Below are 55624 nucleotides of genomic sequence, written 5' to 3'. Positions count from 1 at the left end.
AGCGCAGCACGTCGCCCAGCGAGACGACCTCCTTGTCGAGGTTCGGGATCTCGATGCCGATGGCGGACTTGCCGGGGATCGGGGTCAGGATGCGGATCTCGTTGGAGCCGACGGCGTAGGCGATGTTGTCCGCCAGGCCCGTCACCTTGGAGACCTTGATGGCCGAGCCCAGCTCGACCTCGTAGCGCGTGACCGTCGGGCCGCGCGTGTAGCCGGTGACCCGCGCGTCGATCTCGAACTCCGTCAGGACGGACGCCAGCTGGCGCACGACCTTGTCGGAGGCCTCGGTGCGCGTCTTCGGCTTCGTGCCCGGGGAGAGCGTCTGGTCGTCGGGCAGGAGGTAGGCGATGTCGCCGCTGAGCTGCAGCTGCTGGGCCCCGGCGGGGGCGGGCGTGTGCTGCGGCGGGTCGAGCGGCTTCGGCGCGACGGGCTCCGTCTTCGGCGCCTTCTCCGCCTTGGCGGCGAGCTTCGGGGCGGGCCGCAGCGTGAGGTCGTCCTCCTCTTCGATGTTGAAGAAGTGGTCTACCTCGTCGTCGAGGAAGGTGCTCACCGGCTCGAGCTCCGGTTCGGGCTTCTTCTCCTCGATCAGCGGGGTGTCGTAGGGGACGTCGACGCCGTACTTCAGCTTCTCGCCGTCCTCCTTGCCGTCCTTGTCGGACTCCACGAGGGCCCCGAAGACCCGCCCGAGCCCCGCGACGATCTCGTGCAGCGGGCGGCCGATGACGACCAGGATGCCGAACAGCGTCACGATGACGAGGATCGGGACGCTGACCCAGACGGTCAGGAGGTCGGTCAGGATGCTGGAGGCCACGTAGCCGATCACGCCTCCGGCCTGCCGCACGGCGTCCATGTCGGCGGGCAGTGGGAGGCCGCGGGAGATGTGCACGAGGCCGAGGACGCCGAAGGTGATCAGTAGCCAGCCGAGCCCGGTGCGGGGGGCGGCCTCCACGTCGCGCGGGTGCCGCAGCACCCGCCAGGCACCGTACAGCAGCACCGCGGGCACGACAGGAGACAGCGACCCGAAGACGGTGCTGATGGTCAGGTCGAGGAACTCGCCGACCGGCCCGGGCAGCGCGAACCAGAAGCGTGCCGCCACCACGATGCCGATGCTCAGCAGCAGGAGACCCCAGCCGTCGCGGCGGAGCTTGGGGTCGACGTCCTTCGCCGCGCCGCCGAAGCTGCGCGCGATCCAGCCGACGCCCGCCGCGAGGCCGGAGAAGGCCCTGCCGATGCCGCGCAGGATGCTCATCCCGAAGCCGGAGCCCTGGGAGGACTTCGCCGCGGGCTGGCGCTTCGTCTTCGCGGTCGACGAGGCCCTGGAGGACGACGAGGACCTGGAGGTCGTTTTCTTGGTCGTGGAACGAGCAGCTCCGGACGCGCCCGATGAGCGGGTCTTGGTGCTGGTGTTCCGCGCTGGGGAGGAAGTACCGCGGGACGCCATGGTCCACAGCGTAAACCAGAGCGGCCGCGCGCCCCAGTAGGCAGAGCCGTCAGGCGAAGTGATCCCAGCCGGCCGCGCCGTCCCACGGGTGTCCGTCGACGCTGACCGCGTCGCCGCTGACGACGACGCCGACCCTGCGCCACCCCTCGGGCAGCACCTCGGTCGGGAACGTCGCGGCCAGCGCGTGGTCCTCGCCTCCCGCCAGCACGAAGGCCAGCGCGTTCCTGCCCGTGGCCGCCGCCACGCGGGCCACGGGGTCGGGGATCTCGATGAGCGAGGTGTCGATGTCGATTCCGACGCCGCTGCGCTCGCAGATGTGGCCGAGGTCGCCCAGCAGCCCGTCCGAGATGTCGAGCATCGAGGTGGCGCCGCGGTCGGACGCGATGACGCCCTGGCCGTACGGCACGCTCGGGGTGAGCTGCTCCGCGACCGGTTCCTTCGGCGACGCGAAGCCCCGCTGCAGGGTCACGAGGCCGGCCCCGGCCCAGCCGAGGTTGCCCGTCACGGCGACGACATGCCCGACGCGGGCGCCGGAGCGGGTCACGGGGAGGCGTCCCTCGAGGTCGCCGATGGCGGTGACGCAGACGGTGACCGTCGGCGAGCTGCTGAGGTCGCCGCCGACGAGGCTCACGCCCGCGCGCGCGCACTCCTCCTTGACGCCCGCCTCGAACTCGGCGACCCACACCTGGTCAAGGTCCTTCGGGAAGGCGAGCGCCACGACGATGGCGCTGGGCCTGGCGCCCATGGCCTCGACGTCGGAGACGTTGACCGCGATGGCCTTGCGACCGACCGAGCGGGCGGGCGACCACTGGCGCTTGAAGTGCACACCCTCGACGAGGATGTCGGTCGTCACGACAGTGTCCCCCGTGAGGCGCAGCGCGGCTGCGTCGTCGCCGATGCCGAGCGTCACGTCGTCGCCGACACTCACATCGGAGGTGATGGAGGAGATCAGCTCGAACTCGTGCATCAGCGCAGGCCGACGGGGCGGTCGAGTGCGAGCTGCACCAGGCGCCCGACGAGCTCCGGGTACGTGTGACCGGAGACCTGCCACAGCGTCGGCCACATGGAGATCTGAGTGAAGCCCGGCATGGTGTTGACCTCGTTGATGAACGCGTCGCCCTCGGGGGTCACGAAGAAGTCGGCGCGCACGAGACCCTCGGCATCGACCGCGAGGAAGGAGCGCTTCGCAAGCTCCTGCAGCGTGGCGGTGAGTTCCGGCGTGACGTCGGCGGGCGCGTCGAGCGCGGCGCCGTCCTCGTCGAAGTACTTGGCCTCGTAATCGTAGAAGCCGTCGTCGGCCTTCACCCGGATCTCGCCGATGACGGAGGCGTGGCACCCGTCGGGCGAGTCGGGGTCGCCGAGCACCGCGCACTCCAGTTCGCGGGCGCCGGTGAAGCCCTGCTCGATGACGACCTTCGGGTCGAACTTCTGCGCCTCGTCAATGGCCTCGTCGAGCTGGGCCGGGTCCGTGACGCGGCTGATGCCGATGGACGAGCCGCCGCGGGCGGGCTTGACGAAGAGCGGATAGGTCAGCTTCTCGGCTACCTCGGCGTGCACCTGCTCGCGGTGGTGGCGCAGGCGGTGCGCGGTGGCGACGACGTACGGCCACACGGGCAGCCCGGCAGCCTCGAAGGCGACCTTCATGTAGTGCTTGTCCATGCCGATGGCCGACGACGTCACGCCGCTGCCGACGTAGCGGATGCCCATCATCTCGAACATGCCCTGGATGGTGCCGTCCTCCCCGAAGGGGCCGTGCAGCAGCGCGAAGGCGACGTCGACGTCGTGGATGTCGGCGAGGTGTTCGCTGGTGTCGCGGGTCGCGACCTGACAGCCGTCCTCCCCCACCATCCACACGGCGACGTGCTCGGGCTCGGCGACCTCGGGAGCGACACCGTCGATGATGCGGTAGTCGCGGATGGTCTCCAGCGGGACCTGGGTCCACCTGCCGGTCCTGGAGATGCCGACGCCGACGACGTCGAAGCGTTCCGGGTCCAGCGCGCCGAGCACCGAGGCGGCGGTCAGGCAGGAGATGCCGTGCTCCGACGACTGCCCTCCGAAGATCAGCGCTACGTGGGTCCGGTCCGTCACGGGTCCTCCTAGGTTCAGTGCGCGGCTCACTCTACTGCGCCGCCACCCGGCCCCCGACACGCATGTCCCACCGGCCATCCGGCGGCGTGAGGCCGGTCAGTTCGGCCCGCATTGCGGTCAGAGTCTCGAGGAAACGGTCGGTGACCTCGTCGGCGAGCTCCTTGGTCAGCTCTCTTCCCTCGTACCCGCCGAGGTCGATGGCCGGGCCGGCCTTGAGGTACACGTCGTGGCGGCCCGAGAAGAGGCGACGCAGCTCGATCCGGTGGCCGCCGAGGATCTTGTCCGAGCCGACCTGGACCACGGGAACCACAGGGGCTCCCGTCATGAGGGCGAGCTGCGCGGCGCCCCGGCGGCCCGTCATGGGCCAGCCCTCGGGGTCGCGGGTGATGGTGCCCTCAGGGTAGATCGCGACGAGCTGCCCCTTCGCGAGCGCCTCGCGGGCGTGCACGAGCGACTCCGAGGCCCGCTCGGTGTTGCGGTAGACGGGGATCTGCTCGCAGGCTCGGCCGAGCCAGCCGAGCACGGGCACCTTCCAGATGTCCGACTTGCCGAGGTAGTGGACCCAGCGGCCGGACCAGATGAGGTACTCGCCGAGCAGGACGGGATCGGCATTGGAGATGTGCGTCGCGACGACGATCACGGGGCCGGTCTGCGGGATGTGATCCTGGCCCTCCCAGTGGCGCCTGGCCACGAGCGGCACGACGGCGTTGACGAACCGGGCGAGCCCGCGGAACGTGCGGCTGGCAGGTTCGGTGATGACCTGCGAGAGCGGCCGTTTCCAGGGCTGGGTCGCCAGGTCGCGGCTCATGCCCGGACCTCCGCCCGGCGGGGCGCCAGCTTCAGCGCGGCGGCCATCGCGGCGAACAGCGCCGCGGGCAGGAGGTACGCCTCGACGAGGTCGCCCAGCACCATCCCGACGATCAGCGCGAGCGCCGCCCCGCCGAACGCCACCCACACGCCGACCTTGGTCCGCCACGTGGCGAGGGCCGCGACGAGCACGACGGCCGGGAGCAGCACGAGGATCGTTGCCCCCTCGACGACGGCCCAGCCCCCGATGACGGCGGCGCAGAGCGCGGCGAGGCCGAGGATCGACGGGGGAAGCCAACGGTGATGCATGGGGACAAGCGTAGTTGCGCCCGGTCGGCGATCGGGACCCCGGCCCGTGTGGAGTGTCGGGTCAGAGCCCCCTGGCTTCCCACTGGGCATACGTGCCCTCTTCCCAGAGCCAGCTGATACGTCCGTTGCACGAGCGACCCAGTGCGACTGCACCCGCAGTCGAGGGCGAGCTGAAGGCCACGTCGCGGGTCAGGGTGCCTGTGTCGCCCACCACGCGGATCGAACCATCAGCGACGAGTTTGGCGTGCCGCTGGGCAAGGGACGCGTACGACCTCCGTGTGCTCTCCGACTTGCCCACCCGCGACCATGTGCCGACGATGACCGATCCGGCCAGCATCGTGAACTCGTCTCCATCGACCTGGGCCCGGGCTGACACCCCGTGCCTGGCATCGGCGAGGGTGAACACCGGCGACTCCGCCGTCTCCGGCTCGACAGGGGCCGCGGCTGCCTTCTTCGAAGGTCGGATGCGGAGCACGTTCACCCCCAGCACTGGCAGCACGATCTCCAACTGGGAGAGGAAGGCATTCATGTCCGACTGCTGTGCCTCGGAGAGCCTCCTGCCCTGCGGTGTCTGGATATTCGGCAGAGTGGACCGCTCCGCGAGCCGCGCCAGCTCCACGAGGCGGGCCTCGAGGTAACCCCAGTGCCCCTCGTTGAAGACATCGTCCTTGGCGCTGATCAGCACGACGCGGTCCCAGAAGTCCTTGTTGGCGTCGTGATTCCTGATCCGCTGCGCGAAGTTCTCCGTGCGACCGATGTAGCACTGGATGCCGCCGACCGCGTCCTCGTCCTCACCGATCAGTAGATAGGCGCCGTTGCGGTTCGCCTCGTCGCGTCTGAGGATGCGTGCCAGGTCGGACCGTGCACCCGCGAGCACATGCCCCGTCCAGCCTGCGATCTCCGCGGTGGTGATCCCACCAGGCTCACCGTCCACCAGGAACAGTTCAATGTGCTTCCCGCTCACGCCGCCCCCCGCACGGTCAGCGTCGGAACCCGGTACCCGTCAGCGGTCATCAGCACCATCTGTATCACTCCTCGTCCGGACGGCCCGCAATCAGCGTAGCCAGCGGCTCCCAGTGACGGCCGCGCGGCATCCAGGTGCTGTCCGGAGACTGACAGGTGTTGTCACGGAATCACTCGCCCGTTCTAAATTGTCGGTGGGTGTACCTAGCATGGGTTCATGGACGTTGAGCGCGTGAAGAGGGCGGCCGACAGGCTTGTCAGCTTCGATCGTGCGCGCCGCCGGGACGAGGCCGGGGTCCTGCTGATGCTTATCGAACTCGCCGAGGAGTACCGCTTCGACGACGTGGAGATGATCGAGGCGCTCGCCGACCGGCAGCGCATCGTGCAGGGCACCGTCGAGGAGATCGGCGCGTCGCAGTACCTCGCGCTGGAGGTCGCCGGGCTGCTGGGCATCTCCGCCCACGCGGCCGCGTCGAAGGTCATCGACGCGGTCCGCCTCAAGTACCGCCACCCGTCGGTGCTGGCCGCTGTCGAGGCCGACGAGATCGAGGTGCACAGGGCGGTAGCGGCCGCCCACCGCTGCGCGGCTCTGGACGCGACGGTGGCCGAGCAGGTGACCGAGCGGTGGCTCCCGCGGCAGCTGAGGCTCTCCTACTCGGGCGCTATGAAGCTGCTGGACAGGCTCATCATCGAGGCCGACCCCGTAGCCGCGTACGAGCGCGAGCGGGAGCGTCGCACCACCCGAGGCGTGTACGTGTGGGGCTTCTTCGAGGGCGCCGTCAACCTGTCGGCCGTCATGGGCGTCCTCGACGCGAAGTACCTCATGGCCACGGTCAACCGGCTGGCGGAGATCCTGCTCCCGACCAACCCCGAGCTGACGTCGCGGAACTCCGCGCGAAGGCGCTCGGCATCCTGGCTCATCCGGCCATGGCGCTGGCGCTGCTGCAGCGCGCCAGCGGTCAGGCACCGTTGGTGGAGGTGACCTCCGCGCTCGGTGGGGAGACGGCCGGCGAGCTGATATCCGGCGTCGCGGGCATGGACGTTTCGACAAGCTCAATGCCCTTCGACGAGCTCAGGGAACCGGGATGCGAGCTCAGGGAACCGGGATGCGAGCTCAGGGAACCGGGATGCGAGCTCAGGGAACCCGAGGCCGACCTCAGGCTCGCTGCGCCGCGGCTGGGGATCGCGGTGCACATCAGCGGCGACTCGCTCGGCACGCTGGACCCGGCCGCGCGCGTCGAGGCGGCCGGGCACATCACCACGCGCCTGCTGGCTCAGTTCCTCGGCGAGGGCATCAACGGCTCCGGCACGCGGATCACGGTGCAGCCGGTGATCGACGCCGTGGCGATGGCCCCGGAGGACCGGCACGACCCCACGCCCCGCATGCGGCGGGCCGTGCAGCTGACGTTCCCCGTCGAGCCGTTCCCCTTCTCCAACCGCTCCAGCGCCGGGCTCGACGTGGACCACAACGTCGCCTACATCGACGGTCGGCGCGGGCAGACGCGACTGGGCAACCTCGCCCCGTTCGGCAGGACCCTCCACCGGGCCAAGAGCGCAGACCTCTGGCAGGTGACGCAGCACTGGGAGCCGGCCAAGGGCGGGTCATGGGAGATCCTGTGGACCAGCCCCCTCGGCTACCGCTACCGCGTCACGCGAGAGGGCACCAGCCGCGACGGGCCGCCCGACGACCTCAGCCCGCCAGCTGACGCCAGAGGAACGTGAGATACAGGGCATCCATCCGGGCGGCCTGGCTGTTGTCGGCCGCCCCGCCGTGCCCGCCCTCGATGTTCTCGAAGTACCGCACGTCCTTGCCCGCCTCGAGCATCTTCGCCATGAACTTGCGCGCATGCCCGGGATGGACGCGGTCGTCGCGCGTCGAGGTCATGATGAGGGTCGGCGGGTACTCGCGGTCCGCGTCGAACAGGTGGTACGGCGAGAAGCCCTGGATGAACTCCCAGTCGGCGGGGTCGTCCGGGTCGCCATACTCCGCCATCCAGGACGCCCCGGCGAGCAGCGTGTGATACCTCTGCATGTCGAGCAGCGGGACCCGGATGACGATGGCGCCGAACAGCTCCGGGTACTGCGTGAGCATGTTGCCGGCCAGCAGGCCGCCGTTGCTGCCGCCCATCATGCCGAGGTGCTCCGGCGACGTGAGGCCGGTGGCCACCAGGTCCCGCGCGACCGCGGCGAAGTCCTCGTAGGCGCGGTGCCGGTTCTCCCGTAGAGCCGCCTGGTGCCATCGCGGCCCGTACTCGCTGCCGCCCCGGATGTTGGCGACCACGTAGGCGCCGCCCTTCTCCAGCCACCCCTTGCCGATACCGCCGGAATAGCCCGGCAGCAGCGGGATCTCGAAGCCCCCGTAGCCGTAGAGCAGCGTGGGTGTGGAGCCGTCGAAGGGGGCATCCTTCGGACGCACCACGAAGTACGGAACGCGGGTGCCGTCGGGAGAGACCACGAAACGCTGCTCGGCCAGGTGCCGCGACGCGTCGAACATGGCCGGCTGCGACTTCAGGACCTCCGGCGCAGGAGCCACCGCGTCGGCGCTGCCGAGCAGGAGGGAGGGCGGCGTCAGGTAGTCGTTGACGCTGAGCCACAGCCCGTCGCTCTCATCCCCGTCGACGGCGCTGACCGCGATGGTGCCGAACTCCGGCACACCGCCCAGCGGGCGCCTCGACCATCCGTCACCGCCGTGTGTGAGGACCACGAGCGCGTTCTTCACGTCGTCGAGCACGTTGAGGACCAGGTGGCCGCGGGTGTAGGTCACCCCGACCAGCGACGTGGTGTCCGTCGGCTCGAAGACCATCTCGAGGCTGCGCCGGTCCCCGGCGAGCCACTCGTCGAACCGCGCGACCAGCAGCGCTCCCGCCGGGTACGTGACGCCCTCGACGGTCCACGGCTCGCGCAACTCGATCGTGAGCCACTGCCGGTGGACGTCCTTGGAGGCGCTGTCGGGCGCCTCGACCTTCGTGAACCCGTCCTCGCCGATGGCCCGCACGTACAGCGCGGTGTCGCGGCTGTCGAGGTAGTGGACGAGCAGGTCGCGCTCGAACCCCTCGGCATGGTCGCGGCCCGGGTAGATGCCGTAGCCGTTGTTGTCGGCGGGGCCCGCGAAGACCACCTCCGCCGAATCGATGGGCGTCCCGCGGCGCCACTGGCGGACGAGTCGCCCGTAGCCCGCGAGGTTCACCGTCTCCGGCCCGTCGGCGGACACGAGGAACACCGTGTCGTCGTCGATCCAGGAGAGCCCGCCCTTCGACTCCGGGCGGAGGAACCCGTCCTCGACGAATCCGAGCGTCTCCAGGTCGAACTCGCGGGTGACGTCGGCGTCGGCGCCGCCCCTCGACAGCGAGATCAGCGCGCGCCGGTTACCGGGCCGCAGCACGTCGGCTCCGTGCCAGACCCAGTTCTCGTTCTCGGCCTCGCACAGGGCGTCGAGGTCGAGGACCGTCTCCCACTTCGGGGAGGGGCCTCGGTACTCGTCGAGCGTCGTGCGGCGCCACAGCCCGCGTGGGTGTTCCCCGTCGCGCCAGAAGTTGTAGAGCAGGTCGCCGCGCGCCCTGACGACGGGGATCCGGTCGTCGGCGTCGTAGATCGCGAGCAGGTCGTCGCGGAGGGAGACGAAGTCGTCGCTCGAGCCGTACTCGCCCACGGTCAGCGCGTTACGCTCCCTCACCCAGTCGAGCGCGTCGTCGCCGACCACGTCCTCGAGCCACTGATGCGGATCCATCTCGCCTCCCCGGAATCAATCCCGGCCCACCGTATCTGCCCGCGCCGCAGCGTGTGCGTGATTCGGCCCCGCCACCCGGGATCGTCCGGGGAGCGGGGCCGACGAAGGGTTGTCAGCCGGCGGTGCGCGCCGGGATCGTCTTCGGCTTCCAGCTCGGGCGACGCGCCTCGTAGGCCGCGATCTCGTCCTCGTGCTGCAGCGTCATGGAGACGTCGTCGAGGCCGTTGAGGAGACGGTGCTTCGTGTAGTCGTCGATCGTGAAGCTCAGTGTCAGGTCGCCGCGCGTGATGGTCTGGCTCGGCAGGTCGACGGTGGTCTCGACGTCCGGGTCGGCCTCGATGGCCGCCCAGAGCTCGCGGACCTGTTCCTCGGTGACGAGCGCGACCAGGAGCCCGGCCTTGCCGGAGTTGGAGCGGAAGATGTCGCCGAAGCGCGACCCGATGACGACCTTGAAGCCGTAGTTCTGCAGCGCCCAGACGGCGTGCTCGCGCGAGGAGCCGGTCCCGAAGTCGGGGCCCGGCACCAGGATGGTGCCGGTGGTGAACGGCTCCCGGTTGAGCACGAACTCGGGATCGTTGCGCCAGGCGGCGAACAGCCCGTCCTCGAAGCCCGTGCGCGTGATGCGCTTCAGGTAGACGGCGGGGATGATCTGGTCGGTGTCGACGTTGCTGCGCTGCAGCGGGACCGCGATGCCGGTGTGGTTGATGAACGCTTCCATGTTCTCTTCCTGGATCAGAGGTCGGCGGGGGCGGCCAGATGGCCGGCGACGGCGGTGGCGGCTGCGACGGCGGGAGACACCAGGTGGGTGCGTCCGCCCTTGCCCTGGCGGCCCTCGAAGTTGCGGTTCGAGGTGGAGGCCGAACGCTCTCCCGGGGCGAGCTGGTCGGGGTTCATGCCGAGGCACATCGAGCAGCCGGCCGCGCGCCACTCGGCGCCGAACTCCTTGAAGACCTCGTCGAGGCCCTCCGTCTCGGCCTGCAGGCGGACCCGGGCGGAGCCGGGGACCACGAGCATGCGGATGCTGTCGGCCTTCTTGCGCCCCTTCAGGACAGACGCGGCGAGCCGCAGGTCCTCGATGCGGCCGTTGGTGCAGGAGCCGAGGAAGACGGTGTCGACGGCGATGTCGCGCATCGGGGTGCCGGGCGTCAGGGCCATGTACTCCAGCGCGCGGGCTGCGGTCGCCTGCTCGACCTCGGAGTCGAAGTCCTCCGGGCTGGGCACGACGCCGCCGAGCGGCACGCCGTGGCCGGGGTTGGTGCCCCAGGTGACGAAGGGGGTCAGCGCGGCGGCGTCGATGTCGACCTCGACGTCGAACGTGGCGTCGTCGTCGGTCTTCAGGGTGCGCCAGTACTCGACGGCGGCGTCCCAGTCCTCGCCCTCGGGCGCGTGCGGGCGGCCCTTCAGGTAGGCGAACGTCGTGTCGTCGGGCGCGATCATGCCCGCCTTGGCGCCCCACTCGATCGACATGTTGCAGATCGTCATGCGGCCCTCCATCGAGAGGTTCTCGATGGTCGTGCCGCGGTACTCGACGATGTAGCCCTGGCCGCCGCCGGTGCCGACCTTCGCGATCAGCGCCAGCACGACGTCCTTGGCGGTGACGCCGTCGGCCAGCTCGCCGTTGATGTTGACGGCCATGGTCTTCGGCTTCGCCTGAGGCAGGGTCTGCGTGGCGAGCACGTGCTCGACCTCGGAGGTACCGATGCCGTAGGCCAGCGCACCGAACGCGCCGTGCGTCGAGGTGTGCGAGTCGCCGCACACGATCGTCATGCCCGGTTGGGTGACGCCGAGCTGGGGGCCGATGATGTGCACGACGCCCTGGTCCTTGTCGCCCAGCGAGTGGATGCGCACGCCGAACTCGGCGGCGTTGGCGCGCAGCGTGTCGACCTGCTTGCGGGATACCGGGTCGGCGATGGGGGCGAGGATGTTGAGCGTCGGGGTGTTGTGATCCTCCGTCGCCAGGGTCAGCTCGGTGCGGCGCACCTTCCGCCCCGCCATCCGCAGGCCCTCGAAGGCCTGGGGGCTGGTGACCTCATGCACGAGCTGGAGGTCGATGTAGAGGAGATCAGGCTCTCCTTCGGCCGACCGGACGACGTGATCGTCCCACACCTTCTCGCTCAGGGTTCTGCCCATGGCTCCTCGCTCATCTGATGGCTGATTGACGGGGTCCAGTATGCGTCGGGCGGCTGCTGCCCCGAGGTTGCGTGTCCACAATGCGGATGGATATTCTCGTTATATGGACGATTCTTCTGGCGTCGGAGTACTCGACAAGGCGGCCGCCGTGCTGTCTGCCCTCGAACACAATCCCCTGACCCTCGCCGGCCTCGTGACGGCCACCGGACTGGCCCGGCCGACGGCCCACCGCCTGGCCGTGGCGCTCGAGCACCACCGCTTCGTCGGGCGCGACCTCCAGGGCCGCTTCGTGCTCGGCCCCCGCCTGATCGAGCTGGCGGAGTCCGCAGGCGAGGATCCGCTGCTGGCCACCGCCGGCCCGATCCTCGGCAGGCTGCGCGACATCACCGGCGAGTCGGTGCAGCTGTTCCGCCGGCAGGGCGACCAGCGCATCTGCGTCGCCGCCGTCGAGCGCCCCCACGGCCTGCGCGACACCGTCCCGATCGGCGCCCAGCTACCCATGAATGCCGGTTCCGCCGCCCAGGTGCTGCTGGCCTGGGAGGAGCCGGACAAGATCGAGAAGCTGCTCGACCACGCCTCGTTCTCCCTGGCGACGCTGCAGGCCGTTCGCCGTCGAGGCTGGGCCCAGTCGGTGGCCGAGCGCGAGACCGGTGTGGCGTCGGTGTCGGCGCCGGTCCTGGCCCCGTCGGGCAAGCTCATCGCCGCCGTCTCCGTCTCCGGTCCGATCGAGCGCCTCACCCGCTCCCCCGGCCGACTGCACGCGCCCGCCGTGCTCGCGGCGGCCGAGCGACTCAGCGAGGTCCTGCGCCGCAGCGGCGCGCCGGAGTAGAACCCCCATGGCCCTGCGGGACAGCGCCCGTGAGGTGTTCGACCACGCGGTCCGCATCGGCCCCTACAAGGGCGGCGTTCGCGTCGCCGTCCGCTCGGCGGTATGCCTGGGCGTGCCCCTGATCGTGCTGCTGCTGGTCGGGCGGCTCGACCTCGGCATGTACGCGTCGTTCGCGGCCTTCACCTCCGTGTACGGGCGCCATGACCGCTACGGCGAGCGGCTCTGGATGCAGGCCAGCGCCGGCGTCATGCTGGTCTCGGCGATGCTGCTCGGCACCTGGATGTCATACCTGGACGCGCCCGCTCCCATGCGCGTCCTGGGGGTGGCGGTCATCGCCTCGGTGGTCACCTGGGTGGCCGCCGTCATGAAGTGGCACCCGCCGGGTGGCCTGTTCTCGGCCTTCGCCTCCGGCACGACGGCGGCCCTGCCCGCGACGCTCGTCTCGTTCAGCCACGTGATCGTGGTGGGCGGCTGCACCGTGCTGTTCAGCCTGCTCGTCACCGCGGGCCTCGGCGTCGTGCGGGGTCGCTGGCGGGACCTCAGGGGCCCGGCCCCGAGGCCGACGCCGAACCCGCAGGCGGTCCCGGTCGCGCTGACCATCCTCGTCGGGTCGACGCTCGCCGGCTGCGCCGGGCTCGTCGTCGCCGCCGGGCACTGGTACTGGGCGATGGTCGCCTCCGTGGCCGCGCTCTCGGGCGCGTACGTCACGGCCCGCGTCGCGCGCGGCCTGCAGCGCCTCGTCGGCACGCTGGTCGGCGTGCTGCTCGCCGCGGGCGTCATGGCGCTGGGTCTCCCCCACTGGGCGCTGGTGATCCTGGCGATGGTCTTCCAGGGCATCGTCGAGATCCTGATGGACCACAACTACGCGCTGGCCATGCTGTTCGCGACGACGATCGCGCTGATCATGGTGCAGATGGCGGTCGCGGCGGACCCGGCCGCGCTGGTGCGCGACCGGGTCCTCGACACGTTCGTCGGCGTGACGGTCGGCACGGTCGTCGCCGTGGCGTCCGCTGCCCTGCGACGGCGGATGCCCCAGCCCGACGAGGCCTGAGCCGAGGCTCAGCGTTGCATCAGGCCCGCCATCCGGTCGGCGATCTGCGTCATCGCCCGCTCGGGCACGAGCCGGGTGAACCAGTCCATCACCCGCGCGTCGCGGCCCACCAGCACCCGGTAGGAGCCCTTCTCCATGCCGGCGATGATGATGTCGGCCGCCTTGTCGGGAGCCAGCACCTTCTGGTTCGCGGCGTTGTCGTTCGCGCCTGCGACGGCGGGCGCCCGCACCCCGCTGTTCTCGGTGATGCTGGTCGCGACCGCGCCCGGGAACACCACGGTCACGCGGACCGGGGTGCCCCGCAGCTCGGCGTGGAGCCCCTCCGTGAGCAGCTTGACCGCGGCCTTCGAGGCACCGTAGATCGTCTGTCCCGGCACGGGGATGAACGCCCCCATGCTGGAGACGTTCACCAGGGCGGCCGCCGGGCGGATCATCAGGTGCGGCAGGAACGCCCGGACCATGTTGACCACGCCCCAGAAGTTGACGGTCAGCACCCGCTCGATCTCGGCCTGGTCGAGGTCGGCGAACGGCACGAACTTCTGGATGATGCCGGCGATGTTGAGGACCCCGTCGATCTGCCCGTGAGCGGCCAGCACCGCCTCCGGCAGCGCCTTGACCGCCTCGGTGTCCGTCACGTTGACGACGTGCGTCGTCAGCCGGTCCGCGTCACGGCCCGCCCGCTCCACCGTGCCGGCCAGCCCGGCGGCGCTCAGGTCGACCGCCGCCACGCGGCCGCCGCGGCGCAGGAGGCCGAGCACGACCTCCCGCCCGATGCCGCTTCCTCCGCCGGTGACGACGAAGACCTTGCCCGCGACCTTCATGACCGGGCTCCCGACAGCTCCCGGCCCGCCAGCGCCCTGCCTGCGAGGTGCAGGCCGGCGATGTGGCCGAACACGGCGGCGGGGCCGAGCGTCGACCCCGGGCCCGGGTACGTGTGGCCCATCACCGAGGCGGACGTGTTGCCCGCCGCGTAGAGCCCGTCGATGATCGTGCCGTCCTCGCGCAGCACGCGCGCGAACTCGTCGGTCATCAGGCCGCCCTTGGTGCCGAGGTCGCCCGGCACGATCTCGACGGCCGTGAACGGGCCCTTCTCCAGCGGGCCGAGGTTCGGATTCGGCCGGACAAGCGGGTCGCCGTAGTAGCGGTCGTAGGCGGAGTTGCCGCGGGCGAAGTCCGCGTCGATCCCGGAACGCGTGAACGAGTTGAACCGCGAGACGGTCGCCTCGAGCGCCTGCGCGTCGACGCCCATCTTCTTGGCCAGCCCCGCGATGGTGGAGTCCTTGACCAGCACGCCGGACTGGGTCCACGCCTTGACCGTCCGCGGGTCGAGGGCGTAGGAGCGCAGGTACCTGCGGGCGTGCCGGACGTCGGTCACCATCCAGAAGCGTCCCGGCACCGTCTTGCGGCGCTCGAGCATGTGGTGGCCCAGGTCGACATAGGACTCTGACTCGTTGGCGAACCGGTTCCCCGCCCCGTCGACGATGATCGAGTGCGGCATCGACCGCTCGCTGACGAGGAACGCCGCGGAGCCGCCGGGCGTCGCGGGAGGGATGGAGCCTCCCCACCACGCGTCCTCCATGAGGTCGACGGCGGCGCCCGCCTTGCGTCCGGCCGCGATGGCGGAGCCGAGGTTGCCCTTGGAACCGGACGAGTCGACGCCGCTGACACCCTGGTACTGCTCGCGGAGCTCGGCGTTGTGGTCGAAGCCACCGCCCGCGAGCACGACGCCCTTGCGCGCGCCGACCAGCTGGGTGGTGCCGCCGGACGTCGTCCGGACGGCGACGGCGCGGCCGTCCTCGACAACAACCTCATCGACCGGGGAGCTGAGACGGACCTCGACGCCGAGCCGCTGGGCGACGTCCATGAACGCGGCCGTGATGGCCGCCCCCATGCCGACGGCCTTACGGCCGCGGACGGCCGAGCCGATCACCCGGAACACGACCCTCGCGCCCCGGACGAAGCCGCCCGGCGTCGACCAGGCGCGGGACAGCAGCCAGAAGTCGTCGGTCTTCACCGGGGCAGGAACGCCGTCCTGGCCACGGGAACTGTCCCACCAGCCATCGATCCGCTTCACGTCGAAGGGCTCGACCTCGAGGGCGCGCCCGATCCGGCCGCCCGGCAGCTCGGGGTAGTAGTCCGGGTAGTCCGTCGAGCGCGCGAAGGTGACGCCGTGCTTCTCCGCCAGTTCCACGAAGGACGCGATGCCGTCGACGAAGGCCTCCTTGCGTTCCCGGGAGGTGGCCGGCCCCGCGTCCCCGACGGTCTCCTCCAGGTAGGTGAGTGCCGCGTCGCGGGAGTCATCGACCCCGGCGCGGCCCATCAGGGGGTTGTTGGGCAGCCAGAGGCCGCCGCCGGACATGGCGCTGCTGCCGCCCCACTTCTCCGTGCTCTCGAGCATCAACACCGTCAGCCCCTGGTCTGCGGCGGTGATGGCCGCGGAGAATGCCGCGACGCCGGTTCCTGCCACGACGACATCCACGTCGATGTCGGTCTTCATGATTGTTCCCCTCCCTACCGGACAACGCTGTCCGGAAGTAGGATCCCAGCATGCCTCCATCCAAGCGCGCCCGCAATAGGGGGCCGGCGGCGGCGCCAGCCAACCGGGCCGCCCTGCTGAAGGCGGCACGCAGGCTCTTCTCCCGCGACGGCTATCACGTCGCGCTCAGCGCCATCGCACGCGAGGCCGGAGTCGGCCAGGGGGTCCTCTACCGGCACTTCCCGCGTCGGTTCGATCTGGCGCTTGCCGTCTTCGAGGAGAACTTCGTGGCGTTGGAGGAGCTGGCGGCCTCGGCCGACGGGCCTGGCGCCTTCGGCGACCTGTTCTCGCTCCTGGTCGACTTCACCATCGACTCCACAGCCTTCATCGACATGGTGCTCGACGCCCAGACCGAGTACCCCAGCGACATCGGTCTCGAGCGACTCTCCGCCCTCATCGGCGAGCCCCTCGCACGCGCCCGGGAGGCAGGGCTCGCGGACCCGACATGGACCGTAGGCGACGTCGTCCTCGTCATCCACATGCTGCACGGAGTCGCCCAGGCTCAGACGGACCCCGCCGACGTGCCCGTTGCGGTCGGGCGCGCCCTGGCCCTGATCGACGGTCGGCTGCTACAGGCCAACGGCGAGGTGGCCGCGGAGCCACCCCTCAGCGCGTCGGAGGTAGGCCGTGGAGACGGCGGCCCCGCCGCTGATTGACTCGAAGGCGTGGGGGGCGCCCTGGACGACGTCGAGGACGGTAGGGACGCCGGCTGCGGTGAGGGCCTCCGCGTAGCGGCGGTCCTCACCGTGGAACAGCTCGATGTCTCCGCACCCGATCCAGGTGGGCGGCAGCCCGGCGAGGTTCTCGCGGCGGGCCGGAACCGCGTAGCGGGGCACGACGGGGGCTCCCGGTTCGACGCCCAGATACGAGCGCCAGCCGACGCGGTTCGAGCGGTTGTTCCACAGGTAGTGCCGGACCGGGTCGAGGGACCGGTCCGCCGCGGTGCGGTCGTCCAGCATCGGGCAGAACAGCCACTGGGCGACGGGCTGCACCCCGGGGGCGTCGTGGACGCGCTGCACGAGGGCGGCGGCGAGGCCGCCGCCGGCGCTCTGGCCGCCGATCGCCAGCCTGCCGGGATCGATCCCCAGCTCGTCGACGTGGCCGACCAGCCACGTCCAGGCCGCGTGCACGTCGTCGAGGGCGGCCGGGAACGGGCTGCCGGGGGCCGTGCGGTACTCGGCGGAGACCACAAGGACGTCCAAGTCCGTGGCCAGGCGCACGCAGCGGGCATGGTCCTGCGACGCGCTCCCGACGACGAACCCGCCGCCGTGGATCCACAGCACGCCCGCACGAGGCCGATCGCCCTCCGGGCGGTAGACGTGCACCCCGGCCCCGTCGCCGAGCGGCACGAACCGGTGCGTCATCGATGCGGGCAGCTTCGGACGGCTCGCCCTGGTCGAGCCGGCCTGCATCAGCCGCAGGAGCCAGGGTCGGGTGATCGGCGGGTTCGGCACAAACCGGAAGAAGCTCCGCAGCTGGGGGTGGAGCGCCGACGGGCGCAGCCGGACGGTCGTCATCGGCCCAACGTACTCCCGTGGATGGGCGGGGAGCACCGATGCGCGGGGAATGACAGATGGCCTGGTCAGACTCAGTCTGACCAGGCCATCTGCTCCTGGTAGCCCCGACGGGATTCGAACCCGCGCTACCGCCTTGAGAGGGCGGCGTGCTAGGCCGCTACACAACGGGGCCAAGAGCGCTTAGAGAGCGTAACACCTTCCGCAGGGGTACCAGGACTCGAACCTGAACTAACGGAACCAGAAACCGTCGGGCTGCCAATTACCCCATACCCCTAGGGATCAATGTCTTGATCTCTAGCGTGTCCCGGATTCCCGGGGCACGAGAAAGAACACTACACCACCTCTCGAGGGCCTGCCAAATCGGCACTCAGGGGGTGGTGACGGCCACCTTGAGCCGCCTCCCCAGCCACCACGCGACGACCGCGAAGAGGGCGAAGCCGGCGATGTCGAAGGCCGCGTCGGTCCACGTGATGGCGGTGGTGGACTTGAGTTCTGCGATGGAGCTGGTGAACAGCGCGTAGGCGTAGGCGCCGAGGTTGTTGACCACGTGCGCGGCGATGCCGGCCTCGAGACCGCCGGTGACGACGACCAGGGCGCCCATGATGAGCCCGAACGACAGGCGGTGCGCGAACAGCGCGGGGTTCTGCGTGCCGTGCAGCAGCGCGAAGACCACCGCGGAGCCGACGACTCCCGCCCAGGTGCCCCAGGCGCCGTGGCCGACGGCGGTGCCGATGCCCTGCAGCAGGTAGCCGCGGAAGAAGACCTCCTCCGCGACGGCCTGCAGCGGGGAGGTGATGCTCAGCGCGACGAGGTACACGAGCCAGCCGGCGTCGCCGCCGTGGAACTCCGGCACGCCCTTGACCGCGTAGCCGACCCACAGGACGGCGTTGAGGATCACCGCCGCGACCACGAGGCACATCAGCAGGTAGCGCCAGCGCGGCCCCGGCTGCACGGAGAAGAGCCACCTGGGCCGGATCCCGTTGACGTAGCGCACCAGCAGCATGCAGATCGGGGTGAGCAGTGCGAGCGCGAGCAGTCCCGAGACCGGCCCCTCCACCACGAGGTACGAGTTGGCCGCCTCGAGGTAGTCCGCCCACTCCCCACCTCTGAACAGATGGCCGACGCGCAGGATCAGCTGCGCGAACAGCGGGGTGATGAGCGCGAACGCCGAGAAGGCGAGCAGGAGGCCGAAGACCGGCTGCGCCGGAGACTGCCCGGGCCGCGTCAGCGCCTCCGGGTAGCTGAGTCCCGCGGGGGGATCGCTCGGCTCCCCCGGGACGAACAGCTGCATCGGCGCAGGCGGCTGGCTCATGCCTCGGCGACCGGGTTCGACAGGGTGCCGAGACCGTCGATGGAGACGTGCACCTCGTCGCCGGCGACCATCGGCCCGACGCCGGCGGGCGTGCCGGTCAGGATGACGTCGCCGGGCAGGAGGGTGATGGACGCGCTGATGTAGGAGATCAGCTCGGCGATGCCGTGCACCATCTGCGACGTGCTGCCGGACTGCTTCACCTCGTCGCCGACGCGGGTCTCGATCGACAGCGAGGCGGCCTCCTCCAGCGGGACGTGAGTGTTGATCCAGGGTCCCAGCGGCAGGAAGGTGTCGGACCCCTTCGCCCGGGCCCACTGGTCGTCGGCGGCCTGCCAGTCGCGGGCTGTCACGTCGTTGGCGATGGTGTAGCCGAAGACCCATTCGGCGGCCTGCTCCACGGGGACCCGCTTGCAGTACACGTCGCGGCCGCTGCTGGTGCGCCTCGACCCGATGACGACGGCCAGTTCGCCCTCGAAGTGCAGGTCCGTGCAGCCCTCTGGCCGGAGGATGGTCTCGTCGGGCCCGATGACGGTCGTGTTCGGCTTGAAGAACAGCAGCGGCGCGGCGGGCAGCTCGTTGCCCATCTCTGCGGCGTGCTCGGCGTAGTTGCGGCCGACGCCCACCACCTTGGAGCGTGGGATCACCGGCGCGAGCAGGCGCACCGCGGCCAGGTCGTGCCGCTCGCCGGTGTAGTTGACCGGCACGCCGGCGAGCGGGTCCCCGGTCAGCGTCGAGATGGTGTCGGGGTGCTCTCCCCCGTCGACGGCGAGTTCGATGATCCCGTAGGCGGGGTCCTGTCCTGCGGTGGCGAAACGTGCAATGCGCATGACCCCAAGGGTAGTGCTCAGGCCAGGTGCGTGATGATCCCGTAGGCCAGGGCGTCGGACAGCGCCTCCCAGGAGGCCTCGACGACGTTGGTGCCGACGCCGACCGTCGTCCAGCTGTTGCCCTCGTAGGCGGTGTCGATCAGCGTCCGGACGGTCGCGTCGGTGCCGTGGCCCTCGTCGAGGATGCGGACGCGGTAGTCGCGCAGGTCGAAGTCGGCGACCTCGGGGTACGCGGGGATCAGCGCCGCACGCAGGGCCGCATCGAGCGCGTTGACCGGGCCGTTGCCCTCGCCGACGACCATCTGACGGCGCTCCTTGGCCGTCAGCTTCACGGTGGCCTCCGATGTGTTGAGGCCGTCGCGCTCCTCGGTGAAGACGCGCCAGGACTGCACCTCGAACGGCAGCCTGAGCAAGCCGAGCTCGTCGCGGAGAAGCATCTCGAAACTGGCGTCGGCGGACTCGTAGGAGTAGCCCTGCGCCTCGCGGTCCTTCACCACCGCGGTGACGCGCGCGGCGAGCTCGCGGTCATCCAGATCGAAGCCCAGCTGCGAGCCCTTGATCTGGATGTTGGCGCGGCCGGCCATGTCGGAGATGAGCATGCGCATGCTGTTGCCGACCAGCTCGGGATCGATGTGCTGGTACAGGTTGGCGTCCACCTTGATCGCGGAGGCGTGCAGGCCGGCCTTGTGCGCAAAGCTGGAGGCACCGACGTAGGGCTGGCGGCCGATCACGGGCTGGTTCGCCACCTGCGCGATGGCGTGGGCGACGCGGCTGAGTTCTGTCAGCCGGCCGGTGGGCAGCACGGACCAGCCGTACTTGAGCTCCAGGTTCGGGATGACGGCGCTCAGGTCGGCGTTGCCGGTCCGCTCCCCGTAGCCGTTGAAGGTGCCCTGCACGTGCATGACGCCGGCCTCGACGGCGGCCATGGTGTTCGCCACCGCGCAGCCCGTGTCGTTGTGGCAGTGGATGCCGAGGTTCGCGCCGGTGGCGGCGGCCGCCTCGACAACCTCCCCCATCCAGCTCGGCAGCATGCCGCCGTTGGTGTCGCACAGCACGACGACCTCGGCGCCGGCCTCGTGGGCGGTGGCGACCACCTTGAGCGCGTAGTCCGGGTTGGCGCGGTAGCCGTCGAAGAAGTGCTCGCAGTCGACGAAGACGCGCCGACCCTCGGAGATGAGGTACTGCACGGTGTCGGTGATCATCTCGAGGTTCTCCTCGAGCGAGCAGCGCAGCGCCCTTGCGACGTGCTCGTCGTGGGACTTGGCGACGATGCACACGACGTCGGTGCCGGCCTCGACCAGGGCCCGCGTCAGCGGGTCGTCGGCGGCCTTCGCCCCCGCCTTGCGGGTCGCGCCGAAGGCAACGAGCGTCGACGTGTCCAGCTCCAGGTCGCGGGCCAGCCGGAAGAACTCGGTGTCGCTGGGGTTGGCTCCCGGCCAGCCGCCCTCGATGTAGCCGACGCCCAGCTCGTCGAGGTATCCGGCGATCTTCAGCTTGTCCGCGACGGAGAGGCGCAGACCCTCCTGCTGCGCGCCGTCGCGCAGGGAGGTGTCGAAGACGTGGAACTCGGCGGGACGTTGGGGAAGAAGCGGCATCTGATCACTCCATCGGTTCGTGGGCCTCGGACAGAGTACGCCGAAGATCCCGCCCGGGGATGTCTCACCCAGTGGACGGACACTCTGAGACCGGGGCGGGCCCGAGGCGCGCTCGCGTAGGGTTCCCGCCATGACTTCAGCGAAGATTGCCGTCATCGGCGGCGACGGCATCGGCCCCGAGGTGACTGCGGAGGCCATCAAGGTCCTCACCGCGGTCGCGCCCGACACGTTCGAGTTCGTCGACTACGACCTGGGGGCCGAGCGCTGGCAGCGCACCGGCGAGGTCCTGCCGGACTCGGTGCTCGAGGAGCTGAAGCACGTCGACGCCATCGCTCTCGGCGCCGTGGGGGCGGCCCCCGGCTCGAAGGCGATCCCCAGCGGACTCCTCGAGCGCGGCCTGCTGCTGAAGCTGCGCTTCGCCTTCGACCACGCCATCAACCTGCGCCCGTCGATCCTGTACCCGGGCGTCCCGACGCCGCTGGCGCCCGCCGTCCTCGAGGGTCGCACGGTCGACTTCGTCGTCGTCCGCGAGGGCACCGAGGGCCTGTACTGCGGCAACGGCGGCGCCGTGCGCGTCGGCACCGCCCAGGAGCTCGCCACCGAGGTCTCCGTCAATACCTTCTTCGGCGTGGAGCGCGTCGTCCGCGACGCCTTCGGCCGCGCCCGGGCGCGTCGCGGAAAGCTGACCCTGCTTCACAAGCACAACGTGCTGGTCAACGCCGGCCGGCTGTGGAACCGCGCATTCACCGAGATCGCCGCCGAGTTCCCGGATGTGGCGACCAACTACCTGCACATCGACGCCGCCATGATCGCGATGGTCGTCGACCCGTCGCAGTTCGACGTCATCGTGACCGACAACCTGTTCGGCGACATCGTCACCGACCTGGCTGCGGCCGTCACCGGCGGCATCGGGCTCGCGGCCTCGGCGAACATCAACCCGACGGGCGAGTACCCGTCGATGTTCGAGCCGGTGCACGGTTCCGCGCCCGACATCGCGGGCAAGGGCATCGCCGACCCGACGGCCGCCATCTCGTCCATGGCGCTGCTGCTCGACCACCTCGGCCGGCCGGAGCTCGCGCGCCGGATCGACGAGGCCGTCTCGGCGGACATCGCCGAGCGCGGGAGCGAGAAGCTCGGCACCACGCAGATCGGTGACCGGATCGCAGCCCGCGTGGCCTGAGGCTCAGATGCCGAGGATCGTCTTCGCCATCATGAAGTAGATGACGAGCCCGGTGGCGTCGACGAGAGTCGTCACCATCGGGGCGGACACCACGGCGGGGTCGATGCCGACGCGCTTGGCGAGGAGCGGCATCGCTCCCCCGATGGTGGCGGCCCACGCGCAGATCAGCACCAGGCTGGCAGCGACGACGCTCGCGACCTCCCAGCCGACGAACAACGACCCGACCAGCAACCCGAGCAGGGCCAGCATCAGGCCGAGCAGCAGCCCGACCCGCAGCTCACGCCACACGACGCGCCAGATGTCGCTGAAGCGCACCTCGCCGACGGCCAGCGCGCGCACCGACGCCGTCGCCGCCTGCGAGCCGGCGTTGCCGCCCGCGCCGATCAGCATGGGGATGAACAGCGCCAGCGACGCGACCTGCTCGAGGGTCGCCTCGAACGCCTGCGTGACCGAGACGGTCAGCGTCGCGGCGACGAGCAGGAGGCTGAGCCACAGCGCCCGGTAGCGGGCCAGCCGGATCACGCCGACGCGCATGTAGTGGCCGGCCCAGGGGGAGGCGCCCGACTGGCGCGCGACGTCCTCAGAGTCGGCGTCCTCGAGGACCTCCATCGCGTCGTCGTAGCTGAGGCGGCCGACGAGCCGCGACTCCGAGTCGACGACCAGCAGGTCGATGTCGTTGGTCTCCTGCATCAGGCGCGCGGCCTGCTCCGCCGGCGAGGTGGCCGCGACGGTGTAGGCGTCACGGTCGAACACGTCCTGGATGGGCGCCGCGGGGTCGGCCAGCACGAGGTCGGACAGGCGCACGATGCCGGCCAGGCGGCGCTTGGCGTCGGTGACGGCCAGCGTGTACGTCGCCTCCGCCGACGGCGCCTTGGTGCGGATGGTCGCCAACGCCTCCCCCACCGTCAGGTTCTCCCGGATCGTCACGACCTCGGGGGTCATGGCGCGGCCGACGGAGTCCCTCGGGTAGCCGAGCAGCATCGCGGTCATCGCCCGCTCCTGCGGGCTCAGCCCGGCGAGCACGCGCTTCACGACGGCGGCGGGCGCCTCCTGCAACATGAGGGAGCGCTCGTCGGGCTCCATCTCCTCGATGAGGTGCTGGTAGGTCTCGCCGCGCATCCCGTGGAGGACGCGCTGCTGGTCGAACGCGTCGAGTTCCTCGAACACGTCGATCGCCAGATCCTTGGGCAGCTGTCTGAACTCGAGGGCGGCGTCGACATCGTCAAGACGGCCGATCCGGTCGGCGATCTTGTAGGTCTCCTGCAGTGGTACCTCGCTCATCGGCACTCCTCCCGGTTTCGCCGAGAAGTGTACTGAGCGGCCCAGGTACCCGATCTCCCCCTACGTTGACTAGCGTGGTCCCAGTCGCGACGATGGACTAGAGCGCTCTCAGGAGGTCAGATGGTCGCCAACACGGTGCACGGAACAGGCGTCGTCGAAGGATTCGCCTACGGGCAGGTGGCCTGGACGCGCCCCGCCCCCGTCGCTCCCCCGGCCGGGGGCATCGTCCCCGAGGACGGCCGCGGGGCCGAGGAGGCACGGTTCCAGGCGGCCGTCGAGGTCGTCGCCGGCCGGTTCGCCGCCCGCGCCGAGGCCGCCGAGGGTGCCGCGGCGGAGGTGATGGAGGCCTCGGCCGCCCTCGCGAGGGACCGCGGCTGGGTCCGGCCGGCCGCCCGTGGCATCCGGCAGGGAGCCACCGCCGAGACGGCCACCACCGTCGCCATCGGCGGCTTCATCGAGCAGCTCGCTCAGCTCGGCGGACGGATGGCCGAGCGGACGACCGACCTCGCGGACATCCGTGCCCGCGTCGTCGCGGAGCTGATGGGCCTCCCCGAGCCCGGCGTCCCCCGGCCGACGCACCCCGTCGTGCTGCTGGCCGACGACCTCGCCCCCGCCGACACCGCGGGGCTGGACCCGTCGGTGGTGCTGGCGATCGTCACCCGCCGCGGGGGCCCCACCAGCCACACGGCGATCATCGCCCGCCAGCTCGGCATCCCCTGCATCGTCGCGGCCGGGTCGCTCGGCGACATCGGCGACGGGGAACAGGTGCTCGTCGACGGTGCCCACGGTGTCGTTACCCGCTCCCCCGACCCCGACGAGGCGGCGGAGCTCGTCGCACAGGACGGCGCGTTGAGAGCCGAGATCCGCGCCTGGCGCGGCCCGGCGGCCACTCGCGACGGAGCGGCGATCCGCCTGCTGGCCAACGTGCAGGACGGGGCCGGCGCCCGCGCCGCGGCCGCCGAGTCCGCAGCGGAGGGGGTCGGGCTGTTCCGTACGGAGCTCTGCTTCCTCACCGCGCAGACCCAGCCGACGCTCGAGGAGCAGGCCGGCCTGTACGCCGAGGTGTTCGCCGCCTTCGCCGGCCGCAAGGTGGTTGTCCGCACGCTCGACGCCGGCTCCGACAAGCCTGTTCCCTTCGTGCACCACGCGCAGGAGGACAACCCGGCGCTCGGCGTGCGGGGCATCCGGCTCGCTTCGCACAACCCAGAGTTGATGACGCGCCAGCTCGACGCGATCGCCCGCGCCGCCCACGACGCCGGAGCCGTCGATCCGCACGTGATGGCCCCCATGGTCGCCACCGTCGACGAGGCCGCGGAGTTCGCCGCGCAGTGCCGGGAGCGTGGCCTGGTGCCCGGGATCATGGTCGAGGTGCCGGCGGTCGCGCTGATGGCCGAGGAGTTCCTCCAGGTGGTCGACTTCTTCTCGATCGGCACCAACGACCTGACGCAGTACACCATGGCCGCCGACCGGACCTCCGGCGACCTGGCGTCGCTCACCACGGCCTGGCAGCCGGCCGTGCTCCGGCTGATCGCCCGCACCTCGGCGGCCGGCATGAGGGCCGGGAAGCCGGTCGGGGTCTGCGGCGAGGCCGCGGCCGACCCCCTGCTGGCCTGCGTCCTGACCGGCATGGGGATCACGTCGCTGTCCATGGCCTACTCGGCGATCCCCACGGTCGGGGTGCGCCTCGGCAAGGTCACGCTCGAGCAGTGCCGAAGCGCCGCCGCCCGCGTCGTCGAGGCGCGCAGCGACGTCGAGGCCCGCGAGGTGGCCGAGGGCCTGCTTCGCTGATCCCCTCCACGCGAAACGGCCGGGCCGGCCCCCTCAGGGACCGGCCCGGCCGTCGCAGTTGGTCGGGGGTTCGCTCAGCGACCGACGGAGCCCTCGGTGTAGTCGGCGTCCCTGGTCTCGACCCAGCTCATGAGCTTGCGGAGCTCGCGGCCGGTGGCCTCGATCGGGTGCGCCTCGCCTTCGGCGCGGAGCCGCTTGAACTCGGGCGCGCCGGCGTCCTGGTCCTCGATGAAGCGGGTCGCAAAGGCGCCGGTCTGGATGTCGGTGAGGACGTCCTTCATGTGGGCCTTGACCTGGGCGTCGATGACGCGCGGGCCGGAGACGTAGTCGCCGAACTCCGCGGTGTCGGAGATCGACCAGCGCTGCTTGGCGATGCCGCCCTCGTACATCAGGTCGACGATGAGCTTGAGCTCGTGGAGGCACTCGAAGTAGGCGACCTCCGGCTGGTAGCCGGCCTCGGTCAGGGTCTCGAAGCCCGACTGGATCAGCGCGGAGACGCCGCCGCAGAGCACGGCCTGCTCGCCGAACAGGTCGGTCTCGGTCTCCTCGGTGAAGGTGGACTTGATGCCGCCGGCGCGCAGGGCGCCGATGGCCTTGGCGTAGGAGAGGACCAGCGGCCAGGCGTTGCCGGTCGCGTCGACCTCGACGGCGACGATCGCGGGGACCCCGCGGCCGTTCTCGTACTCGCGACGGACGAGGTGGCCGGGACCCTTGGGGGCGACCATGCAGACGTCGACGCCCTCGGGCGGGGTGATGTAGCCGAAGCGGATGTTGAAGCCGTGCGCGAAGAACAGCGCGTCGCCGGGGGCGAGGTGGGGCTCGATCTCCTCCGTGTAGAGGGTCCGCTGCACCTGGTCGGGGGCGAGGATCATGATGAGGTCGGCCTCTTCGACGGCCTCGGCGACGGGGAGGACGCGCAGGCCCTCGGCCTCGGCCTTCGCGACCGACTTCGAGCCCGGACGCAGGCCGACGCGGACGTCGACGCCCGAGTCGCGCAGGCTGAGAGCGTGCGCGTGACCCTGCGACCCGTAGCCGATGACGGCGACGGAGCGGCCCTGGATGATCGAGAGGTCTGCGTCGTTGTCGTAGAACATTTCTGCCATGGGTGTGGTCTTCCTTGGTTGGGTTACTTGGCTTTTTCGGTGAGGGTCTTGGTGCCGCGGCCCAGGGCGACCTGGCCGGACTGGACGAGTTCGATGATCCCGTGGGGGCGGAGCATCTCCAGCAACGCCGCCAACTTGTCGTCGCTGCCCGTCGCCTCGATCGTGATGGTCTCCGAGGACACATCCACGGCCTTGCCGCGGAACAGGCTCACGACGTCGATCACCTGGGATCGGGTGTGCACGTCCGCGTGGACCTTGACGAGCACCATCTCGCGGTGCACGGCCTGGGTGCCGAGCTCGAGCACCTTGCGGACCTCGATCAGCTTGTTCAGCTGCTTGACGATCTGCTCGAGGGCCGCGTCGTCGGCCACCTGGGCGACCACAGTCATGCGGGAGACCCCCTCCCGCTCGGTCGGTCCGACGGCCAGCGACTGGATGTTGAACCCGCGACGCGAGAACAGCGCTGCGATGCGGGTCAGGACTCCAGGATGGTCCGCGACCAGGATGGACAGGGTATGGGTAGCGGTCACAGGTCCTCCTCCTCCCACTGCGGGGCCATGTCCCTGGCCACGCGGATCTCGTCGTTGCTGACGCCTGCGGCCACCATCGGCCACACCATCGCGTCCTTGTGGACGACGAACTCGATGACGACCGGACGGTCGTCGATCTCGAGCGCCCGACCGATCGCCTCGTCCATCTCCTCCTCGTTGGTGGCGCGGAGGCCGACACAGCCCATCGCCTCGGCCAGCATCGGGAAGTTGGGGAGGTTCTCGGTCATCAGGTCGGTGTTCGAATAGCGGCCCTCATAGAAGAGGGACTGCCACTGCCGGACCATGCCGAGCGCATTGTTGTTGATCACGGCGATCTTGATCGGGATGTTGTTGAGCGCGCAGGTGACGAGCTCCTGGTTCGTCATCTGGAAGCAGCCGTCACCGTCGATCCCCCACACCGTGGAGTCAGGGTTTGCCACCTTCGCACCCATCGCGGCCGGGACGCAGAACCCCATGGTCCCCGCGCCGCCGGAGTTGAGCCAGCGACCCGGCCTCTCGTGGGGCAGGAAGTGAGCTGCCCACATCTGGTGCTGGCCGACACCCGCCGCGTAGATGGTGTCGGCGGGGCTGAGCTGCCCGATCCGCTGGATGACCTCCTGCGGGGAGAGCCTGCCGTCCGGGATCTCCTCCCAACGCGGCTGGTAGCGATCCTTCATCCCGGTAAGCAGGCGGCGCCACGCGTCGCAGTCGGGGGCGTCGTAGGCCTCGATCGCGACGATGAGCTGCCGCAGCGTCTCCTTGATGTCGCCCACGATGGGGATGTCGACGGCGACGTTCTTGCCGATCTCGGCCGGGTCGACGTCAGCGTGGATGATCTTGGCCAGCGGCGCGAAGCTGTCGAGCCTGCCGGTGACCCGGTCGTCGAAGCGCGTCGCCAGGGCGATGATCAGGTCCGCCTTCTGGAGAGCTCCCACCGCGGCGACCGTGCCGTGCATGCCCGGCATCCCGAGGTTCAGCTCGTGGCTGTCGGGGAAGACGCCGCGCGCCATCAGCGTAGTGACGACGGGGATGCGCGTCTTCTCGACGAACTCGGCCAGCTCGTCCTGTGAGCGCGAGGAGGCGACTCCGCCTCCGACGTACAGCACGGGGCGCTCGGCCTGAGCGATCATCCGCGCAGCGGCGCGGATCTGGCGCGTATGGGGTCGAAACGTCGGCTTGTAGCCGGGCAGGTCGAGTTCGGTGGGCCAGACGAAGGGCGCCTTGGCCACCAGAGCGTCCTTGGCGATGTCGACGAGCACCGGTCCGGGCCGTCCTGTGGCGGCGATGTGGAACGCCTCCTTGACGGCCAGCGGGATGTCCGCGGTCTCCTTGATCAGGAAGCTGTGCTTGGTGATCGGCATCGTGATGCCGCGGATGTCGGCCTCCTGGAAGGCGTCCGTGCCGATGGAGGTGCTGTTCACCTGGCCGGTGATCGCCACGAGCGGGGTCGAGTCCATGTAGGCGTTCGCCAGCGGGGTGACGAGATTCGTCGCACCGGGACCGGAGGTCGCTATGCAGACGCCGACCCGCCCGGAGCTCATCGCGTAGCCCTCGGCCGCGTGCCCGGCGCCCTGCTCGTGCCGCACGAGGATGTGCCGGATGCTGGAGTCGAAGAGCGGGTCGTAGGCCGGCAGGATCGCGCCCCCCGGGATCCCGAACGCTACGTCGACGCCCATCTTCTCGAGCGATGCGACGAGTGCCTGGGCCCCCGTCAAGAGTTGACCACTGTCCTGCGCCATTGCCTCTCCCTTCTCCTGGCTGCGACCCATTGTGCTTGTCAAGAAAAAACCCTCGTTGCCTTCAAGGCAGACGAGGGTGCGCTTCGTGATGTGCTTCGCGAAGCGCTACCTGATGACTACGAGTCGTCCGGTGAACATGGGTCCACCTTCCCTTGGCACGAACCGGGTGTCAAGCACTTGCGAGGCCTCATCCGAAATGTAAGACGGCGCCCGGGCGGGGAACCCGGGCGCCGTCTCAGATGCGAGGAGTCACGAACGGTCGACGACCACGTCACGCTCGACGACGGCCGCAACGGGGGCACCGACGCGGGTCAGGGCCCAGCCGATGAGGCCGAACAGGATGCCGAGACCCATGACGAGCGCCGCGACGCCGAAGGCGACCACGGAGGTGAACAGCGACGCACGGAGGAAGGAGGCATTCATGACCGTCGTACGGGTGGCGGTGTACTGGTCCGCCAGCTCGGTGTCACCGGCCTCCTTGGCCGCGGTGGCCAGGGCCCCGAGCTCCGAGTAGGTCTTGCCTTCGGAGGCGGCCATGGCGTGGTGGTTGATGATGTCAGCCTGCGCGTACGCCGAGAGCGGCCCGGAGACCGGCTTGCCGGCGAAGGCGCCGCCCATGAACGTGGCGTCGGCGGGGACGGTGATCTTCTCTGCGGCCAGCTGGGAGCTGACCATGCCGTACGTCAGGGCGCCGGCGATAAGCAGAACGATGCCGGCGACGATCGAGATGATGCCGACGGTCTTGGTGGCCTTCATGGTGAGGGTCCCTTTCTTCGGTGAGGCTGTCCTACCTCTCGTAGGAGACAATGTAGACGGTCTCGGGCTCCTGGGGAACTGAAACGCGGCACCAATTTCGGTGAGCTTCGAAATACGTCACCCGACGATGCGACGCCAGACCTCGTCGAGGGGTTCTGTCACCTCGGTCTTCATGTGTGCCACGCCGGGGTTGTCCGCCCAGCGCGGCAGGACGTGCACGTGGGCGTGGAACACCTCCTGCCCGGAGGCGGCGCCCGCGTTGGACACGATGTTGACCGCGTCCGCGCCGAGCCGTTCCTTCAGCAGCCTGCCGACGCGGGCCACGGACGGGCCAAGTTCGACGAGCACCTCATCGTCGGCGAGCGCGTCGACGACGTGCCTCCGCGGGATCACCAGCGTGTGCCCGACCTGCCAGGGGTTGATGTCGAGGAAGGCGAAGCACGCCTCATCCTCGTAGACGCGCTTCGAGCCGATGTCTCCGGCGACGATGGCGCAGAACAGGCAGTCCATGGTTCTCCTTCTGTCAGCGGACGGTGAAGCCGGCGTCGCGCAGCCCGGCCTTGACCTGGTCGATCGTGAGTGTGCCGTAGTGGAATACGCTGGCGGCGAGCACCGCGTCGGCGCCGGCGGCGGCCGCGGCCACGAAGTGCTCGACGGTGCCCGCGCCCCCCGACGCGATCAGAGGGACGTCGGCGATCGCGCGCACGGCGGAGATCATCTCGATGTCGAACCCGTCGGTGGTGCCGTCGGCGTCCATGGAGTTCAGCAGGATCTCCCCCACGCCGCGGTCACACGCTTCCCGCACCCACGCCAGCGCGTCGAGGCCGGCCGAGCGGCGCCCGCCGTGAGTCGTGACCCCGAAGCCTGACGGCATGCCCGGCTCGCGGCGCGCGTCGACCGAGAGGACGAGCACCTGGTCGCCGAAGGCGCGCGAGATCTCGTCGATGGCCGCGGGCCGCGCCAGCGCGCCGGTGTTGATGCCCACCTTGTCCGCGCCGGAGCGCAGCAGCAGGTCGACATCGGCCACGGACCGGACACCTCCGCCGACCGTCAGCGGGATGAAGACGGTCTCGGCGCAGCGCGCGACCATCTCGCGCGTGGTGGCCCGGCCGTCCGAGGAGGCGGAGATGTCGAGGAACGTCAGCTCGTCGGCCCCCTCGGCCGAGTACCGGGCGGCCAGCTCGACCGGGTCGCCGGCATCGCGCAGGTTCGTGAAGTTGACCCCCTTGACGACGCGGCCGTCGTGGACGTCGAGGCAGGGGATGACACGCAGCGCAACACTCACATGCTCAGGCTAGCGCCCCTCAGTCCTCCTCCAGCTCCACCGCGACGACGCCACGGCGCATGGCGTCCTGCACCGCGTGGGCCGTCCGCCGCAGGTCGCCCGGACCGGCGGCGCTGGCGAGCTGGCCGGCCAGATCGATGACCTGCCGTACCCAGCGGACGAAGTCGCCGGCGGACAGGTCGGTGGTGGCGAGCACCTTCGCCAATTCCTGCCCGCTCGCCCAGCGCCACGCGGCCTCGGCGAAGCCGATATCGGGCTCGCGCCCACGGTCGCGTCGGTGGCTGCGCTCGACCTGACCCACCTCCCGCCAGGTCGCCCGGAGCGCGGACTGGGCCTGCTCGCTCGGCCGGTCCGGCATCCGGGGCGGCACCGAATCTCGGCTGGGCCTCGACTCGTAGAGCAGCGTCGAGAGGACGGCTGCGAGCTGCGGGGCATCGAGGCCGGTGAAGACATCGCGGCGGACGCACTCCGCGGCGACGAGGTCGAGCTCGTTGTAGATGCGCCTCAGCATGCGGCCGGCGTCCGTGAGGTCGTCGCCGTCGAGATAGCCGAGCTCGTCGAGCACGGCGCACACGCGGTCGAACTGCACGGCCAGGGAGTTGGCCCGGCCGGTCGTCTCCCGCTCGACGCGCTCAGCCTCCCGCTCGAGCCGGATGATGCGGGCCGCGTGCACGGCGTGCGTCTCCCGGTCCGGGCAGTCGTGACACGGGTGGCGCTTCAGCTCGCGCCGCAGCTCGGCGATCCTGCGCGCGACGGCCTCGTCCGACGGGGCCGCGACGTCCGGGACCTGCGGGTCCCTCTCCTCGATCCGCTCCGACATCGACTGGAGCAGCGACCGGCGCGACTTCCGGTCGCGCAGCGAGAAGTCGCGCGGCACCCGGACCCGGCCGACGGGCGTCAGTGGGCCGCGCAGGTCGTGCGGCTGCAGCTTGAGGACCGTGTGGTCGGCCGAGATGGTCTGGACCCACGGCTCGGCCCCACGCTGCGCCTTCTGGCCGACGCGCAGGACGACGGACCAACCCTGCCGGTCCAGGTGCACGATGTCGCCGGGGAGCAGCTTCGTCATCGAGTCGGAGACCTGCTCGGCCTGCTCGCGACGCCGGTCCTTCGACGCCGCGGCCTCCAGCCGGGAGACCTCGTCGCGCAGGCGGGCGTACTCCATGAAGTCGCCGAGGTGGCACTCGACCGCCGCGTACTCGCCGGCCAGGTCCACCTTGAGGCCGCGTCCCGCGCGTGCCGCCTGGACGACGGACTTGTCCGTCTGGAACTGCGCGAAGGACTGGTTGAGAAGCTCCCGCGCCCGGTCCCGACCGAGCGTGGCCATCAGGTTGACGGCCATGTTGTAGCTGGGCGCGAAGCTGGAGCGCAGCGGGTAGGTGCGCCGCGAGGCCAGGCCGGCGACGGCGCGGGGGTCCATGCCGGAGCGCCACAGGACGACGGCGTGGCCCTCGACGTCGATGCCCCGGCGACCGGCCCGGCCGGTGAACTGCGTGTACTCCCCCGGCGTGATGTCGACGTGGGCCTCGCCGTTGAACTTCACGAGCTTCTCCAGCACGACGGTGCGTGCCGGCATGTTGATGCCGAGTGCCAGGGTCTCGGTGGCGAAGACGAGCTTGAGGGCGCCGGTGGCGAAACCCTCCTCGATGATCGCCTTGAAGGCGGGCAGCTGTCCGGCGTGGTGGGCTGCGACGCCGGCCATCAGGGCGTCGCGGAACCGCTCGTAGTCCAGTGCGCGGAGGTCCGCCTCGCCGAGCCCGGCGACATGCCGGTCGGCGATGTCGCCCAGCAGCACCGCCTCCGCCCTGTTCGTCAGCACAGTGCCGGCGTCGGCCACCTGGCGCACCGCGGCGTCGCACCCGACGCGGGAGAAGATGAAGTAGATCGCGGGGAGCAGGCGCGCCCGCTCGAGCACGATGGCGACCTCTCCGCGGCCGGGCTGGCGAGCGGCGAACCGTTGGGCTGGCTGGTCCCCGTAGCTGGACCGCTGCCCCGGCCTCCCCCTGCCGGAGCGCCCCCGGGCGCGGCGCGAGTCGTCGCGCACCCGGCCGGACTCCTCCCGCGAGACCTTCAGCAGCTCCCGGTTCACACGGGCCGCGCGCTCCGCGGGCAGCTCGCTCGCGGTGGGGGCCACGCCGTCGAACAGGTCGACCAGCCGCCGCCCCACGAGCACGTGCTGGAACAGCGGCACGGGGCGACGCTCCGAGACGACGACGGCGAAGTCGCCCCTGACCGTGCGCAGCCACTCGCCGAAGTCTTCGACGTTGCTCACGGTCGCAGACAGCGCGACGATGGCCACCGACTCGGCGAGTCCGAGAATGACCTCCTCCCACACGGGGCCGCGGAAGCGGTCGGCGAGGTAGTGCACCTCGTCCATCACCACGAAGCCGAGGTTGTTCAGGGTCGGAGACTGCGCGTAGATCATGTTGCGCAGCACCTCGGTGGTCATGACGACGACCTGGGCCTCGGCGTTGACCGAGGTGTCGCCGGTCAGCAGGCCGACACGGTCGGGGCCGTACCGCTCGACGAGGTCGTGGTACTTCTGGTTCGACAGCGCCTTGATGGGCGTGGTGTAGAAGCACTTGCGCGAGTCCTGCACCGCCAGGTGGACCGCGAACTCGCCCACCACGGTCTTTCCGGCCCCGGTGGGGGCCGCAACGAGCACGCCCCTGCCCTCGTCGAGTTCCCGGCATGCCTCCAGCTGGTAGTCGTCCAGGTGGTAGGGGTAGAGCGCAGCGAACTCACGCACCCCTTCAGGCAGCTCAGTCACACCTTCAACGTAGCAGCGCCCCGTCAGGCAACGATCGTGATGTCGCGCGAGTTGGAGATCGATTGCGTTCCGGTCTCGTCGGTCAGCTCGACGGTCAGCGTGTAGGTGCCGAGCTGGATGTCCTCCTTCGAGACCAGGAGTTGCTTGTCGAACGGGTAGTTCGTGTTGGCGAGCAGGACGGCTTCCACGTCCTCAGCGTAGATCGTGACGTCGCCGTTTGGTGCCTTGAGTGAGATGCTGTAGTAGACCGTGACGCTGTCGCCGGGGGGCCCGGTGTAGAGGAAATGCCCGCCCGAACTCTCGAGCGGGCCGGCCGTGCCACCCTCTCTGAGGTCGGAGAGACCGTCGATCACGATGGTGACATCCGACAGGTAGTCACCACTCGCGGCGAATGCGGGTAGCGTGCTCACGGCCACCACGACGGGGGCCGCCCAGACCGCACCGAGCATCGTCCTCCGGTTCACGCCGACTTGCGTGCCTGGAATCGTCATCACGCTCACCTCCCCAGGGCTTGCGATGCACGCTACCCGCCGCCGGGTTCACCCCGGGGAGTACGACGAGGCGGGGCAGGGGGCGGATCAGGCGACGAGGACGCGCAGCGCCCGGGGCGCGATCTTCACGACGGCCGGCACGCTGCCCATCTCCTCGCCGTCGCCCATGACGAACAGGCCGTCGCCGTCGACCTCGACCCGGCGGGCGCGGAGCCTCTCGACGACGGGATCGGTGACGAACTTCCCGGAGTACATGGTGGGCAGCAGGCGCAGCAGCTTGGCGCGAGACGCCGCATGGATGATCGTGACGTCGAGCAGGCCGTCCTCCGCGTCGAAGTCGGGCGCGACCCGCATCCCCCCGCCGAACAGTCCGAGGTTCGCCACCGCCACGAGCATCGCCTCGAACTCGCGGGGCTCGCCGTCGATGGTGACGCGGTAGGACAGGGGCGAGAAGGCGGCGAGCTCACGCAGCGCGATGTAGCCGTAGCTCAGCGCGCCGAGCCGCAGCCGGATGTCGTTGGTGGCCCGGTTGACGCGGGCGTCGTAGCCGCTGGAGACCACCGCTCCGATGTAGCGGTCCCCCTCGGCGTTGGTCAGGTGGGAGAGGTCGATCACGCGCGTGCGGCCTCGAACCAGCGCCTCGACCGCCTCGCGGATCGAGCCGGGGATCCCGGCCCCGCGGGCGAAGTCGTTGCCGGTGCCCGCGGGGATGACGGCCAGGGTCGCGTCGGTGCGGGCACAGGCGTTCAACCCGAGGTGGGCCATGCCGTCGCCGCCCATCACGGCGACGACATCGCCGGGCTGCGCGGTCAGCGCGGCGGCCCGCGTCAGGTCGCGGGCCTCCTCGTAGGTGCTGGAGGCCACGACGTGCAGTTCGGCGTCGGTGATGCCCTCGTGCAGCCGGGCGACGACCTTCGGCAGCACGCGCCCGGCGCGGCCACCGCCGGACTCCCTGTTGCAGACGACCGTGATCAGCCGTCGCCTGGCGACGGTTCCGCTCACCTGCCGTCCTCAAGGTCGACCGAGAACTCCGTGGCGGTCTCCTCGGTGATGCCGCGCTTCCTGTCCCATACGCGGCAGATGGCCTCGGCGATCAGGAACATGACCGTCACGGGCACCGCCAGCGCCAGCATCGAGAACGGGTCGGTCGTCGGCGTGGCGACGGCGGCCAGCACGACAGAGCCGAAGACCACCATCTTGCGCGCCTTCTTGAGCATGTAGCCACGCACGACACCGGCGAGGTTCAGCCCGACGACCACGACGGGAAGCAGGAAGGCCGCGCCGAACACGAGCATGACCTTGATCTCCATGGCGAGGAAGTTCGCCATGTCGAGCAGGTTCGTGATGCCCTGGTTCTCGGGAGTGAAGCCGAGCAGGACCTGGATGCCGGTCGGCCAGATGTAGTAGCCGAGCGCGGCCCCCGCGAAGAACAGCGGAAGCGACACCCCGACGAAGGCAAGGGCGTACTTCTTCTCCTTGGCAACCAGACCGGGCGCGACGAAGGCCCAGATCTGCCACAGCCAGATGGGCGCGGAGATGGCCACGCCGCCGAGGACGCAGACGAGCACGGCGAGCGTGAACGGCTGGGTGACGCCGGTGTTCACGATCTCGGTGGTCGCTCCGTTCGCCTCGAGCACCGCGCGGGCCTTGTTCCAGGGCGCGAGGAAGAAGTCGATGAGCGCCTCGTAGAAGAAGATGCAAAGCAGAGCGCCGAGCACGATCCCGCCGATCGAGATCGTCACGCGGTAGCGGAGCTCGCGCAGGTGGTCGTAGAGCGACATCCTCCCCTCGGGGCCGCCGTCCGGCGGGCGCAGCCACCCGAGTCGACGGGACCCGCCCGCCTCCTCAGAGGTCGTCGCCTGCGTCCCAGCCATGGATCAGTTCTGATCCTTGCGCTCGTCCTTGTCGTCGATCTCCGGCTGCACGATCTCCGCGTCGACGACCTCGGGCTTCTGCTCCGCGTCGGAGGACTTGACCTCCTCCTTGAACTCCCGGATCGAGCGGCCGACCCCCTTGCCGAGGCCCGCCAGCCGCGAGCCGCCGAACAGCAGCAGCGCCACCACCAGGATGATGATCCATTCCCAACCGCCGGGCATCAGCGTTCCCCTGTCTTCGTCGTTGCGCGCATGTGCGGGCGTCCCTTCTCGTCCGACGGCCGATACCGTCGCGTTCGGTGGCGGGCCAAGTCTAGTCGCGGCGCAGAGAGGCGATCTCGACGGAGCCGAGCAGCCCCGCGATCTCGCGGATCCGGCCCGAGGTGACGTCGATCTCCGCCTTCAGGCCCTCGGCGCGGTGCCGGAGCCCCAGCGCGTACACGACGAGCACGACGGCCCCGGCCACTGCCAGGAGAGCGACGATCACGATCCACACCACGGCGTCACCCTACCCCAGCACAGTGCGGTAGGCGTCGAGCGCAAGACGCGCCCGGTCCGCAGCTGCGGCCCTGGCGTCGGGGTCCGACACGTCGACGACGTCGTCGCCCAGCCGCAGCAGCAGCGCCGAGGCCCAGGCGGGCGAGGCGACAGGGAAGGTGATGCTGAGAAGCCCACCCTCGAGTGCCGCCACGCGCGTCGTGGGGTAGTATTCCGCGATCCAGGCGGCGGCCGGAGTGACGGTGAGCGTCAACTCGCGGGCGCCGTCGAACCACGCGGGCCGGGGATCCTCACGCGGCGTGTAGCTCTCGTCCGTGACCGTGACGCTGACCAGCCGGTCGAGCCGGAAGCTCCGCCACGCCCCGCGCAGGCGGCTCCACGCCTCCAGGTACGGGTAGCCGTCGACCAGGCGCAGCTCGACGGGTTCGACCGAGGCGACGCTCGTGCCCGGCCTGCCGAACGTGAGGTACTCCACCTGGACGACTCTTCGTGCGTCGATGGCGGCGGCCAGGGCCGCGCGCTGCCCGGGGTCCGTCGGCGCGACGGTCACGCTCACCCTCTCGGCCTCATGCCCGACGGCGGCGCGCAGCTTCGCGAGCGCGCTGCTCGCCGCGTCCGATGTGCCGGCCACGTCCACCACGAGCTGCATCGCCGCCAGCAGGCTGGCGGCCTCGTCGGGCCGCAGCCGCAACGGCCGGGAGAGCACGTCGGCGTTGCGGAACTCGATGTGCCCCTCGTCGCGGACGGTCTCGATGTCGACGTCGAAGAGGTCATCCCAGTAGCCTCCCGGCAGGCCGCAGAACTGCAGCACCTCGAGGTCGTTGATGATCTGCTTCTCGGTCGTGTCGAAGGCCAGGGCGACGGCCGCGACCTCGATGCCCTGATGCGCGGCCAGGTACGGCACCAGCCTGAGCAGCCGCGACAGCTGCGCCTGTGCCCTCATGCCGCGGCCCTCGTCAGCGCCACGATGACCTGATCCCTCAGGTCGGGCGGGTCGAGGACCAGCACGTCGGGAGCGGCGGCGAGGATCTCCCCCACCAGCGCCCGCCCGTCGATGCCACGCATCCGCCACGCGGAGTACCCCTCGGGCGCCGCGGCGCCGTCCGCCGGCTCGGCCCCCGGCGGGGCGGCCGCACCGTCGCGCACGGCGACCAGTGCGGCCGCCGCATCGACGGGAGTGAGTCGGGCGGATTGCTCCCGGGCGTCCGTGGGCACGTCGAAGGCTCCGGCCTTGCCGACGGCCACGGCCGGGCTCGTGAAGCGGGCGAGCTTGAAGAACCGGTCCGCCTCCTTGTCGAGGTCGTAGCCGAAGACATACCAGCGCCCGCGGCGCTGCAGCAGCATCCAGGGCTGCAGCCTGCGGTCCCGCCCCCCGTAGCCGAACGTGACCTCCCTGCGGTCGAGCGCGGCGCCGTAGACGACCTCGAAGTCCCGCTCGCGGACGTCGAGGTGCGGGCGGACCGACGGCACGAGCGAGGGGTCGGGGTCGGCTCCCCCGGCCCGCAGCGCCTCGAAGGCGCGTGCGGTGTGGTCGGCCGCCAGCGTGTCCTGCCACACCTGGCCGGCGAGCGCCAGCGCCGCCAGCTCCTCGGGCGTGAAGGAGATCTCGGGGAGCTCGAACGTCGCCCGGTTGATGCGGTAACCGTGCTCCTCGTCCTCGAAGAAGACCTCGTTGGAGCCGGTCTCGATCTCGATGCCCAGACCGCGCAGCTCCTGCTTGTCCCTCTCGAACTGGCGCTCGAAGGCCTGATCTGTGCTGTCCCGGTACGCCTCGACCATGCTGCGCAGCTCCGCGCGGGTGAGGTAGCGGCGGGTGCTGAGCAGCGCGATGAGCAGATTGACCAGCCGCTCCGACTTCCTAGCTGACATGGGGCTCAGGGTAGCGGGTGCCGTGTGACGGCATGATGGGGGCCATGCATGTGGACCGCTACGCGCCGAGCCCGACCTCCGATCTGCACCTCGGCAACCTCCGCACGGCGCTCGCGGGCTGGCTGCTGGCGAAGGCGGCCGGCGGGCAGTGGCTCATGCGGGTCGAGGACCTCGACACTGCACGCGTCCGCGCCGCCGAGGGGGTCGAGGAGCGTCAGCTGGCCGACCTCCACTCCCTGGGGCTCGACTGGGATGGCGGAGTCGTGCGCCAGTCGGAGCGCCTGGCGGCCTACCGCGACGCGGTGGCACGGCTGCCGACCTACGAGTGCTACTGCACTCGCCGGGAGATCGCGGAGGCGGCCTCCGCCCCGCATGGCGACGGGTACCGCCCCTATCCCGGGACGTGCCGGGACCTGACTGAGGCACAATGGGCGGCGAAGCGCGCGACCCGGCCCGCTGCGCTGCGCGTCGACGCCGGCGGAGCCACCTGCACCGTGCTGGACGCGCACGCCGGGGAGGTGACGGGCACCGTCGACGACTTCGTGCTCGTGCGCGGCGACGGGCAGTACGCCTACAACCTGGCGGTCGTTGTCGACGACATCGCGATGGGCGTCACGCACATCACCCGCGGGGCCGACCTCCTCAGCTCCGCCCCTCGGCAGGCCTGGCTGACGCGGGCGCTGGGCGGCACCCCGGCCGCCTACGCGCACGTCGGGCTCGTGACCAACGCCCGCGGCGAGCGGCTGGCCAAGCGCGACGGGTCGGTGACGCTCGGCGACCTCTCGCCCCGCACCTCTGAGGACGTGCTCGCGATGCTCACCGCCTCGCTCGGGCTGGGCCCCTGCCGCACGACGGAAGAAGCGCTGGCCGCCATGCCTGGCGATCAGCGCTTCTTCTCCGGTGCGATGTGGGACGGGGGTCAGCTCGTCGCCGTCTCGGCGACATCCAGGATGTCGATGACGTAGACCAGCGTCTGGCCGGCCGCGAGCGACGGGGTGGCGCTCGGCAGGCCGTCAGGGTAGGCCTGCGCCGGCGGCACGACGAGCAGGACGCGGGAGCCGGCGGTCTTACCCACCAGGCCCTCCTTCCAGCCGTCGATCAGGTTCGCGAGCTCACCGGTCTGAGAGGTCCACGCGTCCTCGAAGATCGTGTCGGGGTCGGCGTAGTTCCACGAGCGGTACTTGACCGTGACGGTCGAGTCCTCCTTCACCTTGGCACCGGGGCCCTTGATCAGGTTCTGGGAGACGAGCTTGGAGGGCGCCTTGTCGCCGTCCGCGATGGCGATCGTCGGGCCGTCGTCGGTCATGGTGACCGTCGGGAGGCCGTCGACCGGGTCGACGGCGGTGCCGGTGGCCTCGTCGAAGCTGGAGCTCAGGATGTCGACGACGAACAGCAGCGAGTCGCCGGCCTCGATGGTGCCGGTCGAGGTGCCGTCCGGGTAGCCGTCCTCGCTGGGGATGCCGATCAGGACGCGGGATCCGACGGTCTGGCCGGCCAGGCCGGTCTTGAAGCCGGTGATGACCTGGTCGAGCGGGAACGAGGTGCTCTCGCCGCGCTCGTAGGAGCTGTCGAAGATCTCGCCCGTGCGGCCGTTGACGCCGACGTAGTTGACGGTGACGGTCGCCGTGTCTCCGACGATCTGCGAGCCGCCCTCGCGCAGCACCTTCGTCTGCGTGGAGCTGATGGCCCACGGGGCGTCGAACGTGATGACGGGCGTGTCCTCGTCGCTGACGGTGATGGCGCTCAGGTCCGCGGACGGGCTGACGGAGACCGTGGGGCTGGCCGACTCGCTGGGGCTGGCGCTCGCGCTCGCGCTCTCCGACACGCTGGGCGAGGCGGAGGACGTCGAGTCCGTGGTCGTCGTCGAGCAGGCGGACAGGGCGATCATGGAGGCCGCGGTGACGCCCAGCAGGGCGCGACGCAGCGTGGCGGGGGAAACAGTCACGCGGGGAATGGTAGCCCAGCGACCTGTGGGGCCCGTCACAGGCCCACCACGTCCAGCAGGGCGCCGAGCTCCTCGCGGGTCAGTTCGCGGACCTCCCCGGCGGGCAGGTTGCCCAGCCGGACGGGTCCGATGCCGGTGCGGCCGAGCCGGTCGACGGGGTGGCCGACGGTGTCCATCATGCGGCGCACCACGCGGTTGCGGCCGGAGTGGATGGTGATCTCCAGCAGGGTGGCGTCCTTGCCGCGGCTGATCAGCTTGACCTTGTCGGGCTTGACGGGTCCGTCGTCGAGGCGGACCCCCTTGGCGAGTCGCTTGACGGCGTGGTTGTCCATCACGCCGGCCGCCTGCACGAAGTAGGTCTTCGGCACCTCGTAGCTGGGGTGGGCCAGGCGGTGCGCGAACTCGCCGTCGTTGGTGAGGATGATGATGCCCTCGGTGTCAGTGTCGAGTCGTCCGACGTGGAACAGTCGCTGCGCGGTCCGGGGCAGGTACTCGGACAGTGTGGGGCGGCCCTCGGGGTCGTCCATGGTCGACACGACGCCGCGGGGCTTGTTGAGCACCAGGTACTGGTGGCGGCGCGGCGGCGGGATGCGGGATCCGTCGACGCGGATCTGGTCGCGGTCGGGGTTGACGCGGCGGCCCTGCTCCGTGACGACCTGGCCGTTGACCTCGACCCGGCCTTCCTCGATCAGGATCTCGCTGGCGCGTCGGGACGCGACGCCGGCGGCGGCTAGCACCTTCTGCAGGCGCACGCCCTCTGTCTCTTCACTCATGGGTGTCCTCCTCGGCCGGGGTTCCCGGCGCCCTCTCGGCGGCGAGCTGGCCCAGCTCAGCCTCCAAGGCTACGGCGTCGGGGAGCAGTGGCGCCAGATCGGGCAGTTCGGACAGCGAGTCGAGCCCGAGCTTCTGCAGGAACAGCGGCGTGGTGACGAACGTCATGGCCCCGGTCACGGGATCCTCGCCCTGCTCGCTGATGAGGCCGCGGAGCAGCAGCGTCCGGACCACGCCGTCGACGTTGACGCCGCGCACCCCTGCCACCCGGCCCCGCGAGACCGGCTGCAGGTAGGCGATGACGGCGAGCGTCTCGAGGGCGGCCTGGCTCAGCCGGCTGCGCTGGTCGGCGACGAGCCAGCTCTCGAGAACGGGCGCGAGCGACGGGTCGGCGGCGAAGCGCCAGCCGCCGGCGACCCGCAGCAGCCGGATGCCCCTGCCGTGCTCCTCGTAGAAGGCCGCGCTGTCATCCAGGGCCGCGGTGACCTCCGCCTCGGGGACGTCGAGTGCGGCGGCGAGGTCGGCGACGGTGACGGAGTCCGTGGCCATGAGCAGCATGGCCTCCAGCGCTGGGGTGATGCTCATGGGTCCTCGCTCGGGGCTGCGTCGTAGTCGTCTGTCACGTCGGCGGTGTCGGCGTCGCCGGCCGTCCACGCGACGGTGAGGTCGGCCAGCGGCTCGACCTGGTCCAGCGAGATCTGCTGGGCGCGGAACAGCTCCAGGATCGCCAGGAACCTGACGACTGTCGTGAGCCGGTCGCAGCCGGTGATCAGCGCGCGGAAGGTGCTGGTGCCGTCGCGTCGGAGCCGCTCGGCGACGAGGCCGACCTGCTCGCTCAGGGACACCGTGCTGCCATGCAGGTGCGTCAGTTCCACGGCGGGCGGCGGGGCCATCGCGGCGGCGGCGAGGCGTGCGAGGTCGGCGGGCGTGATGCGCAACTCGACCTCGGGCATGACGGAGGCGAACTGCTCCTCGAGGCCGCCGGGGCGCCAGTGGGTCGAGGAGGCGTCCTCGATCGTCGCCTGCAGCCAGGCGGCGACCTCCTTGAAGGCGCGGTACTGCAGCAGCCGGGCGAAAAGCAGGTCGCGGGCCTCGAGGGCCGCCACGTCCTCCGCGTCGTCGACCTCTCCCCCCGGCAGCAGCCTGGCGGCCTTCAGGTCGAGCAGGGTGGCGGCGACGACGAGGAAGGAGCTGGTCTTCTCAAGGTCCCACACCTCACCGCCGGCGCGGACAAAGGCGATGAACTCGTCGGTGACCTGGCTGAGCGCGACCTCGGTCACGTCGAGTTCCCGGCGCGAGATCAGGGTGAGCAGCAGGTCGAAGGGGCCCTCGAAGTTGCTCAGCCGGACCGCGAACTCGCTCACTGCTCGTCGAGCTCGCTCACGAGGAAGGCGGCGGCGCCGTTGGCCTGCAGGTCGGCGAGCGCCTGCGCCACGGCGACCCGCACGATCCGGCCCCTGTCGACGCGGATGCCGTGCGTACGCCGCAGCTCGAGGTTGGCGTCCTCCAGCGCGAGAAGTTCCTCCTCGCTGAAGTACACGGTGATCTTGTGGTCGTGCCTGACCCGGCCGGACGCCGGACCGTTGCCGGCCGCGCCGCGCCCGGCGGAGGACGCCGCAGCGTTGTCGGGCCCCGGCTCGACGGCCGGCTCCGGGATGGGCGCGGGGTTCTTCGTCGGCCGGAACAGCTCGTTGGCTCCGGGCAACGAGGCGCGTCGGTTCACTGGTCGCCGACCCGCAGGAGCACCTCGCGGGCGAGCTGACGGTAGGCGTCGGCGCCCGGGGAGGAGGTGGCGTAGGTGGTGATCGGCTCCCCGGCGACGGTGGTCTCGGGGAACTTGATGGTGCGGCGGATGACGGTGTGGAACACGTCGTCGCCGAAGGCCTGCACGACACGCTCGAGGACCTCTCGCGTGTGCAGCGTCCGGGCGTCGTACATGGTGCCGAGGATGCCGAGGGTCATCAGGTCGGGGTTGAGCCGGTCCTGAACCTTGGAGATGGTGTCGGTCAGCAGGGCGATGCCGCGCAGGGCGAAGAACTCGCACTCGAGCGGCATGATCACGTAGTCGCTGGCAGTCAGCGCGTTGATGGTCAGCAGGCCGAGGCTCGGCGCGCAGTCGACGAGGATGTAGTCGTAGTCGCCGCGCAGCTGCTTCAGCACGCGGGTCAGGGTCTGCTCGCGGGCCACCTCGCTGACGAGCTGCACCTCGGCGGCGGACAGGTCGATGTTGCTCGGCAGGATGTCGAGGCCATCGACGTTGGAGTGCCGGATGACCTCCTGCGGCGTGTAGTCACGGCTCAGCAGCAGGTTGTAGATGGACTTCTCGAGCGTGTGGGGGTTGACGCCCAGGCCGACCGACAGCGAGCCCTGGGGGTCGAAGTCCACCAGCAGGACCCGGCGGCCGGTCTCGGCGATCGCGGCGCCCAGGTTGATGGTGGTGGTCGTCTTGCCGACGCCGCCCTTCTGGTTGCACATCGAGATGATGACGGCGCGCTTCGGCCCCGGGGCGGGCGGGCCGGGCTGGGGGAAGGTTGGCAGGGGACGTCCGGTGGGCCCGAGGTCGCCGGTCTCCACCAGCGTCGTCGATCCGTTCTCGGGTACCTCGAACCTCGGGGTCTCGAACAATGAGTCCTCCGCCACAGCCATGCCTCCTCGTGCCTCAGCAACACACCGACCTTAGTATGCCGTGCTGCGCGCCCGCGCGTGCCGCCGGTAGCCTGAGCGCCATGACGAGCCCCCTGAATGAGCCGTACCGACTCGAGTCGCTGCCCCTCGACACTCCCGACGACGACCCACGCTGGGCGCAGTTCCTCGACACGATCCGCTCGCCGCTGCTCGCCGCGCGCGCCGGCGACGCCGGCCAGCGGGTGTTCCGCGACCACCGCCGGGCGGGCGGCGCGCGGCTCAGGATGGTGACGGCCGAGGGCCCCGGCCTGGAGGGGCGCGTGCCGGTCGCGGGGTTCAACAGCTCCGACCGGGTCGTCAACACCGGCACTGCCGAGCTCGGCGTGCTGGCGATCGAGACCATCGGCGTGCGGGCCAGCCACCGTCGCCGCGGCCTCCTGACGGTCCTGATGGTCGAGGCGCTCGGAGAGGCCCGCGAGCGCGGGCTGCCGCTGGCGGCGCTCAGCGCCTCCGAGGCCGGCATCTACGGGCGCTTCGGCTTCGCCCCGGCCGACTCCTGGCGGCACATCGACGTGGACACCCGGCGGCTGGCGTTCCGGCCGGGCGTCGAGGTGGCGGGCGGGACGCTCGAGCTGGTGGCGCCCAACTCGGTGAAGGAGCAGGTGGCGGGCCTGTTCGCGGCCCACCGCGCCCGGCACCACGGCTCCGTCGCTCCGGGGCACGGCGACGTGCTGGTCATCTCCGGCCAGTGGGACGCATCTGCCCAGGGCCCGTCCAGCACCCTGCGGCACCTGGCGCACTTCGACGACGACGGCACCCTCGACGGGCTGGCCACCTTCACGCCTCGGCAGCTTGACGACCCTCCGATGACTGCCGAGGTCGGGATGGTGCTCGCCGCGGATCCCGCCGTGGAGAGGGCGCTGTGGCGCGGGCTCGCCAGCATCGACCTGATCGACGTGCTCAGCTATGACCAGCCCAACGCGGACGACTCGCTCGACTGGTCGCTGGTCGACCGACGCGCGGTCAGGATGACCCGTTCCCACGACCACATGTGGCTGCGGATCCTGGACCTCCCGACGGCCGCGGCCGGACGTTCCTTCGCGGGCGCCGGATCGATCACCCTGACGGTGGACGACAAACTGGGGTTCTGCGCGGGCAGCTGGCTGCTGGAGGTCGCCGACGGTCGCGCGGTCTGCACACGGGCGGAGCCCGACGATCCGGCGGCCCCCGAGGTGAGGGTCGGCGTCGACACGCTGGCCGGCCTCTGGCTGGGCGGCACGGCACCGTCGACGATGGTCGATGCGGGGCGCGTGGCAGGCGACGACGAGGCCCTCGCGGTGTTCTCGACGATCTTCTCCAGCACCGGGCAGCCGAGGAACCTGTCCTGGTTCTGAGAGCTCAGCGGGCCCGCGGGTGCGCGGCCGCGTGCACCTCGCGCAGGTGCTCGATCGTGACCAGCGTGTAGATCTGCGTCGTGGCGACCGACGAATGCCCGAGCAGCTCCTGCACGACGCGCAGGTCGGCCCCCCCGTCGAGCAGGTGCGTCGCGAACGAGTGCCTGAGCGAGTGCGGCGACACGTCCTGCGTGACCCCCGCGCCGGCCGCTGCCCGCTGGATGACGGCCCAGGCGCTCTGCCGGCTGAGCCTGCGCCCCAGGCTGTTGAGCAGCAGCGCAGGCGACGGCCGGACGGCGTGCGCGGCGAGCTGCGGGCGGGCGCGTACGAGGTACGCCTGCACGGCGGCGGCCGCGTAGCTGCCCAGCGGCACGGCGCGTTCCTTACCGCCCTTGCCGAGCAGCCTGAGCCCCGAGTCGCGGCCGTCGAGCGCGTCGGTGAGGTCGTCGACGTCGAGTCCGCAGACCTCCGAGACGCGGGCGCCCGTACCGTAGAGGAGCTCCAGCAGGGCGGCATCGCGGAGACCCTCGACGGTGTCGGTGTCCGGGGCCTCGAGGATCGCGGCCACCACGTCGACGGGTAGCGCCTTCGGCAGGCGTCGCTCCAGGCGGGGCGGCGACACGTCGGCGGCCGGGTCCGTGGGCGTGAGCCCCTCCTCCGCGACGAACTGGTGGAGGTTGCGGACGCTGACGACGTGCCGGGCGACCGAGGCCGGGGCCCGCCCGACCGCGAGCTCGCGCACGAACTCGGTCACCTCGACGGGCGTGACCTCGGCGAGGGTTCCGATGCCGCGGGAGGCGAGGAAGTCGCGGTAGCGGCCGAGGTCGCGTCGGTAGGCCGCGACGGTGTTGGCAGAGAGGCCCCGCTCGGCGCGGGCGTGGTTGAGGTAGTCGGCGATCGACTCGCCGATCCCCTGGCTCATGCCCGGCGGGCCGGCCAGTCGGCGTCGCCGGGGCGGAGCGTCTCGAGCCTGCCGCCGAGGCGGGCCGCCTCCAGCGACAGCAGCCCGGCGGCGAGGCTGGGCGATCCGCAGCGTCCCTCGAAGATGGCGTCGAGCAGCTCGGCGCGCGGGACGAAGGTGTGCAGCATGTGCGCCTCCTCGCCCTCGAGCTCGAACCCGTCCGGCCGCTCGGCCGGCCGCAGGCCCCGCGCGAGGTAGACGCGCAGGTTCTCCGCCAGGCCGCCCGGGCTGGTGCACACGTCGACCAGCACGTTCCAGGTGTCGGCGGCCAGCTCTGCCTCCTCCGCCAGCTCGCGCGCCGCGGCGGCGAGGTGGTCCTCGCCGTCGACGTCGAGCAGGCCGGCGGGGATCTCCACCATCTCCATGCGGACCGGGTGGCGGTACTGGCGGACGATGGCGACCTCGTCGGACTTCTCGTCCCACGCGACGATCGCGACCGCGCCGGGGTGGGTGAGGTACTGGCGGCGCATCGACTCGCCCGAGGGGGTGGTCACCTCGTCCTCGACGAAGCTGGACACGGCGCCGGTGGCGAGCACCTCGTGCGAGGTGACGGGCCAGGAGACGAGGTCGTCGCCGTGCACGTCAGTTGCCCTCGCGGCGCTGCAGCGCGGCGCCGATCAGGCCGGCGAACAGCGGGTGCGGACGGGTCGGGCGCGACTTCAGCTCGGGGTGCGCCTGCGTCGCGACGTAGTACGGGTGGACGTCGGCGGGCAGCTCGACGAACTCGACAAGCGACGAGTCGGGCGATGTGCCGGAGATGACCAGCCCGGCCTCCTCGAGGCGGCCACGGTAGGCGTTGTTGACCTCGTAGCGGTGACGGTGGCGTTCTTCGACGGTCGTCGCACCGTAGGCGCGGGCGACCTGGGAGCCGGGCACGAGCTCGGCCGGGTAGGACCCGAGACGCATCGAGCCGCCGAGGTCTCCCCCGCCGGAGACGATCTCGACCTGCTCGGCCATGGTCGCGATCACGGGGTCGGGGGTCTCGGGGTCGAACTCGCTGGAGGCGGCTCCCTCGATGCCCGCGAGGTTGCGGGCGGCCTCGATCACCATGCACTGCAGGCCGAGGCAGAGTCCGAGAGTCGGGATCCTGTGCTCGCGGGCGTAGCGCAGCGCGCCGAGCTTGCCCTCCACGCCGCGGATGCCGAAGCCTCCGGGCACGCAGACGGCGTCGACCTCTCCCAGCTCGCGCGCCGCGCCCTCGGGGGTGTCGCAGTCGTCGGAGCGGACCCACTTGATCGTGACGCGGGCGCGGTGCGCGAAGCCGCCGGCACGCAGCGCCTCGGAGACGGACAGGTAGGCGTCGGGCAGGTCGATGTACTTGCCGACCAGCGCGACGGTGACCTGGGCGCGCGGGTAGTCGACGCGCTCGAGCAGGTCGTCCCACGAGTCCCAGTTGACGTCGCGGAACGGGACGCCGAGGCGGCGCACGACGTAGGCGTCGAGTCCCTCGGCGTGCAGCACCTTCGGGATGGCGTAGATGCTGGGCGCGTCGGCGCAGGAGACGACGGCCTCGACGTCGACGTCGCACATCAGCGCGATCTTCTTCTTCAGGGAGGCGCTGACCTCGAACGCGGAGCGACACACCAGCGCGTCGGGCTGGATGCCGACCTGGCGGAGGGCGGCCACCGAGTGCTGCGTGGGCTTGGTCTTCATCTCGCCGGACGGCTTGATGAACGGCACGAGCGAGACGTGCAGGAAGAAGACGTTCTCGCGGCCGATCTCGTGGCGCACCTGGCGCGCGGCCTCGAGGAAGGGCAGCGACTCGATGTCGCCGACGGTGCCGCCGATCTCGTGGATGACGATGTCGACGTCGTCGGTACCCATCGCGAGCATCCGGTCGCGGATCTCGCCCGTGATGTGCGGGATGACCTGGACGGTGTCGCCGAGGAACTCGCCGCGGCGCTCCTTCGCGATGACGGTCGAGTACACCTGACCGGTGGTGACGTTGGCATTGGCGGAGAGGTTCACGTCGAGGAACCGCTCATAGTGGCCGATGTCGAGGTCGGTCTCTGCGCCGTCCTCCGTCACGAACACCTCGCCGTGCTGGAAGGGGTTCATGGTGCCGGGATCCACGTTGAGGTACGGGTCCAGCTTCTGCATCGTGACCCTCAGGCCTCGAGCGATAAGCAGGCTGCCGAGGCTTGAGGCCGTGAGTCCCTTACCCAGGGAGCTGACGACGCCGCCGGTGACGAAGATGTGCTTGGTGACCTTGGAGCTATCCACGGAACTTCAGCGTACCGCCTGCGGGCCCATCTCGTGAAAACCCCGCGCGTCACCCTCGTCCGGCGCGGGCCAGGAGGTCGCGCGCGTGGCTGAGTCCGGAGTCGGAGTCCGACTCGCCGCCCATCATCCGGGCGAGCTCCGCGGCCCTCTCGTCGTCCGTCAGCAGCCGAACCCCGGAGGTGGTGACCTGGCCGTCGCTGGCCTTGGCGACGACGAAGTGCGCGTCGGCGAAGGCCGCGACCTGCGCGAGGTGCGTCACGACGATCACCTGGCTCTTCTCGGCCAGCCGCTGCAGCCTGCGCCCGATCTCCAGTCCGACGGCGCCGCCGACGCCGGCGTCGACCTCGTCGAAGACGAACGTGTGCCCCTCGCCCCCCGTGGCGAGCACCACCTCGAGAGCCAGCCTGACGCGCGACAGCTCGCCGCCGGAGGCCACCTTGCCGAGGGGGGCGGGCTCGGAGCCGGGGTTGGCCGAGAACAGCAGCTCGATGCGGTCCGCGCCGTGCGGACCGAGGTGCGCGTCCGTCACGTCGAAGCGCAGCTCCGCGTGCGGCATCGCCAGTGCGGCCAGTTCGGTCTGCACCGCGGCCGCCAGTTCGCCGGCCGCCCGGTGCCGCGCCGCACTGATCGCGGCGGCGTCGGCGGCGAGCGACGAGTCGAGCCCGGCGATGCGGTCGCGCAGCTCGGCGATGCGACTGTCGGACCCGTCGAGCTCGGCGAGGCGCGCGGCCCCTGACGCGGCCCAGGCGAGCACCTCGTCGACGGTCGCGCCGTACTTGCGGGTGAGGGTGGCCAGCGCCGCGCGGCGCTCGGAGACGGCCTCGAGGCGCAGGGGGTCGGCCACCAGGTCGTCGATGTAGCCGGCAACATCGGCCGCGAGGTCGGCCGCGAGCATCGCGAGCTCGGTCGCGCGTGCCGTCAGTTGGGCGGCCGCCTCGTCCCGGTCGGAGAGCCGGGTCATCGACTTGCGGGCCGTCCCGGTGAGGCCGACGACGCCCATGGCGTCGAAGTCCGCCTCGCTGCCGGACAGGGCCTCGTGCGCAGCGGCGGCCAACTCGCGCAGCTCGTCGAGGTCCATGAGCTTCGCCTGCTCGGCGGCCAGCGCGTCGTCCTCGCCCGGCCGGGGGTCGACCGCGGCGATCTCGTCGAGACCGAACCGCAGCAGGTCGGCCTCGCGGGCGCGGGCCATGGCCTCGGACTCCAGCTCGGCGAGCTCGTGGGCGGCGGTGCGCCGCTCGGCGAAGTCGGCGCGGTACCGCGCGAGCTCGGCTGGCCGGGCGTGCTCGTCGAGCAGCTCACGCTGCCGGTCGGGGTTCGACAGCCGGATCTGCCCGGACTGCCCGTGGATGGTGGCGAACTCCCCGATGAGGTCAGCCAGCGTGGACACAGGCACCCCGGCCCCGCCGACGACCGCCCGGGAGCGGCCCTGGGCAGACACCTGCCGCAGCGTGACGAGCTCGCCGTCGTCGACGTCCCCGCCGAACTCGAGCACGCGCCCGGCGATGCCGTCGCCGACCTCCCAGCGGCCCTCGACGACGGCGCGCGGGGCCCCGCGGCGGACGATGCCCGCGTCCGCCCTCGCACCGAGGAGGTGCCCGAGGCCGGAGACGATCATCGTCTTGCCGGCGCCCGTCTCACCTGTGAGTGCGGTCAGGCCGGGGCCGAGTTCCAGGGTCGACTCGTCGACCACCCCGAAGGCGGTCAGCTTCAGTGCGGTGAGCATCAGGCGTTCTTCCTCCGCCAGCCGTCCACCGGCAGGGCGAACTTCTTGACGAGCCGCGTCGTGAAGGGCTGCTCCCCCAGCCGCGCGATGCGCAGCGGCTCGGCGTCGGCCGTCACACGGACCCGCTCGCCGGGGTCGAGGTCGTGGCTCCGTCGCCCGTCGCACCACAGGATGCCGGCGGTGGTGGCGTCGGCAGGCACGTCGAGACTCACCTGGGACGAGGGGCTCAGCACCATGGGCCGGTTGAAGAGCGCGTGGGCGGCCAGCGGCACGACGACGATCGCCTGGACGTCGGGCCACACGATGGGGCCGCCGGCCGAGAAGCCGTAGGCGGTGGAGCCGGTCGGGGTCGCGACGAGCACTCCGTCGCATCCCCACAGGGACAGGGGGCGTTCGTCGATGCTGACCATCACGCTCAGCATGCGCTCGCGGGCCACCTTCTCGAGCGAGACCTCGTTGACGGCGGGCGAGCGCCAGGCCTCGATGCCGTCGGCGTCGAGCACGCTGACCTGCAGCGTGAGCCGCTCCTCCACGTGGTAGCGGCGCTCCGCGACGACCGACGGCAGCTCGTCGATGTCGGAGGGCTCGAGTTCCGCGAGGAATCCGACGTGGCCGAGGTTCACCCCCAGCAGCGGAACTCCGAGCGGCTTGGCCCACTCGGCGGCGCGCAGAATGGTGCCGTCTCCGCCGAACACGACGCAGATCTCGGCAGGATCGCCGTTCAGCTGCCGGATGTCCGCGCCCGGGACGGCCCGGCGGATGGCGTCGATGTGCTGGTCCTGGATCAGGAAGTCGAAGCCCATGTCATGCAGCGCGGCGATGAACGAGACCGCCTTGCCGACGGCGTCCTCGCGTGTCGAGTGGATGAGGACCGCCACCGTTCGCTGCTTCACGGGCACAGCCTAACGAAGAACTCGACATTGCCAGACGTCCCCGGCAACCTCGACTCCCCCCGCCACCTCTCGCGCCAGCCGAGCTCCGCTGCGGCGGCGACGACACCGTCGACGGCCTTCCTGCGCAGCCGCGGGTCGTGGACGATGCCACCCCTGCCGAGGCGTTCGCGGCCGACCTCAAACTGCGGCTTGACAAGGAGCAGCGCCTCGCCGTCCGCGCTCAGCGCGCCCAGCAGACGCGGCAGCAGGATCGTCAGTGAGATGAAGGACACGTCTCCCACGATGAGGTCGACGGGCTCGCCGTCGAGGTGCTCCAGCGTCAGGTCGCGCAGGTTGAGCCCCTCGTAGACCCGCACGCGCGGGTCGTCGCGAATGAGGTCGGCGAGCTGGCCGTGGCCGACGTCGACCGCGTACACGGCCTCCGCGCCACGCTCCAGGCAGACCTGCGTGAAGCCTCCGGTGGACGCGCCGGCGTCCAGCACCCGGCGCGGCACCTGCACGCCGCTGTCGTCGAGTGCGCCGATCAGCTTGTGCGCCGCACGGGAGACCCACTTCTCCGCCTCTGCAGCGATGGTCTGCTCGTCGGTCACGGGCCACGACGGCTTGGTGATCGTGCGGCCGTCCACCGTGACGTGACCGGCCCGGATCAGGGCGGCTGCCTGCGTCCGGGACCTGGCGAGCCCCTGGGAGACGAGGGCGACGTCGAGCCTCATCGCGGCACCCCCGGGATGCCTGGCTGCGCGACGGAGGGATCGTTGCTCAGCACCGCAGCCAGCGTGCGCTGGGCGACGTCGAGGCGGGCCGCCTGCTCCGCCAGCGGGAGCCGGTCGACGCCCACGAGCCCGTCCATGGTCTCCGCAACCAGCTCGACACGCCGCACGTCGGCCGGAGCGGCGCTGCGCGGCGTGAGCTGGGTCATCGCAGGAGATCCAGCGAGTTCAGGACCGCGGAGATGTCGATGCCGAAGCGCCACCGGGCCTGCAGCGCGGCCCACAGCGCGTCGAGCTGCTCGTCGCGCGTGACGGGGCGGGTCGACAGCCAGCCCAGACCGTCGGTGAAATCGACCTCCTGGTAGCCGCAGGTGTACCGCTGGCCCTCGAGGAATGCCTCCCGCGGCGGCTCCAGCAGGGCTGCGGCGTCGAAGCCGATCCAGGTGGGCCGGAACTCCGGGGCCGCGTCGGCGAGGTCGGCCTTGCCGTGCGCCCCCGTGAAGACGAAGAGCGAGTCCATGCCGACGTTGTTCGCGCCGAGGATGTCCGTGTCGGTCCGGTCGCCGACGAAGATCGGGTGCTGCGCGCCGATCCTCAGGACGGTCTCGTCGAGCAGTGGCCGGAACGGCTTGCCGGCGATCAACGGGTCGACGTCGACGCAGACCCGCACGATCGCGATCTGGGACCCGAGGCCGGGGACGATGCCCCGGTCGGTGGGGCGGGTCAGGTCGGGGTTCGTCGCATACCAGGCAGCGCCGCGCTGGACGGCCAGTGCGGCCTGCTCGATCTGCGACCACACCAGCTGCGGGTGGTAGCCCTGCACGACCGCGACGGGGTCGTCGTCGAGGGAGTCGACGACGACGAAGCCCGCTCCGGTGAGCTGCTGCCGCAACGCGTCGGTGCCGACGGCCAGCAGTCGGGAGCCCGCCGGCAGGTCGGCCGCCAGCATGCGCAGCGTGGCCTGCGTCGAGTTCACGACGTCGTCCTGCGAGGCCCTGATCCCGAGGCTCGTGAGGTGCTCGGCGACGGTGGCGGGCGTGCGGGCCGCGTTATTCGTCACGAACCCCAGGTGGGTGCCGCGCGAGCGCAGCTCCTCCAGCGCCTCGGGGACCCCGTCGACCGCCTTCGGGCCCAGATAGATGACACCGTCGAGGTCGAACAGGGCGGCGTCGTACGACTCGGCCAACGCGCGCACCGTCACTTCCCGTCCTCCTCGGGCTCCTCATCGGCCTCGAAGACCTCAGGCCCGACCGGTCCGTCGTCCGTCGGCAGCTCGACCCGGTCCGAGGGGGCGATGGCCTCGTCGTCAGTCTCCTCCATCTCCTCGGCCGCCTCGTCCGTCTCCTCGAGCGCGGACTCTTCCGCGTCGGGGCCGAGGTCCTCCAACTCCTCGTCGACGGCTTCGGATTCGTCGACGAGCTCCTCCGCGGCGTCGTCCTCCGTCTCCTCGGCATCCTCCTCAAGGGAGAAGTCGTCGGGCAGCACGACCCCGTCGAGGGTCGCGATGCGGTCGGAGGTGTCGAGCTCGCTGTTGTAGTCGAGCTGGGCGGCCGCGGTGAACCACTGGCGGGCGCCGGCCTTGTCACCGGACTCCTCGAGCAGGTTCGCGTAGGCGTAGCGCAGGCGGGCCTGGTGGTAGGGGCTGCCGATCTTGCGACCGATCGCCGCCTTCAGCAGGCGAAGCGCCTCGGCGCGCTGGCCGAGCTGGTCCCGGATGCCCGACTCGACGAGCAGTGCCTCGATCCGCAGCGCGATATCGCGGGTCTGCGGGTCGAGCTCGGCGAGGACCTCGAGGGCGTCGCGCGGGCGGCCGAGGGCGCGCTCGCAGTCGGCGATGACGGGCAGCAGTTCGTCGCCACCGTTCATCCGCCGCAGGGCCCGGAACTCGCGCAGGGCCACGGCGTACTCGCCCGCCGCGTAGGCGGTCAGCGCTGCCGCCTCACGGACGACCGGGAGCCGGCCTGCGCGGCGACGGGCTGCCTCCGCGTGACGGAAGGCCAGCTCAGGGTCCTCGTCGATGAGCCTGCCGGCGGCCCAGATGTGGGCGCCGACGGTCTCGGCGAGGTCCTTGGGTAGGCCCTTGAGCTCGGCGCGGACGCCCATCGGCAGCTCGTTGGCGTCGAAGGCCTCCGGCGCGCCCGGCTCGTCGGCGCGTGCCGTGGTGCCGGGGTGTGCCTGGTACTCCTCGCGGTCCTGCGGGGCGCGGTGCCACGGCTTGCGCGTGTCTTGCCTGTCGTCGTCGCGGTCGTTGCTCCACTGGCGACGCTCCCCGTCGCCCTCACGGCGCGGACTCCGGTCATCACGGTTGTAACCACCGCCGGAGCGGTTGCCCTGGTAACCGCCCGAACGGTTGCCCTGGTACCCGCCGGAGCGGTTGTCGTCGCGGTTGCTGTTCCACTGGCGACGCTCCCCGTCGCCTTCACGACGCGGACCACGATCGTCGCGGTTGTACCCGCCGGACCGGTTGCCCTGGTAGCCACCACGGTTCCCGCGGTACCCGCCGGAGCGGTTGTCATCGCGGTTGTAGCCGCCGGAGCGGTTGCCCTGGTACCCGCCGGAGCGGTTGTCGTCGCGGTTGTTGTTCCACTGGCGACGCTCCCCGTCGCCTTCACGACGCGGACCACGGTCGTCGCGGTTGTAGCCGCCCGACCGGTTGCCCTGGTAGCCACCACGATCGCCACCGGAGCGGTTGCCCTGGTACCCACCACGGTCACCACCGGAGCGGTTGCCCTGGTACCCACCACGGTCACCACCGGACCGGTTGCCCTGGTACTCACCACGGTCACCACCGGACCGGTTGCCCTGGTACCCACCGGAGCGGTTGTCGTCACGGTTCCCGCGGTACCCTCCGGAGCGGTTGTCATCGCGGTTGTTGTTCCACTGGCGACGCTCCCCGTCGCCCTCACGACGCGGACCACGGTCGTCGCGGTTGTAGCCGCCCGACCGGTTGCCCTGGTACCCACCACGATCGCCACCGGAGCGGTTGCCCTGGTACCCACCACGATCGCCACCGGAGCGGTTGCCCTGGTACCCACCACGGTCACCACCGGAGCGGTTGCCCTGGTACCCACCACGGTCACCACCGGAGCGGTTGCCCTGGTACCCACCACGGTCACCACCGGAGCGGTTGCCCTGGTACCCACCACGGTCACCACCGGATCGGTTGCCCTGGTACCCGCCCGAGCGGTTGTCGTCACGGTTCCCGCGGTACCCGCCTGAGCGGTTGTCATCGCGGTTGTAGCCGCCGGAGCGGTTGCCCTGGTAGCCGCTGCGGTTGTCATCGCGGTTGTTGTTCCACTGGCGACGCTCCCCGTCGCCTTCACGACGCGGACCACGGTCGTCGCGGTTGTAGCCGCCCGACCGGTTGCCCTGGTACCCACCACGATCGCCGCCGGAACGGTTCCCCTGATATCCGCCACGGTTGTCGTCGCGGCTCCCGCGATATCCGCCGGAACGGTTGTCATCGCGGCTGTTGTTCCACTGGCGACGCTCCCCGTCACCTTCACGGCGCGGACCTCGATCGCCTCCGGAGGATCCGTGTCCCGAGTTGTGGGGACGCTGCTCGCCGTCCGGCGTGGAGTTTTCAGTCGACATAACCTCTATCATCCCAGCTTCGGCGCGCAACCCCTAACCGGAGGGGTGGTTGCGACGGGACCGGTGGGGACTAGCCGCCGATGCCTGCGCGGTCTCTGACAGCTGTCAACATCCACGGGAATGGGCAGGTGCCAACCGAGCTGCGGTCCGGCGCGCTTCAGCGAGAGAGCGCGACGTCGGGCACGATCGTCGCCTGGTGGTAGCGCAGCTGGAGGCCCGTCTTGCCGCGTATCCAGATGGAGACGTGCCTCGACACGCGCAACCCCTGTCGTGCCTGGTAGGTGACCATGATCACCTTGTTGCTCAGTTCCTGGACGTTCCAGTCCTCCGTCGCGACCTTCGGCCAGTCCTCCTCGCTGAGGAGACCAGCGATGATCTGCTTCCGGGACCAGAGGTGCCCCGAGCGACCGACCTCGGTGAACTCCGGATGGAACAGCAGCTCCAGCCGTGCGGCGTTCGCGCGGGTGGGCGAGGTCAGTAGCTCCTTCTCAA

The 55624-nt window shown here is 70.8% G+C and carries 56 protein-coding genes and 2 tRNA genes (2 of these 58 running past the window's edge); 10 read left to right on the top strand and 48 right to left on the bottom strand.

Features of this window, described 5'->3' with window-relative positions:
- Window positions 1-1249, bottom strand: partial view of an FtsK/SpoIIIE family DNA translocase gene (locus KDB89_RS05660; protein ID WP_255556252.1) — the 5' portion only. It extends 1115 nt beyond the left edge of the window; 1249 of the gene's 2364 nt are visible here — the first part of the coding sequence; its start codon is at window positions 1247-1249; its stop codon lies off the left edge, out of view.
- Between KDB89_RS05660 and KDB89_RS14595 the strand changes: the two genes are divergently transcribed.
- The gene (locus KDB89_RS14595; RefSeq protein ID WP_255556251.1) at window positions 1230-1481 is read left to right on the top strand and encodes a hypothetical protein; all 252 of its coding nucleotides are present in this window, start codon (window positions 1230-1232) and stop codon (window positions 1479-1481) included. The genes KDB89_RS05660 and KDB89_RS14595 overlap by 20 nt on opposite strands.
- A gap of 9 nt (window positions 1482-1490) precedes the next feature.
- Here the strand turns inward: KDB89_RS14595 and KDB89_RS05655 are convergent, their stop codons facing one another.
- The 5 genes from KDB89_RS05655 to KDB89_RS05635 all read right to left on the bottom strand — a co-directional run bounded on the left by KDB89_RS05655 (window position 1491) and on the right by KDB89_RS05635 (window position 5609).
- Window positions 1491-2408, bottom strand: coding sequence for a thiamine-phosphate kinase (locus tag KDB89_RS05655; RefSeq protein WP_219083865.1), 918 nt, complete (start codon window positions 2406-2408; stop codon window positions 1491-1493).
- Window positions 2408-3529 (bottom strand): D-alanine--D-alanine ligase family protein, encoded by a 1122-nt coding sequence (locus KDB89_RS05650; protein WP_255556250.1) that lies wholly within the window; start codon window positions 3527-3529, stop codon window positions 2408-2410. Before KDB89_RS05650 ends, KDB89_RS05655 begins: the two co-directional genes overlap by 1 nt.
- A gap of 31 nt (window positions 3530-3560) precedes the next feature.
- Window positions 3561-4337, bottom strand: a complete 777-nt coding sequence (locus KDB89_RS05645) for a lysophospholipid acyltransferase family protein (RefSeq protein WP_219083863.1) — start codon at window positions 4335-4337, stop codon at window positions 3561-3563.
- On the bottom strand, window positions 4334-4645 hold the full coding sequence (locus KDB89_RS05640; RefSeq protein WP_219083862.1) for a hypothetical protein: 312 nt from the start codon (window positions 4643-4645) through the stop codon (window positions 4334-4336). The genes KDB89_RS05645 and KDB89_RS05640 overlap by 4 nt, the downstream gene beginning before the upstream one ends.
- 61 nt (window positions 4646-4706) lie before the next feature.
- Window positions 4707-5609, bottom strand: a complete 903-nt coding sequence (locus tag KDB89_RS05635) for a GIY-YIG nuclease family protein (RefSeq protein WP_219083861.1) — start codon at window positions 5607-5609, stop codon at window positions 4707-4709.
- A 216-nt stretch (window positions 5610-5825) separates the two neighbouring features.
- On the opposite strand from KDB89_RS05635, the gene KDB89_RS05630 reads away from it, so the two are divergent.
- Together KDB89_RS05630 and KDB89_RS05625 are read left to right on the top strand one after the other, a co-directional pair.
- Window positions 5826-6590 carry a DUF222 domain-containing protein gene (locus KDB89_RS05630; RefSeq protein ID WP_219083860.1) on the top strand — a complete coding sequence of 255 codons (765 nt, stop codon included), beginning with the start codon at window positions 5826-5828 and terminating at the stop codon, window positions 6588-6590.
- Entirely contained in the window at window positions 6536-7330 is a 795-nt protein-coding gene (locus KDB89_RS05625; protein ID WP_219083859.1) for a hypothetical protein, read from the top strand. Before KDB89_RS05630 ends, KDB89_RS05625 begins: the two co-directional genes overlap by 55 nt.
- On the opposite strand, the gene KDB89_RS05620 is transcribed toward KDB89_RS05625, so the two are convergent.
- From KDB89_RS05620 to leuC, 3 genes are all read right to left on the bottom strand, one after another.
- On the bottom strand, window positions 7299-9335 hold the full coding sequence (locus KDB89_RS05620; RefSeq protein ID WP_219083858.1) for a prolyl oligopeptidase family serine peptidase: 2037 nt from the start codon (window positions 9333-9335) through the stop codon (window positions 7299-7301). The two genes, KDB89_RS05625 and KDB89_RS05620, sit on opposite strands and share 32 nt — an antisense overlap.
- Window positions 9336-9447: 112 nt before the next feature.
- Window positions 9448-10053 (bottom strand): 3-isopropylmalate dehydratase small subunit, encoded by a 606-nt coding sequence (gene leuD, locus KDB89_RS05615; protein ID WP_219083857.1) that lies wholly within the window; start codon window positions 10051-10053, stop codon window positions 9448-9450.
- A 14-nt stretch (window positions 10054-10067) separates the two neighbouring features.
- The gene (leuC, locus tag KDB89_RS05610) at window positions 10068-11465 is read right to left on the bottom strand and encodes a 3-isopropylmalate dehydratase large subunit (RefSeq protein WP_219083856.1); all 1398 of its coding nucleotides are present in this window, start codon (window positions 11463-11465) and stop codon (window positions 10068-10070) included.
- A 103-nt stretch (window positions 11466-11568) separates the two neighbouring features.
- Here leuC and KDB89_RS05605 point away from each other — a divergent pair, with 103 nt between their 5' ends.
- Both KDB89_RS05605 and KDB89_RS05600 read left to right on the top strand, forming a co-directional pair.
- On the top strand, window positions 11569-12294 hold the full coding sequence (locus tag KDB89_RS05605) for an IclR family transcriptional regulator (RefSeq protein WP_219083855.1): 726 nt from the start codon (window positions 11569-11571) through the stop codon (window positions 12292-12294).
- A gap of 7 nt (window positions 12295-12301) precedes the next feature.
- Window positions 12302-13345 (top strand): FUSC family protein, encoded by a 1044-nt coding sequence (locus tag KDB89_RS05600; protein WP_219083854.1) that lies wholly within the window; start codon window positions 12302-12304, stop codon window positions 13343-13345.
- Window positions 13346-13353: 8 nt separating this feature from the next.
- Here KDB89_RS05600 and KDB89_RS05595 read toward each other — a convergent pair whose 3' ends face one another.
- Both KDB89_RS05595 and KDB89_RS05590 read right to left on the bottom strand, forming a co-directional pair.
- Entirely contained in the window at window positions 13354-14166 is an 813-nt protein-coding gene (locus KDB89_RS05595; RefSeq protein WP_219083853.1) for an SDR family NAD(P)-dependent oxidoreductase, read from the bottom strand.
- A complete protein-coding gene (locus KDB89_RS05590) occupies window positions 14163-15842 on the bottom strand; it encodes an FAD-dependent oxidoreductase (protein ID WP_219083852.1) in 1680 nt (559 codons plus the stop codon). Before KDB89_RS05590 ends, KDB89_RS05595 begins: the two co-directional genes overlap by 4 nt.
- A 50-nt stretch (window positions 15843-15892) precedes the next feature.
- Between KDB89_RS05590 and KDB89_RS14590 the strand changes: the two genes are divergently transcribed.
- Window positions 15893-16537, top strand: coding sequence for a TetR/AcrR family transcriptional regulator (locus KDB89_RS14590; RefSeq protein WP_255556249.1), 645 nt, complete (start codon window positions 15893-15895; stop codon window positions 16535-16537).
- Here KDB89_RS14590 and KDB89_RS05580 read toward each other — a convergent pair.
- The 6 genes from KDB89_RS05580 to cimA form a co-directional block, all read right to left on the bottom strand.
- A complete protein-coding gene (locus KDB89_RS05580) occupies window positions 16451-17398 on the bottom strand; it encodes an alpha/beta hydrolase (RefSeq protein WP_219083851.1) in 948 nt (315 codons plus the stop codon). The genes KDB89_RS14590 and KDB89_RS05580 overlap by 87 nt on opposite strands.
- Before the next feature lie 96 nt (window positions 17399-17494).
- Window positions 17495-17570: transfer RNA gene (locus tag KDB89_RS05575), tRNA-Glu, on the bottom strand.
- A 30-nt stretch (window positions 17571-17600) separates the two neighbouring features.
- Window positions 17601-17672, bottom strand: a tRNA-Gln gene (locus KDB89_RS05570).
- 93 nt (window positions 17673-17765) lie between these two features.
- The gene (locus KDB89_RS05565; protein ID WP_219083850.1) at window positions 17766-18689 is read right to left on the bottom strand and encodes a CPBP family intramembrane glutamic endopeptidase; all 924 of its coding nucleotides are present in this window, start codon (window positions 18687-18689) and stop codon (window positions 17766-17768) included.
- A gap of 17 nt (window positions 18690-18706) precedes the next feature.
- A complete protein-coding gene (locus KDB89_RS05560) occupies window positions 18707-19537 on the bottom strand; it encodes a fumarylacetoacetate hydrolase family protein (protein WP_219083849.1) in 831 nt (276 codons plus the stop codon).
- A gap of 17 nt (window positions 19538-19554) precedes the next feature.
- Window positions 19555-21132, bottom strand: coding sequence for a citramalate synthase (cimA, locus tag KDB89_RS05555; protein WP_219083848.1), 1578 nt, complete (start codon window positions 21130-21132; stop codon window positions 19555-19557).
- A gap of 130 nt (window positions 21133-21262) precedes the next feature.
- Here cimA and KDB89_RS05550 point away from each other — a divergent pair, with 130 nt between their 5' ends.
- Window positions 21263-22312 carry a 3-isopropylmalate dehydrogenase gene (locus KDB89_RS05550; protein ID WP_219083847.1) on the top strand — a complete coding sequence of 350 codons (1050 nt, stop codon included), beginning with the start codon at window positions 21263-21265 and terminating at the stop codon, window positions 22310-22312.
- Window positions 22313-22315: 3 nt separating this feature from the next.
- On the opposite strand, the gene mgtE is transcribed toward KDB89_RS05550, so the two are convergent.
- A complete protein-coding gene (gene mgtE, locus KDB89_RS05545) occupies window positions 22316-23593 on the bottom strand; it encodes a magnesium transporter (protein ID WP_219083846.1) in 1278 nt (425 codons plus the stop codon).
- A 120-nt stretch (window positions 23594-23713) separates the two neighbouring features.
- On the opposite strand from mgtE, the gene ptsP reads away from it, so the two are divergent.
- Window positions 23714-25381, top strand: a complete 1668-nt coding sequence (ptsP, locus tag KDB89_RS05540; protein WP_219083845.1) for a phosphoenolpyruvate--protein phosphotransferase — start codon at window positions 23714-23716, stop codon at window positions 25379-25381.
- Between the two features lie 74 nt (window positions 25382-25455).
- Here ptsP and ilvC read toward each other — a convergent pair whose 3' ends face one another.
- From ilvC to KDB89_RS05470, 14 genes are all read right to left on the bottom strand, one after another.
- Window positions 25456-26484, bottom strand: a complete 1029-nt coding sequence (gene ilvC / locus KDB89_RS05535) for a ketol-acid reductoisomerase (protein WP_219083844.1) — start codon at window positions 26482-26484, stop codon at window positions 25456-25458.
- Between the two features lie 23 nt (window positions 26485-26507).
- Entirely contained in the window at window positions 26508-27014 is a 507-nt protein-coding gene (gene ilvN, locus KDB89_RS05530) for an acetolactate synthase small subunit (protein WP_219083843.1), read from the bottom strand.
- A complete protein-coding gene (locus tag KDB89_RS05525; protein WP_439654870.1) occupies window positions 27011-28753 on the bottom strand; it encodes an acetolactate synthase large subunit in 1743 nt (580 codons plus the stop codon). The genes ilvN and KDB89_RS05525 overlap by 4 nt, the downstream gene beginning before the upstream one ends.
- 249 nt (window positions 28754-29002) lie before the next feature.
- Window positions 29003-29509, bottom strand: a complete 507-nt coding sequence (locus KDB89_RS05520; RefSeq protein WP_219083842.1) for an aromatic ring-opening dioxygenase LigA — start codon at window positions 29507-29509, stop codon at window positions 29003-29005.
- A 117-nt stretch (window positions 29510-29626) separates the two neighbouring features.
- Window positions 29627-30019: an HIT family protein gene (locus KDB89_RS05515; RefSeq protein ID WP_219083841.1), complete on the bottom strand. Its 393-nt coding sequence runs from the start codon at window positions 30017-30019 to the stop codon at window positions 29627-29629.
- 13 nt (window positions 30020-30032) lie between these two features.
- Window positions 30033-30794 (bottom strand): imidazole glycerol phosphate synthase subunit HisF, encoded by a 762-nt coding sequence (gene hisF / locus KDB89_RS05510; protein ID WP_219083840.1) that lies wholly within the window; start codon window positions 30792-30794, stop codon window positions 30033-30035.
- Between the two features lie 19 nt (window positions 30795-30813).
- Window positions 30814-33552 (bottom strand): DEAD/DEAH box helicase, encoded by a 2739-nt coding sequence (locus KDB89_RS05505; protein ID WP_219084214.1) that lies wholly within the window; start codon window positions 33550-33552, stop codon window positions 30814-30816.
- A 32-nt stretch (window positions 33553-33584) separates the two neighbouring features.
- Entirely contained in the window at window positions 33585-34061 is a 477-nt protein-coding gene (locus KDB89_RS05500; protein ID WP_219083839.1) for a hypothetical protein, read from the bottom strand.
- A gap of 78 nt (window positions 34062-34139) precedes the next feature.
- Entirely contained in the window at window positions 34140-35054 is a 915-nt protein-coding gene (locus KDB89_RS05495) for a diacylglycerol/lipid kinase family protein (RefSeq protein ID WP_219083838.1), read from the bottom strand.
- Window positions 35051-35926, bottom strand: a complete 876-nt coding sequence (gene tatC, locus KDB89_RS05490) for a twin-arginine translocase subunit TatC (RefSeq protein WP_219083837.1) — start codon at window positions 35924-35926, stop codon at window positions 35051-35053. Before tatC ends, KDB89_RS05495 begins: the two co-directional genes overlap by 4 nt.
- A 3-nt stretch (window positions 35927-35929) precedes the next feature.
- Window positions 35930-36148, bottom strand: a complete 219-nt coding sequence (locus KDB89_RS05485) for a Sec-independent protein translocase subunit TatA/TatB (protein ID WP_219083836.1) — start codon at window positions 36146-36148, stop codon at window positions 35930-35932.
- Window positions 36149-36239: 91 nt separating this feature from the next.
- Complete coding sequence (locus KDB89_RS05480; RefSeq protein WP_219083835.1) at window positions 36240-36425, bottom strand: hypothetical protein; 186 nt, start codon at window positions 36423-36425, stop codon at window positions 36240-36242.
- Between the two features lie 9 nt (window positions 36426-36434).
- A complete protein-coding gene (locus KDB89_RS05475) occupies window positions 36435-37367 on the bottom strand; it encodes a helix-turn-helix transcriptional regulator (protein ID WP_219083834.1) in 933 nt (310 codons plus the stop codon).
- Window positions 37364-38293, bottom strand: coding sequence for a helix-turn-helix transcriptional regulator (locus KDB89_RS05470; RefSeq protein WP_219083833.1), 930 nt, complete (start codon window positions 38291-38293; stop codon window positions 37364-37366). Before KDB89_RS05470 ends, KDB89_RS05475 begins: the two co-directional genes overlap by 4 nt.
- Window positions 38294-38337: 44 nt before the next feature.
- On the opposite strand from KDB89_RS05470, the gene gluQRS reads away from it, so the two are divergent.
- Window positions 38338-39258, top strand: a complete 921-nt coding sequence (gene gluQRS / locus KDB89_RS05465; protein WP_255556248.1) for a tRNA glutamyl-Q(34) synthetase GluQRS — start codon at window positions 38338-38340, stop codon at window positions 39256-39258.
- Here the strand turns inward: gluQRS and KDB89_RS05460 are convergent.
- Genes KDB89_RS05460 through KDB89_RS05435 form a run of 6 tightly spaced genes read right to left on the bottom strand, consistent with a single transcriptional unit; the run spans window position 39213 to window position 43655 of the window.
- Window positions 39213-40238: an FKBP-type peptidyl-prolyl cis-trans isomerase gene (locus tag KDB89_RS05460; RefSeq protein WP_255556247.1), complete on the bottom strand. Its 1026-nt coding sequence runs from the start codon at window positions 40236-40238 to the stop codon at window positions 39213-39215. The two genes, gluQRS and KDB89_RS05460, sit on opposite strands and share 46 nt — an antisense overlap.
- Before the next feature lie 35 nt (window positions 40239-40273).
- Window positions 40274-41011 (bottom strand): pseudouridine synthase, encoded by a 738-nt coding sequence (locus KDB89_RS05455; protein ID WP_219083832.1) that lies wholly within the window; start codon window positions 41009-41011, stop codon window positions 40274-40276.
- Window positions 41004-41594 (bottom strand): SMC-Scp complex subunit ScpB, encoded by a 591-nt coding sequence (gene scpB / locus KDB89_RS05450; RefSeq protein ID WP_219083831.1) that lies wholly within the window; start codon window positions 41592-41594, stop codon window positions 41004-41006. The genes KDB89_RS05455 and scpB overlap by 8 nt, the downstream gene beginning before the upstream one ends.
- Window positions 41591-42373, bottom strand: a complete 783-nt coding sequence (locus tag KDB89_RS05445; RefSeq protein WP_219083830.1) for a segregation and condensation protein A — start codon at window positions 42371-42373, stop codon at window positions 41591-41593. The genes scpB and KDB89_RS05445 overlap by 4 nt, the downstream gene beginning before the upstream one ends.
- Window positions 42370-42732: a hypothetical protein gene (locus tag KDB89_RS05440; RefSeq protein WP_219083829.1), complete on the bottom strand. Its 363-nt coding sequence runs from the start codon at window positions 42730-42732 to the stop codon at window positions 42370-42372. The genes KDB89_RS05445 and KDB89_RS05440 overlap by 4 nt, the downstream gene beginning before the upstream one ends.
- On the bottom strand, window positions 42729-43655 hold the full coding sequence (locus KDB89_RS05435) for a ParA family protein (RefSeq protein WP_219083828.1): 927 nt from the start codon (window positions 43653-43655) through the stop codon (window positions 42729-42731). Before KDB89_RS05435 ends, KDB89_RS05440 begins: the two co-directional genes overlap by 4 nt.
- A gap of 80 nt (window positions 43656-43735) precedes the next feature.
- Between KDB89_RS05435 and KDB89_RS05430 the strand changes: the two genes are divergently transcribed.
- On the top strand, window positions 43736-45028 hold the full coding sequence (locus KDB89_RS05430; RefSeq protein ID WP_219083827.1) for a GNAT family N-acetyltransferase: 1293 nt from the start codon (window positions 43736-43738) through the stop codon (window positions 45026-45028).
- A 4-nt stretch (window positions 45029-45032) separates the two neighbouring features.
- On the opposite strand, the gene xerD is transcribed toward KDB89_RS05430, so the two are convergent.
- The 10 genes from xerD to KDB89_RS05380 all read right to left on the bottom strand — a co-directional run.
- Complete coding sequence (gene xerD / locus KDB89_RS05425) at window positions 45033-45950, bottom strand: site-specific tyrosine recombinase XerD (protein WP_219083826.1); 918 nt, start codon at window positions 45948-45950, stop codon at window positions 45033-45035.
- Complete coding sequence (locus KDB89_RS05420; RefSeq protein WP_255556246.1) at window positions 45947-46570, bottom strand: NUDIX domain-containing protein; 624 nt, start codon at window positions 46568-46570, stop codon at window positions 45947-45949. The genes xerD and KDB89_RS05420 overlap by 4 nt, the downstream gene beginning before the upstream one ends.
- 1 nt (window position 46571) lies before the next feature.
- Window positions 46572-48212, bottom strand: a complete 1641-nt coding sequence (gene pyrG / locus KDB89_RS05415) for a CTP synthase (RefSeq protein WP_219083825.1) — start codon at window positions 48210-48212, stop codon at window positions 46572-46574.
- A gap of 49 nt (window positions 48213-48261) precedes the next feature.
- Complete coding sequence (recN, locus tag KDB89_RS05410) at window positions 48262-49935, bottom strand: DNA repair protein RecN (protein ID WP_219083824.1); 1674 nt, start codon at window positions 49933-49935, stop codon at window positions 48262-48264.
- Window positions 49935-50834: an NAD kinase gene (locus KDB89_RS05405; RefSeq protein WP_219083823.1), complete on the bottom strand. Its 900-nt coding sequence runs from the start codon at window positions 50832-50834 to the stop codon at window positions 49935-49937. Before KDB89_RS05405 ends, recN begins: the two co-directional genes overlap by 1 nt.
- The gene (locus tag KDB89_RS05400) at window positions 50825-51541 is read right to left on the bottom strand and encodes a TlyA family RNA methyltransferase (protein ID WP_219083822.1); all 717 of its coding nucleotides are present in this window, start codon (window positions 51539-51541) and stop codon (window positions 50825-50827) included. The genes KDB89_RS05405 and KDB89_RS05400 overlap by 10 nt, the downstream gene beginning before the upstream one ends.
- Window positions 51538-51747 (bottom strand): hypothetical protein, encoded by a 210-nt coding sequence (locus KDB89_RS05395; RefSeq protein WP_219083821.1) that lies wholly within the window; start codon window positions 51745-51747, stop codon window positions 51538-51540. The genes KDB89_RS05400 and KDB89_RS05395 overlap by 4 nt, the downstream gene beginning before the upstream one ends.
- On the bottom strand, window positions 51744-52739 hold the full coding sequence (locus tag KDB89_RS05390; RefSeq protein ID WP_255556245.1) for an HAD-IIA family hydrolase: 996 nt from the start codon (window positions 52737-52739) through the stop codon (window positions 51744-51746). The genes KDB89_RS05395 and KDB89_RS05390 overlap by 4 nt, the downstream gene beginning before the upstream one ends.
- Window positions 52736-55132, bottom strand: coding sequence for a tetratricopeptide repeat protein (locus KDB89_RS05385; RefSeq protein ID WP_219083820.1), 2397 nt, complete (start codon window positions 55130-55132; stop codon window positions 52736-52738). The genes KDB89_RS05390 and KDB89_RS05385 overlap by 4 nt, the downstream gene beginning before the upstream one ends.
- A 157-nt stretch (window positions 55133-55289) precedes the next feature.
- Window positions 55290-55624 carry the 3' portion of a nuclear transport factor 2 family protein gene (locus KDB89_RS05380; protein ID WP_219083819.1) on the bottom strand. Its footprint extends 34 nt past the window's final position, so only the last 335 of its 369 coding nucleotides appear in the window; its start codon lies beyond the right edge, outside the window; it ends in the stop codon at window positions 55290-55292.

Source organism: Tessaracoccus palaemonis, from assembly GCF_019316905.1.
Classification (GTDB): Bacteria; Actinomycetota; Actinomycetes; order Propionibacteriales; family Propionibacteriaceae; genus Arachnia; species Arachnia palaemonis.
Note: the sequence above shows the minus strand (reverse complement) of the source record. Positions and strands in the feature narration are given on the sequence as shown.

Excerpts from the sequence above, each read along its gene's own strand:
- gluQRS (WP_255556248.1), top strand. The coding sequence starts at position 38,338 with ATGCATGTGGACCGCTACGCGCCGAGCCCGACCTCCGATCTGCACCTC.
- KDB89_RS05620 (WP_219083858.1), bottom strand. The coding sequence starts at position 9,335 with ATGGATCCGCATCAGTGGCTCGAGGACGTGGTCGGCGACGACGCGCTC.
- KDB89_RS05385 (WP_219083820.1), bottom strand. The coding sequence starts at position 55,132 with ATGTCGACTGAAAACTCCACGCCGGACGGCGAGCAGCGTCCCCACAAC.
- KDB89_RS05580 (WP_219083851.1), bottom strand. The coding sequence starts at position 17,398 with ATGACGACCGTCCGGCTGCGCCCGTCGGCGCTCCACCCCCAGCTGCGG.
- KDB89_RS14595 (WP_255556251.1), top strand. The coding sequence starts at position 1,230 with ATGCCGCGCAGGATGCTCATCCCGAAGCCGGAGCCCTGGGAGGACTTC.
- recN (WP_219083824.1), bottom strand. The coding sequence starts at position 49,935 with ATGCTCACCGCACTGAAGCTGACCGCCTTCGGGGTGGTCGACGAGTCG.
- KDB89_RS05595 (WP_219083853.1), bottom strand. The coding sequence starts at position 14,166 with ATGAAGGTCGCGGGCAAGGTCTTCGTCGTCACCGGCGGAGGAAGCGGC.
- KDB89_RS05600 (WP_219083854.1), top strand. The coding sequence starts at position 12,302 with ATGGCCCTGCGGGACAGCGCCCGTGAGGTGTTCGACCACGCGGTCCGC.
- KDB89_RS05515 (WP_219083841.1), bottom strand. The coding sequence starts at position 30,019 with ATGGACTGCCTGTTCTGCGCCATCGTCGCCGGAGACATCGGCTCGAAG.
- leuD (WP_219083857.1), bottom strand. The coding sequence starts at position 10,053 with ATGGAAGCGTTCATCAACCACACCGGCATCGCGGTCCCGCTGCAGCGC.
- tatC (WP_219083837.1), bottom strand. The coding sequence starts at position 35,926 with ATGGCTGGGACGCAGGCGACGACCTCTGAGGAGGCGGGCGGGTCCCGT.
- KDB89_RS05590 (WP_219083852.1), bottom strand. The coding sequence starts at position 15,842 with ATGAAGACCGACATCGACGTGGATGTCGTCGTGGCAGGAACCGGCGTC.
- leuC (WP_219083856.1), bottom strand. The coding sequence starts at position 11,465 with ATGGGCAGAACCCTGAGCGAGAAGGTGTGGGACGATCACGTCGTCCGG.
- KDB89_RS05550 (WP_219083847.1), top strand. The coding sequence starts at position 21,263 with ATGACTTCAGCGAAGATTGCCGTCATCGGCGGCGACGGCATCGGCCCC.
- mgtE (WP_219083846.1), bottom strand. The coding sequence starts at position 23,593 with ATGAGCGAGGTACCACTGCAGGAGACCTACAAGATCGCCGACCGGATC.
- xerD (WP_219083826.1), bottom strand. The coding sequence starts at position 45,950 with ATGAGCCAGGGGATCGGCGAGTCGATCGCCGACTACCTCAACCACGCC.
- KDB89_RS05455 (WP_219083832.1), bottom strand. The coding sequence starts at position 41,011 with ATGAGTGAAGAGACAGAGGGCGTGCGCCTGCAGAAGGTGCTAGCCGCC.
- KDB89_RS05435 (WP_219083828.1), bottom strand. The coding sequence starts at position 43,655 with ATGGCTGTGGCGGAGGACTCATTGTTCGAGACCCCGAGGTTCGAGGTA.
- KDB89_RS05655 (WP_219083865.1), bottom strand. The coding sequence starts at position 2,408 with ATGCACGAGTTCGAGCTGATCTCCTCCATCACCTCCGATGTGAGTGTC.
- KDB89_RS05560 (WP_219083849.1), bottom strand. The coding sequence starts at position 19,537 with ATGCGCATTGCACGTTTCGCCACCGCAGGACAGGACCCCGCCTACGGG.
- KDB89_RS05605 (WP_219083855.1), top strand. The coding sequence starts at position 11,569 with ATGGACGATTCTTCTGGCGTCGGAGTACTCGACAAGGCGGCCGCCGTG.
- KDB89_RS05525 (WP_439654870.1), bottom strand. The coding sequence starts at position 28,753 with ATGGCGCAGGACAGTGGTCAACTCTTGACGGGGGCCCAGGCACTCGTC.
- ilvC (WP_219083844.1), bottom strand. The coding sequence starts at position 26,484 with ATGGCAGAAATGTTCTACGACAACGACGCAGACCTCTCGATCATCCAG.
- cimA (WP_219083848.1), bottom strand. The coding sequence starts at position 21,132 with ATGCCGCTTCTTCCCCAACGTCCCGCCGAGTTCCACGTCTTCGACACC.
- KDB89_RS14590 (WP_255556249.1), top strand. The coding sequence starts at position 15,893 with ATGCCTCCATCCAAGCGCGCCCGCAATAGGGGGCCGGCGGCGGCGCCA.
- KDB89_RS05640 (WP_219083862.1), bottom strand. The coding sequence starts at position 4,645 with ATGCATCACCGTTGGCTTCCCCCGTCGATCCTCGGCCTCGCCGCGCTC.
- KDB89_RS05565 (WP_219083850.1), bottom strand. The coding sequence starts at position 18,689 with ATGCAGCTGTTCGTCCCGGGGGAGCCGAGCGATCCCCCCGCGGGACTC.
- KDB89_RS05430 (WP_219083827.1), top strand. The coding sequence starts at position 43,736 with ATGACGAGCCCCCTGAATGAGCCGTACCGACTCGAGTCGCTGCCCCTC.
- KDB89_RS05395 (WP_219083821.1), bottom strand. The coding sequence starts at position 51,747 with ATGACCCAGCTCACGCCGCGCAGCGCCGCTCCGGCCGACGTGCGGCGT.
- KDB89_RS05520 (WP_219083842.1), bottom strand. The coding sequence starts at position 29,509 with ATGAAGGCCACCAAGACCGTCGGCATCATCTCGATCGTCGCCGGCATC.
- KDB89_RS05470 (WP_219083833.1), bottom strand. The coding sequence starts at position 38,293 with ATGTCAGCTAGGAAGTCGGAGCGGCTGGTCAATCTGCTCATCGCGCTG.
- KDB89_RS05625 (WP_219083859.1), top strand. The coding sequence starts at position 6,536 with ATGGCGCTGGCGCTGCTGCAGCGCGCCAGCGGTCAGGCACCGTTGGTG.
- scpB (WP_219083831.1), bottom strand. The coding sequence starts at position 41,594 with ATGAGCATCACCCCAGCGCTGGAGGCCATGCTGCTCATGGCCACGGAC.
- KDB89_RS05645 (WP_219083863.1), bottom strand. The coding sequence starts at position 4,337 with ATGAGCCGCGACCTGGCGACCCAGCCCTGGAAACGGCCGCTCTCGCAG.
- KDB89_RS05400 (WP_219083822.1), bottom strand. The coding sequence starts at position 51,541 with ATGAGGCTCGACGTCGCCCTCGTCTCCCAGGGGCTCGCCAGGTCCCGG.
- ptsP (WP_219083845.1), top strand. The coding sequence starts at position 23,714 with ATGGTCGCCAACACGGTGCACGGAACAGGCGTCGTCGAAGGATTCGCC.
- KDB89_RS05485 (WP_219083836.1), bottom strand. The coding sequence starts at position 36,148 with ATGCCCGGCGGTTGGGAATGGATCATCATCCTGGTGGTGGCGCTGCTG.
- KDB89_RS05630 (WP_219083860.1), top strand. The coding sequence starts at position 5,826 with ATGGACGTTGAGCGCGTGAAGAGGGCGGCCGACAGGCTTGTCAGCTTC.
- KDB89_RS05475 (WP_219083834.1), bottom strand. The coding sequence starts at position 37,367 with ATGAGGGCACAGGCGCAGCTGTCGCGGCTGCTCAGGCTGGTGCCGTAC.